The organism is Micromonospora sp. NPDC047707, assembly GCF_040704235.1.
In the GTDB taxonomy this organism is placed as follows: domain Bacteria; phylum Actinomycetota; class Actinomycetes; order Mycobacteriales; family Micromonosporaceae; genus Micromonospora.
Window position 1 is genome coordinate 1 of sequence record NZ_JBEYSU010000018.1, and the last position, 57,671, is coordinate 57,671.

Below are 57,671 nucleotides of genomic sequence, written 5' to 3' on the forward strand. Positions count from 1 at the left end.
GAGGCCACCATCACCAGGCCGTCACCCCGGCCCTCACCGGCATCCAACCACGAACACCTTGCCGGTGCCGCGCTAAGGAGGGTGCACCAGTGACCACCTCCCAGGAGGCCACGTACGCCCCGGGCTCGCGCATCGTCGTCCGGGACGAGGAGTGGCTGATTCGCAGCGTGAAGACCGGCACCGCGGACGGCACGATGATCAAGGCCGTCGGCGTGTCCGAGTTCGTGCAGGACGTCGAGGCGACCTTCTTCACGGCCCTCGATGACATCCAGGCAATGCGGCCCGAGGACACCGTGCTTATCCGGGACACCTCGTCGCGCTTCCGGCAGAGCCGCCTGTTCCTGGAGGCCGTGCTCCGGCGTACGCCGCTGCCCCGAACCGAACGCGGCCTGGCGCTTGCCGATCGGTTCCTGCTCGACCCGCTGACCTACCAGCAGCGTCCCGTGGAGCTGGCGCTGTCCGGGCTGCGGCCGCGGATTCTGCTCGCCGACGTGGTCGGTCTCGGCAAGACCCTGGAGATCGGGCTGATCCTCGCCGAGCTGATCCGCCGCGGCCGGGGTGACCGCATCCTGGTCGTGTCGCCGCAACAGGTCCTGGAGCAGTTCCAGCGGGAACTCTGGACCCGCTTCACGATCCCGCTGGTGCGGCTCGACTCGACCGGCATCCAGCGCATCCAGCAGGAGATCCCCGCCGGGCGGAACCCGTTCACCTACTTCAAGCGGGCCATCATCTCCGTCGACACCCTCAAGGACGCCGGCCAGTTCGGCCACCACCTCGACGCCACCACGTGGGACGTGGTGGTCATCGACGAGTCGCACAACCTCATCAACAAGGGCACCCAGCGCAACGAGCTGGCCCGCCGGCTGGCCGCGAAGACCGACGCGCTGCTGCTGGCCAGCGCCACCCCGCACAACGGCAACAGGGAATCCTTCGCCCAGCTCATCTCACTGCTCGACCCGGCCGCCATCGCCAACGAGAAGGAGTACGAGGCCAAGGACATCGCCCACCTCTACCTGCGCCGCACGAAGATCAGCCCGGAGGTACGCGACCAGATGGGCGACCGCTGGGCCGACCGCGGCCCGTCCCAGGCGGTGCACTGCGCGGCCAGCCCGATCGAGGAGCGAATCTTCGACGAGCTGACCGACGTGTGGCTGGCCGGCAAGTGGAGCGACGAGGCGATCACCGGCCAGCACCGGCTCTTCCCGTACACGCTGTTGAAGTCGTTCCTGTCCTCGCACCGTGCGCTGCACGAGACGGTGAAGACCCGGCGGAAGAAGGCCACCGGCACGGAACGGAAGGCGCTGGACCGGCTCGCGGAGCTGACCTCCGCGATGACCGACCGCGACTCCAGCAAGCTCCAGAAACTCGTCGAGGAACTGAAGAGGATCGGCGTCGGCAAGGGCAGCGACACCCGTGCGGTCGTCTTCTCCGAGCGGGTGCCGACCATCAAGTGGCTCGCCGAGGTGGTTCCCGGGCTGCTCGGTCTCAAGCCGAACGCCGTCCGGGTGCTGCACGGCGGCGTCGCGGACCAGGACGAGCAGCGGATCCTGCAGGAGTTCGAGCTGGCCGGCAGCGAGGTCCGGCTGCTCTTCACCGGCGACGTCGCCTCCGAGGGCGTCAACCTGCACCAGCAGTGCCACCACCTGATTCACTACGACATCCCGTGGAGCCTGATCCGCATCGAGCAGCGCAACGGCCGCATCGACCGGTACGGGCAGAAGCACCAGCCGCAGTTCCGCGCGCTGATCCTCACCTCCGAACGCGAGGACGCGAAGGACGACCGGACGGTCGCCGAGAAGCTGCTCCAGCGGGAGGAGAACGCCCACCGCAGCCTCGGCAGCGTCGAGGCCGCCACCGGCCTGTACGACGCGAAGGCCGAGGAGGACCGCCTCGTCCGCGACCTGCTCAACGGCAAGACCGTCGACGAGTCCTACGAGGCCGCCCACGCCGAGATCGACGTGATGGCCGACCTCTTCGGCGAGATCGGCACCGCCCCCGTCGCCGCCGACGTCGCGCAGGCCCGGGTTCCGAAGCTCTTCGACTCCACCCGCGACTTCGTCGACGCAGCCCTGCACGAGATCTACGACGACCGGCCCGAGGACCACATCGACCTGCGTCGCGAGGACGAGCTGCTGACCTTCCTCGCCCCCGACGACCTGGTGCACCGGCTCACTGACCTGCCCCGCTCCTACCTGCGCGCCCACCGCGAGGGTGAGGATCTGCGGCTCAAGGTCACCTTCGACCGCAGGCTCGCGCAGCGCAAGCTCGACCAGGCCCGGCAGAGCAAGACCCCGATGTGGCCGGAGATCGCCTTCCTGAGCGACGTGCACCCGATGGTCGACTGGCTGGTCGACAAGGTGCTCATCCGGCTCGGCCGCCAGCAGGCCCCGGTGCTCACCGCCGACGTGAGCGCGCCGACCTACCTGATCCAGGGCGTCTACGCCAACCGCCTCGGCCAGCCCACCGTGGTGCAGTGGATGGCCGTCTCCGGCCTGCCCGGCTCGCCAGAGATCCGGTCGATGGACGAGGTGCTGCGCGAGGCCAACGTCGGCCCGTCGATGGTCAACCGCGCCGAGGCCGTCGCGCTCGAACCACTCACGCAGCTCCTGCCGCAGGCCGTCGAGGTCGCTCGGCAACACCTGGAGGGCAAGCGCGACGAGTGGGCGGAGGCCAACGCCGAGCCGCTACGCAAGTACCGCCAGCAGCTGACCCACTTCCAGCAGGCCAGCCTCTTCGACGAACTGCCCGCGCCGCACCGCGAGAAGCGCCGTCAGCGAGTCGACGCCACCGTGCAGGAGCAGCACGACCTGCTCGACCGCCTGGAAACCGACGGCGACCCGCTGCTGCGGGTGCTCGCCGTCCTCGTCCCGTCCCCGGAGCGCAACGGAGTGCCGGCATGAGCTTCGAGTCGCTGACCAACCGCGGCGAGTACCTCTCCGCGCACTACCTCGCCGAGATCCTGCCCACCACTCTCAAGGGCGGCCTGCTCAAGCAGTGGTCCGAGCGGGAGAAGACCGGCGAGCAGACCCCACGCACCGGGCTGCGCGGCCTGCGCCGGCCGTACTTCGACGCGAAGACCGAGCTGGCCGACGACGAGTTCTTCGACCCGGAGCGGCTGCGCAAGCTGCACCAAGACGTGTTGCGGGCGCTCGGCTTCGAGCCGCAGCCGCAGATGGTCACCGTCGAGCGCTCCGGCCACGACCACGAGATCCCCGTCGCCCACGCCGAGCTGGATTCAGCCCATGGCATCGTCGCGCTCGACTGCGGCTGGGCCGTCGACACCGAGGCAGCCCAGGACCCGGACGGCGCCGGCCGGCTGCTCGACCCGGTCACGCTGCCCGGCAACGAGACCATCGAGACCGGCGCGAAGCTCGCCTCCTGGCTCTTCGCCGCCGAGCAGCCACCCCGCTACGTGTTGATCCTCAGCGGCGGTGTGGTCACCCTCGCCGACCGGGCCGCCTGGGGCGAGGGCCGCTACCTGGCCGTCAGCCTGGACACCGCGTACGCCCGCAACGACGACCGGGAGTACGACGTCGTCGCCACCCTCTTCGGCGCCGATTCGCTGCGTCCGCCCGCCGAGGGCGGCACCGAACCCCTCGCCGACCTGGTCGCCGGCTCCCGGCAGCACGCCGTCGGCGTCTCCAGCGAACTGCGCGAGGGCCTGAAGGTCTCCGTCGAGCTCATCGCCAACGAGGTCCTCGACCGGATCCGGCAGGCCGGCCACCAGCCGCAGCAGGTGATGGACCTCGACGAGCTGGCCAAGGAACTCGGCCGGGAAGCCCTGCGCTACCTCTACCGGATCCTCTTCCTGCTCTACGCCGAGGCCCGCCCCGAGCTGGGCGTGCTCCCGGTCAACGACCCGCAGTACGTCGAGGGCTACAGCCTCGCCCGTATCGGCGACCTGGTGGCCCGCCGGCTCGCCCCGTCCGCCGAGGGCGGCTTCCACCTGTACGAGTCACTGGACCTGCTGTTCCGCATGGTCAACGATGGCCACCGCCCGCGCGGCGGCGAAGAGGTCGAGGAGAAGGCCAGCGAAGGCGAGGGCCTGCGCTTCGAGCCCATGAAGTCGGACCTGTTCCTGCCGGAGAAGACCAAGCTCATCGGCCGGCTCATCGCCGTGCCCGGCAGCGACCCGGACGACCCCGACGGCCCGAAGATCGACACCCGGCTGCGCAACAAGGTCCTCTACCAGGTGCTGCGCCGGCTGATGCTCACCAAGGGCGGCAAGAAGCGCCGCGGCGGCTTCATCTCGTACGCCCAGCTCGGCATCAACCAGCTCGGCGCGGTCTACGAGGGCCTGATGTCGTACACCGGTTTTGTCGCCACGGAGCAGCTCTACGAGGTCGCCAAGGGCGGCGAGCCGAAGGACGGCTCGTGGATGATCCCGGCCTCCAAGGCCGACGAGTACGACGACAGCGTCTTCGTCTACAAGGAGGACCCCTACACGGGCGTGCGCAGCCGGGTCAGCTACGCCCCCGGCGCGTTCGTCTACCGGCTCGCCGGCCGGGACCGGCAGACCAGCGCCTCCTACTACACCCCGCAGTCGCTGACCGAGGTCACCGTCCAGCTCGCCCTGAAGTACCGCCTCGACCAGGACGGCACCACCACACCGGCGCGCGAGCTGCTGGACTGGACGATCTGCGAGCCGGCGCTCGGCTCCGGCGCGTTCCTCAACGAGGCGATCAACCAGGTCGCCGCCGAGTACCTGCGCCGCCGCGCCCGCGAGCTGAAGGTCGACCTGGACCCGGAGCAGTACCACCTCGAACTCCAGCGGGTGAAGGCGTACATCGCGCTGCACAACTGCTACGGCGTCGACCTCAACCGCACCGCCGTCGAGCTGGCCGAGGTGTCGCTCTGGCTCAACGTCATGCACGCCGGCCTGCAGGCGCCCTGGTTCGGCCTGCACCTGCAACGCGGCAACTCGCTCATCGGCTGCGGCCGCAAGACGTACGAGCCGAAGCAGCTCGCCGACAAGTCCTGGCTGACCACCGCGCCGGCGGAGAAGCCGTTCCGGGACGGGCCGATCGACGAGGGCACCGTCCACCACTTCCTGCTCCCGGCCGACGGGTGGGGCGCGGTCGCGGGGGAGAAGGAGGCCCGCGAGCTGGCGCCGGCCGAGACCGCACGATTGAAAGCATGGCGTACGGCGCTGAAGCGCACCCCGTCCGCCAAGGGCAAGAACTCGCAGGTCAAGCGCTTGCAGGCGCTGGCCGGGCGGATCGAGTTCCTGTGGGGGCTGGTGCAGCAGCGGCTCGCCATCTCCGAGCGGGAGATCCGCCGCGACATCAAGGTCTGGGGCGCCGACGACCTGCCGCCGGTGACTGGGGCGGTGCCCCGGGAGAAGATCCTCGCCGATCTCACCGCGCCCGGCACGCCGTACTGGCGGCTCAAGACGCTGATGGACGTGTGGTGCGCGCTGTGGTTCTGGCCGCTGGACAAGGTCGGCCTGCTCGACGGCTCGGACCCGGCGGCGTACCCGGCCGCGCCCGTCCAGGTGTCGCACGTCAAGGACGTTCCGGCGTACGAGGAGCAGGTGGTCTACGAGACGCCGGACATCTTCGGCAACGTGGAGCCGCGGCGGATGACCCTGCCGACCAAGGCGACCGGCACCCGCCGGATGACCGTCGCCGAACAGCTCCGCAAGCAGGTCCCGCTGACCAACCTGGACGACTGGCTGACGTTCGCGGAGGCGCTGATCGGGCGCAGCGACGTGGACGAGAACACCGAACGCTTCTACGGCCGCAAGCTCGACAGCCTGGCCGAGATGAGCGAGCTTGAGCAGAAGCTCGACGGCGTGATCGGGGTCGACTCGCCGTGGATGCTGTCCGACCGGTTCCCGTGGCTACTGGCTGCCGAACGGATCGCCGAGCAACAGGGCTTCTTCCACTGGGAGCTGACGTTCGGCCAGGCGTTCGCCAAGGGCGGCTTCGACCTCCAGGTAGGCAACCCGCCGTGGGTCCGCCCTCGATGGTTGGAGGACGGCGTATTGGCGGAACACGACCCCTGGTTCAAACTGGCGGAGAAACCACCGGTTGAGATGTGGCGCGAGCGCAAGGCCCATCAGCTCAAGCGTACGGCGACGCTGAACGATTTTCTTGGGCAGTTAGCGTTTAACTCAGGGATGGTGGCGACCCTCACACATTCTGGCGTCTATCCACTTCTCGCCGGCACGCAGCCAGATCTCTACAGAGCCGTCGTATGTCAGGTGTGGTCGCATCTTTCCTGCGCGGGTACGGCAGGTCTCGTTCACCCCGATACCCACTTCGGCGGCACGAAGGAGGGGCCGTTGCGGGAGGCGGCCTATCGTCACCTGCGTGTCCACGGCAACTTCGTCAACGTCGCCAACTGGGCGTTTGATGATGCAAGTCGAAACGTTGAGTTTGGCGTGCACATCTATGGCCGGCCGCACGATATCAACTTCCGACACCTAAGCAGGCTGTATGGCGCGAAGGTGTTGTTGGACTCTCTTGAGCATGACGGCGTTGGGACTGTGCCTGGCCAGCGGTACAACGGGAGTTGGGACGTACGGCCGCATCAAGCCCGGGTCATCACCGTAGATCGTGAGACGTTGGCGCTTTGGCAGAGGCTGCGGGGAGATGCAGAGCAAGCAGCCACACAAGCCGCTCTGCTGCATCCAGTCACCGTTCAGGAGGAGCGTGCGATCGGCGCTCTCGCAGCCGTCGAGCGCCGCTTGGGCGATCAAATGCTATGGATCAGTCGTGGGTATGACGAGGCAAACGGGAAAAAGGATGGTTTGATTCGTTGGGATCAAGGTCAGCCGGAGTCACTTCAGGATTTGGTGCTCCAAGGGCCTCACTTCGGCATTGCCACGCCCTTCGCCAAACAGCCGCGAGTTCCGTACCGCAGCAACAACGACTGGAATGCCCTTGACCTAGCGCTCCCGTCCACGTTCGTTCCTGGCGCGAACTACGTGCTCGCCGGTGCCGAGGCAGTAAACAGGGCAGCGCAAGACGTCTGGGGTGATGGGAGGTGTACTGAGCGTTACCGCCTTGCCTGGCGTCGCATGATCGCTTTCAACACTGAACGTTCGCTCTTCGCTGCCCTCATCCCACCTGGCCCTGCGCATGTGGATGCCGTCCATACGTTAGCGCTAGCGGACAACCGCCTGACTGCACTTCAAGCCGGGTTTTGGGCATCGCTGCCGCTCGATTATCTGCTGCGAATTTGTGGGCGCGCTGATCTGCGGAACGCTGAAGCCGCTATGTTGCCAGTCGCGGATCCGTCCAACCCGCTTGCCTCCGCCTTGCTGCTACGGACGCTGCGCTTGAATTGCTTGACCGGAGCGTATGCCGGCGTTTGGTCCGAGTTGCATGAACGCGAATGGGCTAATGAGGGATGGGCGGCTAACTGGCAATCGCTCGCACCTCTGCAGATGGCGGGAAGTCGATGGGAATGGACGACACCGCTGCGGACTGAAGCTGAGCGTCGCGCGGCTCTCGTGGAGCTCGACGCGCTCGTCTGTGTCTGGCTAGGCATTGAGGTGGATGAGCTGATCGCCATGTTGCGATCACGGTACCCGATCCTTACTGAGCGGGAGGATCAAATGTGGTTCGATGCGACTGGCCGAAAGATCGCTGCTGACCCGTACACGTTCGGGTATGGACAAACGAAGGATCACTGGACGGCATTCAAGTTGCACATAGATGATCCAGAGCGGAATCCGGTGCCTGATGGGTACATGGCGCCGTTTTACAAGGCGGATCGGGAGAACGAGTATCGGCAGGCGCATGCTGTGTTCAGCAAGCGGCTTCAGGATGCGATCGATGCGGGCTGGCAGCCGTCCTAGGCCGCGCACCCTTCTCACCCGAAGGAGAACAGATGGCTCCGAGCAACCACCAGAAGCACCAGGCTGGGCGGCACCTCGCGGTGGCCGAAGCCCTGTTGCAGGGCTACACGGCGAGCCTTGAAGGTCCACAGACTTTTGTGAAGATCAATGGCAGGCGGGCGGCGGTTCAGGTCGCTGCCCAGGGCGCATGGATGATTGCAGACGTGTACAAGGCTACGGCCGCCTCGATTGACTTCTACGTGCTGGTGGATGTGACCGATGGGCGGCGGAGCTTCTACGTCGTGCCCGGAGACGACCTGCGCAGCGGTATCGATGAGCGGCACCAGGAGTTCATGTCGAGAGTCGGTGGCGTACGCCCGCGCAACCCTGACAGTCGCCACACGGCGATCTATCCAGCGCAGGTGAAGGCGTGGCGGAGCCGCTGGTCACTGTTCGACCGGGCGGACCAGCCTGCGAGTGGAGACGCAAGCGCCTGAGCGACAGCGCGACGGGAGCGCCTCCGGCGACTCTGCCGGTTGCGCTCCCGTCTGACGGTTCAGTGCCTGGTCTTGGTGGCCCGGATGAAGTTGACCCAGGCGTCGGGCGAAAAGCTGAGGACAGGCCCGGCTGGGTCCTTGCTGTCGCGTACGGCGACGAAGCCGGGCAGGTTGTCGGCGATCTCGACGCAGTTCCCGTTGTTGTCGCCGCTGCGGGTGCTCTTGCGCCACTGGGCGCCGAGCAGGTCGTCAGCCATGATGGACCTCTTCCTTGATCTTGCCGATCATCCTTCTTGATTGTTCCTCATCGAGCGAGAGGCTGACGAGGCTCGCCCAGACCTTCTCGTAGACCGCGAACTCTTCCGGCCTGTCGAGGTAAAGCGCACCGGTCACCGACTCGCTGTAGACGACGGACGGATCAGGGACGACTCGGTTGCCGAGTGGGAAGTCGAGCATGACGAAGGCGCCGGCCAGCGCACCATAATGGGCACCCGCCGACAGTGGGAGAACGCGGATCGACACGTTCGGCAGGGTCGTGCGTTCAAGGAGACGGTCGAGTTGCTCAGCCATGGCTGCTGGGCTACCCACGCATCGAAGCAGCACTGCTTCTGACAAGACCCACTCAAGCTGCGGTGCCTTTGGGAGTCGCCGAACCAGGATCTCCTGACGCCGTCGGCGGACTTCCAAGACCTCTTCCAGTTCCTCGGGCGGCATGTTCGGGCGGTTCTGATAGACGCCTCGCGTGTAGCCCGGAGTTTGGAGGAGCCCAGGGACCAGGGTGTCGTCATGTTCGCGGAGGCGGGAGGCGGCGGATTCGAGGCCGACGTACAGCTCGAACCAGTCGGGGATGGCGTCGCCGTAGGAGTGCCACCAGCCCTTGGCTTTGGTCTCGTTGGCCAGGGCGACGAGGGCGGTGGTCAGCTCGGGGGTGGCGGCGTACAGCTCGCACATGGCCTTGACGTCGACGGCGCGGGTGGGGCCGAGGCCGGTCTCGATACGCCACATCTTCTGGCGGCTGCACTGCATGGCCTCGGCTGCGCCGTCGAGGGTCATGCGGGCTTCGGTGCGCAGGTCGCGTAGTGCTCGCCCGAGCTGTCGCCTGGGGACTGTCGAGCCCATGTCGTCGGCCATCGGCCACCCCTTTCGTGTTGCGTTTTGTTACATCCGGACGCCATCGGTGAAACGCGGATCGGTTGCCGGGGAAGTGGTTGGCTCGCGCTTCGTGCTGACAAAGCGACTTACGTGCCTGACCATACAAGACACCCTCGACAACAGTCATCATCACGCAATTCCCACGGGCGCTAATGGCGTGCGCCGGTGCACAATGAATCGACATCCGTGCTCGTGTCTGCCGAGGTCAGCGCGGTCGCGGCAAGCCTCGCGAGCGTGCGTGCCTCTTCCATTGCGCAACACTGTCGGGCCTTTCCGTGGAACGTCTTGCGGCTCCGACAAAGAAAATCGACGCAGGTCAGGGAAATCGTGGCGGTAGATGTTGCTCGTCCACCGGAAACTGTCCCAGGATGGCCAGTGCGGCGGCCGAGGTGACCCCCGGATCGGCCGCCGCACTATCCAGGCAACCCCTCGCCGACCAGCCCGGATGCCGTACCGCTGAGCGAAGCTGCGGTGTTCGGGCGGGGTGGGTCCGCCCGCGCGGGGAGGGCGGGCGGACCCACCCCATCCACGACCAGGAAGGCAGGCACCGATGAGCGTCCGCAACCAGAGGCCGTTCCCCGAGGGCGGTGGGACGACGTATCGCTCTCGCACGTACCCCAGTCTGCTGCCGTGGCAGGTGCGTGAGCGCCGCTTCCCGCCCGCCCGGCTCGGACGCCGCGGCCTGAACCCCGACGAGGTGTACGCCTTCCTTGACCGGGTCGCCGTCGACATGGCCGCCGTCTACGACGCGCTGGCGCAGAGCCGGCGGGAGACGCTGCGGATCAAGGTCGCGCTGCGTCGGTGGCAGTCTGAGCAGGCCGAGGGTGGTCGGCGGTGAGCGGACGGTACGTGATTCACCTGCCCGTTGTTGCCGCCGACCTACCGGCCGCGCAGCGCCTCGCCCGGGTGGTCGGCCGGTGGATCACTGTGCTGCCAATGATGGATCCGGGAGAGATGACCGTCTCCGAAGAGGACAAGCAGTTCCTCCGGCACCGGGTCTTCTGCGACGCGCGGATGCCGGGCGGTCGGCGTTGTGTGCTCCGCGACGGCCACGACGGCGAGTGCTCCCGCCGCCTGCGCCGCTGACGCAGCCTCGGACGGCCGGGCTGGATCTGACCGGGCAGGCGGTGCCGGACGGGGACGTGCCGGGGCGGTTCCGGCGGCCGGTGGTCGAGCACGTCGTACCCGAATTGCGGGAAACCTCGCGCTGCGACGGCGCGCGCATCTACGAACGGCCGGTCGAGGCCGTGCTGCCGGAGGAACTCTTCGTCACGCCCGCTCAGGCGGGCGTGGTCTCCACGCCGAATCCGGCTGCGTACGTCTGCCGGGCGGATTGCAGAAAGGCGAGTCGGTTCTCGCGCGCGCGATCCCAGGCGGTGGCGAGGCCAGGTGGCCATCGCTGGCCGCGGTACCGCTTGTCGATCATCTCCGAGTAGGTGCCGACCGCGTCAAGCAGATCCTGCGCACGATGCGCCGTCGGCTCGGGCCCAGCCAGCTGCACGGTCGCGTTCGCGGTGACCAGCTCGTTCCACTCGGCCACATACTGCCGGTACTGATCCGTCGGTCGTTCCTCGCTGGACGCCAGGTCGAGCAGCTCTTCGAGCTCGCGGGCTTGATCAAGGAAGCCGTCTACCCGGCTGAGGAACACGATGTAGGCCGCGTTCCGCGCGTCAGCGAGCTGACTGCGCCGCGCCCGCTCAGCGTCTGCGACCTCATTCACGCGAGCTTGTTCGGCCTGCGCGCGTTGGACGCGGGAGCCCAGATACCCCACGCCGAACGTGGCGCCGCCTCCAACGAGGGCCCCCAGCAGGCCGAAGAGGCCTGTCGCGATCTCTGGCGTCACGGTGGCAGTAAACCATAGACACCTGAAAATATTGTGCCCCCGGCCGAACCTGTGGGCGCGTGCACGTCGGCGCCTCAGCTGCGGGCGAACGGTGATGAGACGCGACAGCGCAGGCATCGTCAGAAGCAAATATCCGACAGTCTTAATCTCTGCGTGACGAGATGATGACGCTATGCCTCGATGTCGTGCTCGGCGTACGAACAACAGGCTCTGCAAGAAACGGGTGAAGGTGCCTGGAACGCGCTGCCGCCACCATGTCGGGATGCCGGAGGCGGGTCCCCGGCACCCCAAGGATCGAAGAGGGCCTCGACAGGCGACGGCTTCACGCCCCCGGGCTGCTCGGCGAGGGACTTCACGAGGCGAAGGCGGCATAACGGCGACGCAGGAGCGCCGCCGTCAAGAGCGCGTCGAGAAGGCCGCCGAGTACTGCGTCGCGGTCCTCAACGACGGCTGGACCAACGTCGTTTCCGAGCGCGCCGCCGAGTACGTGACTGAGCAAACCTGGAACAGTTTGTTCAGCCGTCGGCGGCGGAGGCGATGCAAGCGTCTGGCGCGGACGGCGGCGGCGATCCTGACCGGCAAGAAGATGCTGCACGATCTGGTCGGCGCCATCGCGGCCTGGCTCGCCGCTCTCCTCGGCGGTGACCGGATCGTGCAGGCCTTCGCCCGCAAGCTCGCGGCGAACATTCCGCTGCCGCCGGACGCCAAGATGGTCGCCACGGCGCGGGGCCTGCAGGTGACCGGGGTGCTGCTGTGTCTGGTCAACGGCGATGACCTGACCAGATGCCAGTGCTTCATCGACCTCGCCTTGGAGGAAGCCAAGACGCAGGTCAAGAAGATCCTCGTCGCGGCGATGGAGGACTGGACTGCTCTGGCGCAGTTCCCGGCCAAACCCGCTGTGGTGGAGCAGGGCACGTACGGAAGCGCCGGTCGCTGACGTACGGACGTACCTGTCTGGTCAGCTGTCGATGAGTCTCAGGTAGACGGTGCCGCTGGTGGTGTCGAGGTAGACGGTGCCGTTGTACTCGACGGTCCGTACGTCCTCGGCGTACTGCTCGCTGACCTGCCAGGTGCCGTCAGCGGGCAGGAACGGGCGCAGCTCGGCGCTCAGCAGTGCGTCCCAGTTGTGCGGTGCCGGCTGCCATTCGTACGCCTTGATGGTTGCGGCGACCGTGTCGGGTCGCAGCACGACCAGCGCGTCGATGCGCGTGTCGGTCGGGCCCGGGACACGGCTGTTGTCAATGCCGGCCGTGGACGCCTGCCAGTGAGCCTCGACGAAGTTGCCCAGGCGCGGAAAGCGCTTGGCGATCGGTTCGCGATCGGTCCTCACCGGGGCCGGGCTCACGCTGGCGTTCCTCCCTGTCGATTGGTCGTCGCTGGGGGCACCTCCCGTGCAGCCGGCCAGCGCCAGGACGATGGCCGACACCAGCAACCCGGCGCGGAGCTCAGCCATCGGAACGTCCATCCGCCCGGTCCTCGCCGGGGGCATGGCGGTCGGGGCCGGTCCCGCCGCTCAGGTCGGGCGACTCGCCGATGGTCCACGTCACGGTGCGCTCCAGATCGCCATGGGTACGGAATTCCTTGGCCCACCCTAGGGTTGAGAACCGGCCGTTGTCGTTGTCCGGCTCACCGGTGGCGATGTCGGCGGCGCCGCGATTGAAGTTGTACACGTCCTCAGCATGAACCTTGATCTTCATCGTGATCTGGTCACCGTCGACGACGACGTCGGACGTGCCGTACATGGCGAAGTCGCCGAGGCTCTTCTGCCAGTTCTCGGTGGTCGGGTAGAGGCCCATGCTGTCGACCATCGCCGGCTTACCGGTCATCTGGAAGGCGGTCTGCCCGGTCTCCCGGTAGAGCCGCTCCGCCTCCCGCTGCGCAGTGGCGATCTCGTTGTCCACCGCACTGCGGATGTTCGGGTCCTCCCGGTAGCCCTCCTCGAAGTCGACCCGCCGGTCGGTGCCGGTGCCGTCGCGGTAGTGGGCGTACAGATCGAGAGCGTCATCCAGGTCGGGCCGAGCCGTCTGGGCGCCGCGCAGCATGGCCTGCCACTTGTTCCAACTGGCGTAGTCCGCGGGGGTGGCGGTGGCGTTCGGGTCGTGCGGGAAGTCGCTGTCGAAGGTCAGGTCCGGGGCGGTCGGTGGACCGATGTGGTACTTGCCCCGGGTGTCGCGCAGCCCCGGCGTGCCGTCGACGATCTTCGCGCTGAGGGTGGAGTTCGCCAGGAAGTCGGGCAGCAGCCGGTACGCCGCGGCGAGCAGGGCGAGCGCGTCGGTGCGGGCTTCGGTCTCGATCCGGATCGCGTCGTCGTAGGCTCCGGTGGCGGTCTGCCAGAGCCGCTCGGCGTCGGCACGTACCATGTCGATCTCGTCCTGGACGCCGAGCTCGATGAGCCAGTCGGTTGCTCCGGTGGTGACGCGCAGGTCGTTCCATGCCCGCAGCGGGTCGGATAGACGCACCACCAGCGACTGGGTGGCCACAATCGGAGCGATCAGCGCGCGTAGGTGATCCTCGGCCGCGACCCCGTCGGCCACCAGCGCCTGGGCCCGGGTCTGGGCCTCCGCGTACTCGGCGATGGCCGCGCCTGCCTTGTCGAACCCGTCGTGCAGGCCATCGACCAGGTCGATGGTTTCCCGGAGACGCTGCTCGTAGAGGTCCGCCGCGTCGGAGGACCACTCCACCCTGCTGCGCAGGCCGTCGAGCGTGGGCGACACCGCGCGGATGACCTTCTTCGTCCGCAGGCATTCCTCGGCCACGGCGTCGACGTAGCCCGGCTTCATCGCCTCGATGTACCGCACGGCATCCCGATAGGCCATGGCGTCACGTCGTGCGCTGGTCGGCGGGCTGGTAGGTCGACTGGGTCAGGAACGTGGTCATGTCCGCCGCGATCGCGCCGTCGGTGTGCTGGTAGTTGTCGGCGGTGGTCTTGACCCGGGCCGAGAGCGCCGCCAGCAGAGCGACCACGTCCTGGTGCTGGTCGTGGGCGAACTCGACGAACGAGCGCATGACCCGCGCCACCTCGGGGTGCCTTGCCGGGGCATCGGCCCAGTCGAGCACGAACAGGTCGACCTGCCCCGTCTGCAGGTGCCGGGCCAGGTCGTGCAGGGTCGCGGCCGCTCCGTTCAGCGAACCGGGGTCCACCTGGAATCCCTCTGCCACGTCGTCACCCCCGTTTCGTGACGGGCTCGATTCTGCCAGCCGAACACCAACGCGATCGTCCTGTCCGGACGGTGAACCCGGCCACTCCGAGGACCGGCGCGATCACCGGCTCCGTCGCCGCTCGTCGGCGAGCCGAACCGCCAGGACCGTGCCGTCCCGGCCGATCGACAACACTCCGTCGTGGAGCCGTGCGCTTCCCAACCTGCGGTAGGTGCGCGGTGCGGCCCGCAGGTACGGCCCGACCCGGCCCTCCGCGAGATGCCGGTACAGGTCGCTCTCCACACCCCGGAAGACCTCCAGAGTCCGGGCACCCGGCAGTGGTGCCCGGTAGCGGGAGAGTGTCAATGCATCCGGCTGCTCATCGGGCCTGCGACCGGCGGCGGAGCCGTGCGGCGATCGACTCCTTTCGGTATGCCGGCAGCTCGACCCGTACTACGTGCGCGAACTCCTGCCGCAGCGTCGCCAGATCGATCGGCCGCCCCGCGAGGCGGGCGAACAGCTCCCCGAGCGGCCACGACATGAAGTGCCCGAAGCGCGCCGCGTAGACGGCGACGGCGCGCAGGGCGAACGTGTCGGAGTAGTCCAGCAGCACATACCCCAACAGCTGGTCCAGGTCCTCTCGGCGTAGCACCGCCGCCCGGCTGCCGTCCGCTCGCGGTCGGCCGCCCTGACCGGCCTTGAAGTCCACCAGCATCCCGCCGACGATGAGATCCGCGTCGGCATGTAGGTCGGCGCTTCCGTCGAACGTGGCACTCGTCGTCACCGGTCCGGATGGCAGCGCAGGTAGCAGCCGCTCGACCGCGAGGTCCCGCATCGCGATCAGATCGGCGACCTCGTCGGGATTGGCCAACGCCAGCAAATCCTCCGCTCGGCTGGACGGGCCGAGCCGCATCAGCCGGGAGCCGTCGACCATGGGCGCTCGGTACAACTCGACCAGCAGAGCCAGCGCGTACGACACCCGCGCCCACCACTCGTCGGACCTGTCGGCGAACCGGGCGGGGCGGACATGCCCGACGAGGTTGCCCGCCTCATCGACGGCGCCCAGGTCGTGTAGCAGTTCGAGGCCGGCTTGACGGCAGGGCGCCCGCCGCGAGCGAAGCCCAGCCACGACGATACCGACCGACGGTGCCGGATCGACCAGGAACCGGAACCACCAGTCGATCGCCGTGCCCTGGGTGCCGAGCACCACAACCGGCGACGGCAGCACTAGAGCAGGACCGGCGGCCTCCCGGAAATCGGCCTGCACGTCGTGGTGATGCGGGGACGTTGCCCGCAGCCAGCGCGCCACGGGACTGCGGGGGTCTGCCAACTCGGCCGTCAGGGACGACACGGCCTGGTTCCTTTCGTGCAGGCTCCGGTCACCCGATGGCGGGTGCGATCTGCGGCAGCAGGAAGCTCAGGTCGACCAGCTCGACGTGGCCGGCCGGTCCGGCCGTGAAGTCACGGATCGGGACGTCCAGTGAGCCGAACCTCTGCTCGAAGCGCTGCCGCAGCTTCGGCGACGACCGGTTCAATCCCCACGCAGCCGAACTCTTGGCGTTGCGTAGGAACTGGATGGCCGGTGGGCCGGCGACGTAGAGCTGCGCTCGGCGGCCGGACGTGTCGAGCGCGAGGTTGACCAGGTCCCCGAACGCGCCACGCTTGCGCATCGCGTCCGCGCCCTTCCACACCGACATCTTGAACTCGGCGATCCTTCGGTCGGTCTCCAGATCGTAGGGGCGGCTCGGGTCGTTGCCCGCCGCCAGGGACGGCCGGCGGACCACCCGCTCACCCTCGTCGAGGATCAACGGTACGACCTGGGCGATCACGGCCGCGTGGATGACGTCACTGAGCCGGCCGGCGTGCTTGCGCACCAGCAGCGCCGCGAGCAGAAGATCCAGTCCCATGCCGGCGTCCTCGGCGAGCTCGGCCGCTGCCGCGCGGTCCACGCCGTTCAACCGGGCCTCCAACGCGGCGATGCGTGCGGTCAGGTCCGCCGAGCCGACGAAGGCGAGCAGTCTACCGAACGCCTCGGCCGGCTCCGGTTCCGTGACCAGCGGCCGAGGACCGACCGCCTTGGGCACGGGGTCAACCGGCGGACGCGCGCCGGCGCTCGTGCTCTCTACGGGCAGCCTGCTGGTCGGAAAGTCGAGGGCCCGGAGGTGACGCAGGGCGACATGCGAGGTGAAGGAATCCCGGCGAAGACCGGTGACGGCAGCGAACACCTGCTTCACCGGCCAGCGGTTGCCCTCGACCTCGACCCAGTGCTCACGCACGTCCTCGCGGGTAAGATCCGCCAGCGCCTCACGGACCGCCTCGGACCGCATGGAGTAGGCCTGACCGCCAAGCCGGAACGTGTAATCGCTCACCGGCTGTACCGGCGGATCAGGTCGAGGAAGTTGCGGAGCTTACCGACGTCGGTGGGCCGGATCGGGTCGGGGTTGAAGTGCATGACGTTGTTGCGCACCTTGCGCAGCCGGTCGAGGCGTTTGATGAAGACGTAGCGGTCGAGTGGCCATCCGAGCTGCTTCCAGCAGTCGGGATTGTCGAGCACCGCCTGGTACTGGCCGATGGACATCGAGTCGAAGGACTTGAACGACGACCCGGCCGCTATGCATGCCTGCCGCACAGTCTCCTCGTCGAACGTGTTCTGCAGGAGCTGCCGTAGCTCTTGGTCGATTTCACCGATGAGGAAGAACGGGGTCGCCGTTTCGTCGTACTTGCGGACCACGTCGGCGGCGGTGATGATGCCGCTGATCTTTCGCTGCTCGTCCCGGACGAAGATGAACCCGTTCTGCTGGAGAGTCTGCAGCACGTCGAGCAGCCGTACGTCGTAGTCGAAGACCAAGGCGGCAGCGCGCCGGTCGATGGCGTCGCTGAAGGTGGCATTCGCGTCCCGGTGCTTGGCCGCCGCGATCGACTCCCACGTAACCGCACCGTGCACGGTGTAGGGATTGGCCAGCACCGCGAGCTGGGAGAAGTCGTCGACCTGCATCGCCGTGATCGCCTCCTCGAAGGATGCGGTGGGCGACACCCAGGTCAGCGACATGTCGTCCGGCAGCAGGTTGCCGAGGGTGAGCCCGACGTCCACGCTCTCCTCATCGCCGGCCGCCGGCGCCGGCTCGACCCCGTCGTTCACGACCTCGGTCGCGACGACGTCACCGCCGCCCTCCGGAAGGACCAGCATCCGGATCGTCTTGTCCAGACTGACGGTGCGGAAGTCGGGAACGGTGGTCAGCCCATGGTTGGCCAGGTCGGCGTCGATCTGTGCGCTGGTGGTCCGGTCGCGGTCCTCCAAGCCCCAGTGCTTGATGAACTCGCGGACGGTCAGCGTGCGGGGCCTGCCCTCCTTGGCGTCTGCCTGCGCCTCCTCGAGCATCGCGAAGCGGCGGCGTACCGCGTCCGCCTCCTCGTGGGGCCGCGCATGATCCTGCGCCACCTCGTCCGCCACATCCTTGAGCAGCTTGACCCGGAGCTGGTGAAGGGTCTTCCCGGTCGGCTGGACCCGCCAGACCGCCCAGCCCGGCACCGCCGTGAGCCCGGCCGCCTCGGCGGCGGCACGCGACGGGGTGGCGAATTCCCTGCCGTCAGCGAGACGCAGTTGGCCCCGCTCGGTCACGGTCGCACGATACGGCGGTTCCCCAATTCGCTGCTGGTAGGTCAGTTCGGCACCTACGGCGAGCCGTCCCGCCTCGATTAGGTCGGAGATGCGGACCCGTCGGCCGTTGATCAACAGCTCCCGGCGGCTGCGGGACAACGAACCGTCGGACATGGTGTCGCTTCCGTTCTCTGAGGTGGGGGAGGCCTGGTTTACCGAATCCGGCTCGTCGTCGCCCGGCTCGTCCGGATCCTCGGACTCGGGCACGCGGACGACCAGAATCGGATCCACGCCGAGGGCCTTGCTGGCGATTCCCAGGGCATGGCTTTGGGCGTTGGCTTTGGTGACTTCGCCAGCGCACCACTTCCAGCCCAGGATCGAAAGCTCGTTGGCCACCCGGCCCAGGGCGGTGTCTTCATAACCGTCGACGACTCTCACGGTCACCCGGTCCGCGTGTTCATGGACGCGACGCGCCAGGTACATCAGCTTGGCCTCGCGGCCCGAAGGGCGGTCGGAACGGTCATACCCGGGCGGCGCTGCGGTGAGGTCGCCTCTACGCCACGCATCGACCATGTCGGCGATTTCCTGGTAGTCGGTTACGACCGTCACCTGGTACGCCGGTAGGAGCCGGCGTAGTGCCCAGAACAGCGCTCGTGCTTCTGCCGCCAACTCCCCGTCGCCGTCGTAGCGGCGTTGCGTGGTGGTCGCCCCGAAGCCGTAGTGACCGTCATCGGCCAGGTAACCCCAGCCGCGGGGATGCTCACGCGCGTCCGGACGCTTGAGGTAACAGCCCACAATCGCGACCTCGACTGGACTGCCGTCGGCGGCGACGAGCTGCTGCAGCTGCTCCTGTCGGATCCACCGGTCGCGGCGGACCAACTGCATCGCGCCGCGCCTGCTTTCCTGTGGTGTGGCGGCGCGCAGCGGCTCAGGGTGGTCGCAGATCCTTCGCGCCTTCAATGTGCGCCACGGCTCGGGGTGTACCCACCCGGCGGTCTCCTGGACGCAGATCACGCCGCAGCTGCGGCAGATGTGTTGGCCTGCGCTGTTCGTGTCGGTCACGGAGGAGTCGCCCGTCCCTTGGTTTACAGGTCGTCGCAGAGTAGGCGACCATGAGCCGACGAGCTGTCGCGAATCCGACCCACCTGACCATCTCGGCGGTCGAGCAGGTCAACCACGGTAAGGGGTGAAGTAGCATGCGGCGGTGATCCGCTCATGAGACCGACGATCGCCGCCGACACCCTGCGCCGGACCCTCACGCAGTACCTGACGACCACCTTCGGCCTGACCGAGGAGGGCGTACGCCAGGGCTTGGAGGGTTTCCTCTCCCACCCGGAGCAGGGCATCTTCCGTGGCCCGTACCTGCGGATCCGCACCCCCTTCCGACCGGCGGCGGGGGACTGGCGGGCGTGCCTGGACTGGGCGCCTGCTGACTTCACCCCCTACCTGCACCAGGCGAAAGCCTTCACCCGGCTGTCGACCAAGGGAAAGGCGGCCGAGCCGACGCTGGTCACCACCGGCACCGGCTCCGGCAAGACCGAGTCGTTCCTGATCCCGGTGCTCGACCACTGCCGGCGGCAGCGGCAGCAGGGGAAGCCCGGCATCAAGGCGATCCTGCTGTACCCGATGAACGCCCTCGCCACCGACCAGACGCAGCGCATCAACGAGCTGCTCGCCGACCCGGCGCTGGCCGGGGTCACCGCCGGCCTCTACATCGGCGATGTCGCCGCCATCGAGTACCCGCACGTGTTCACCAAGCGGTCGGAGATGCGCCGCACCCCGCCGGACATCCTGATCACCAACTACAAGATGCTGGACCTGCTGCTCCAGCGCGCCGACGACCTCCCGCTGTGGGAGGGCGCCGAGCCGGCGTACGTGGTGCTGGACGAGTTCCACACCTACGACGGCGCGCAGGGCACGGACGTGGCGATGCTGCTGCGCCGGCTCGCCGCCGCACTCGGCCTCGAGCAGCCGGACCGGCCGCTCGGGCCGATCTGCCCGGTCGCCACCTCCGCCACCCTGGGTGAGGGCGGTGGCCGGGACGGCCGGACGGCGATCCGTGAGGTCGCCGAGCAGGTCTTCGGCGTCCCCTTCGACGCCGCGTCGCTGGTGGGGGAGGACCGGTACGAACCGGGCGAGTTCATCACCCGCCAGGACTTCAGCCTGCCGCTGCCCAGCCCCGAGCAGCTCGCCGCCCTCGACGACCGCAACTCCGAGCGGATGATGGCCGAGGTCGCCGAGCTGGTGGTCGGCGAGCCCTGCGTCGACGACCCCACCCGGCTCGGCGAGCTGCTGCGCCAGCACCCGCTGACCAAGGCGGTGCTCGACTCGCTGCAAGCCCGGCCGGGCACGCTCGACGAGATCATCGACGTGCTGCCCCGCAAGAACGCCACCGGCTGGGGCAGCGCCATGAAGACGCGCCCCGAGGTCACCGCGAAAGCGCTTGCTCGCTTCGTCGGCCTGCTGTCCATGGCGCAGAATCCGGATGCGCCGGGTCGCCCGCTGCTCAACATCGAGACCCACCTGTGGGTACGCGCCGTCTCCCGGTTGCTGCGCGGCACCTCCCACGAGCCCGCCTTCGGCTGGTACGGGGAAGCACCGCGGGAGCCGGACCCGTTCGCGCCCGACGCGGACGTGGTGGTGGCCGACAACCGCTACCCCCGGCTGCCCGCCATCTACTGCCGGCACTGCGGCCGCTCCGGCTGGATGGCGCTGTCGCCGGAGAAGGACCCGCAGGAGCTGGAGACCGACCCGGACAAGATCTACCGGGCCAGCGTCGGCCGGGACAAGCGCCGGGTCCGCGCGCTGGTCGCCGCCACCGAGGACGAGATCCGCCAACGTCCTGCTGGGCTACTGGTTCTGGAGTACGGCCGCCGGGTACGCCCATTCGACCCACAGCGGGATCGGGAACCAAGCGACGACGCAGTCGTCGTGCTCGGCGACCTGTCCGCGATCGACGCGGCGGAGAAGGATCGCTGCCCCTCCTGCCAGATGGACCATGGCATCCGCTTCCTCGGTGCCGGCCTGGCCACCCTCGCCTCGGTGGCGATCACGCAGCTCTTCACCGGTGGCGAGCTGGACGAGCGCGAGAAGAAGACGCTGCTCTTCAACGACTCCGTGCAAGACGCCGCACACCGGGCCGGGTTCGTCGCCAACCGGTCGTACGCCTTCTCGCTGCGCTCGTTGCTCGCCGACCAGCTCGCGCCCGGCGAGCCCGTCGGGCTCGACGATCTGGTGGCGAAGATGGTCAAGGAGGCGGCGCAGCCGGAGATCCTCTCCACCGTCGTCCCGCCGGACCTGCACGACCAGCCGGGCGTCGACAAACTGCTCGCCGGTGAACACACCGGCAGCCGGGAGACCTGGTCCCTGATCAGCGAGCGGCTCGTCTTCGCCACCGTGATGGAGACCGGGCTGCGCTCCCGGCAGGGCCGCACCCTGGAGCTGACCCGCAGCATCGCCGTCGAGGTCGCCCTCGACGACGCGGCGAAGGCCGCCGCGATCTGCCGGGACGTGCACCTCACCGGCCTGGGCCAGCTCGGCGCCACGCCGCCGGACCAGGCGCGCTACCTCGCCTTTCTCCGCGGCCTGCTCGAACGGCTGCGGACCCGAGGCGCGGTCTACCACGAGTGGCTGGTGCCGTACCTGAGGCGTGGCGGCACCCGGTGGCAGGTCTGGGGCGGCCGCCCGGCCGGCATGCCCGCCTTCCCGAAGGGGGTTTCGGCGCCGGCGTTCCTGCTGGCGACGTCCAAGTCCCGCTCCGAGTTCGACGCGCTCAACGCGCGCGGCAACTGGTACCAGGACTGGACCTCGCGGTGCCTCGGCATGGAGCTCGGCGATGCGGGCACCTACCTGGCCCGGTTGCTGCCCGCCCTGGCCGCCGCCGGCATCGTCGCCGCCGGCGACACCGAGGACGGCAACACGGTGTACGGGCTGATGCCCGGCCACCTGCGGGTCACCCGGCTCGACGACGCGCAGGCCGTACGCGCGGGAGTCGGCTGCGACACCTGCCACTGGCAGCAGACCGAACACCCCGACCGGGTGGCCGACTGGGTCGACCAGCCGTGCCGGCAGTACCGCTGCCGGGGCTGGCTCCAGGCTGCCCACGACGACACCGCCCCGGACGACTACTACCGGCGGCTCTACCTGGAGAGTTCCGTCTTCCGGGTCGTCACCGGCGAGCACACCGGCATGCTGACCCGTGCCCAGCGGGAGACGGTGGAGAAGGAGTTCCGCGAAGGGCAGCGGTACACCGACCCGAATGTGCTGTCCTGCACGCCCACCCTGGAGATGGGTATCGACATCGGGGCCCTCTCCGCGGTCGTGCTGGCGTCCCTCCCGCACGGGCCGGCCAACTACGTGCAGCGGGCCGGTCGTGCCGGCCGTAAGAGCGGCAACGCCCTCGTGCTCACCCTGGTCGGCCGCAGCGAGCGGGACCGCTACTACCTGACCGAGCCGCGCGACATGATCGCCGGGCAGATCGTGCCACCCGGCTGTTTCCTCTCCGCCGTGGAGATCCTGCGCCGGCAGTACCTGGCGCACCTGATCGACCTGGCCGCCCGCGGCCGGTTGCCCGGAGTGCTGCCGATGCCCCGGCGGGCGCACATGCTCTTCGGTCCGAGCGGCTGGCTCACCCACCTCGCCGAAGCCGGCCGCCGCGACGGCGCCCGCCTGGTCGAGGACTTCCTGGCGCTCTTCGGGGACAAGGTCCTGCGGACCGCCGCCGACCAGCTACGCGAGTTCGCGATCGACGGCATTGTCCACCGGGTCAAGGAGGCCGACGAGGCCTGGGAGGAGCGGCTCGCCGATCTGCGACGCCGGCTCCAGGAGATCGCGACCGCCCGCGGCACGCTCGTGCAGAGCGACCCGGACCACGCCCGCGAGATCAGGATGCTCAAGGCGGAGGAGGGCGCGGTCCGCCGCCGCCTGCGGGAGGTGAGCGCCGCCGCCGCGCACGGCACCCTGGTCGAGTTCGGGCTGCTGCCGAACTACGCGCTCATCGACAGCCGCACCGACCTGGAAGCCACGCTGACCTGGGAGGAGCAGACCGACGGCGATCGCCGGTTCCACAGCGAGCTGCGCGAGTACGGCCGACCGGCCCGCCCGGCGCTGGTCGAGATCGCACCCGGCAACAGCTACTACGTCCGCGGCTACAAGCACGAGATCTCGGGGCTCGACGTCGGCCCGCCCGACCGCCCTGCGTACGAGCAGTGGCGGGTCTGTGCTCAGTGCGGCTACGTACGTACGCACCTGGCCAAGGAGGACACCAGCGCCTGCCCGCGCTGCGGGGACCGGGGCATCGCCGACCACGGGCGGCTCTTCCAGGTGCTCCGGCCGACCCGCGTCTACAGCCGCGACAAGCGCGACGACGCCCGGATCCGGGACGACAGCGACGACCGCGACCGCCGCTTCTACGCCACCACGGTCGCGGTCGACATCGACCCGGCCAAGGTCGAGTCGTCCTGGCGGCACGCCCGCGACACCTTCGGCGTCGACTACAGCCGGCACGCCATGATCCGCCACTTCAACCTCGGTGCCCAGCGCTACGACCGGACCGCCGAGCTCTTCGCCGGCGAAGAGGTGCGGATCAACCGGTTCCACACCTGCACCTCCTGCGGTGGCACCACGGTGGACGGTCTCCCGGCGGCCAGCCAGCATCTCGCCGCGCAAGCCTCCGGGGCGACCGTCATGCAGGGCGCCGAGCACCACCTGCCCTGGTGCCCGTACCGGCGCTCGGCGGCGGCACCCGACACCCACGTGGACCTGATCCTGGCCCACCAGTTGGAGACCGAGGCGCTGCGCATCCTCATCCCGGCGGCGACCGCGATGGTGCAGGAGCGGCTGCTGTCCTTCGCCGCCGCGATCCAGCTCGGCATCGCGGCCCAGTACGGCGGCGAGCCGGCCCACTTGCAGGCCGTCCCGGCCACGATGCCCGACGGGCAGAGCGACGGGACCCGCAACTTTGTGGTCGTCTACGACACCCAACCGCAGGGGACAGGCTATCTTCACCGCCTCGCCAAGCCGGAGGAGTTCCGTGCCGTCCTGGAGCTGGCCCGGCAGCGCATCGCCGACTGCGACTGCCGGCACGAGGCGAAGCCGGTGTGCCACCGGTGCCTGCTGCGCTACGCCCGCAACGAGCACTTCGCGCTGATGAGCCGCAACGAGGCGCTGAGCATGCTCGACAAACTCCTCGACGCCTGGGACGTCGAGGAGGGCACCCGCACCGATGAGATCTCGCTGATCCATCAGGTGGAGAGCGAGCTGGAGCTGCAGTTTCTGACCAAGCTGCTGAAGCTCGGCGAGACGCCGGGCTCCGCGCTGCGCATCGACCGGCGCCGCGACCACGACGGCGCCAGGATCGCCGACCTGCGGTTCGTCAGAAACGGCGGGCAGAGCGTCACGCACTGGCAGATGAAGCTGCAGAACACGGTCAAGGGCACCCGGCCGGACGTGCACTTCAAGCGCCTGGACGCACCCTCGCCAGAGGTGGCGGTCTACCTCGACGGGTTCAAGTACCACGCGACGCCGCAGTACAACCGGCTGGCCGACGACGCCGAGAAGCGGGCCCGGCTGCGCGCCCACGGCTACCTGGTCTTCGCCGCCACCTGGGAGGACGTCAAGACCTGGGGGAACGTGGAAGGGCAGGGGCGGTGGACGCCGTACGGCGGCGTCTGCAAGCAGGCTGCCCGGGAGAGCTACCGGAAGTTTCTCCCCGGCGCAGATCCGGACGAGCTCGAGGAGACCATCTGGGTCAACCCAATCGAGCAGCTGATGCGCTTCCTTGCCGATCCGGACCTGACGCGCTGGCAGCGGCGAGCGGAAGCGAGCCTTGCCGGCCTGCTGAGGCAGGCCCGTGACAACAGCCCCACCGACTCCGCCGGCGTCGGGGATCGACTGCTCGCCTCGCTGCGCGGCGAACCGCTGCCCGTGCCCTCCGCGCAACGCCACATCATCGTGGGTCGTGCTCACGACAACGCCGACTGCGTGGTGACGGTGATCGTCGACGGCCGCAGCAAGCCCTTGCCGACGTGGTCGGCGCTTACCGTCCTCGACGACCTCCCGGCCGCGGTGGCGGGCGAGGGGCACAAGGAACGCTGGGCCGCCTGGCTTGCCTGGGGCAACGTCATCCAGTTCCTCAGCAACGGCGGCGGAGACGCCGGCCAGCTCGCGGTCTCCACCCTCGACGTCTTCGATCCGGCCTCCATGGCGGTCACCGAAGGCACCGGGCTGGTCCTCGCTCAGCGTGCGCTGCCACTGGACGAGGAGACTGCCACCTGGCTCGGTGTTGCGCCACAGCCGACGCCGACCGGATCGGCGCCGGTCGACGAGGAGTCGCCGTGGCGGGACGTCCTGCGGTACGTGGACCCGGACGAGGGCACTCTGGAGGCGCTCGTACAGCAGCTCGCGCGGCAGAACCTGCCCACGCCGGTCGTCGGCTACGAGCTCGGCGACCAGGGTTGGCAGGCCGAGCTGGCCTGGCCCGAGCACCGGATCGCGATCGTGCTCACCGGCCCGTCCGACGATCCGGAGATCGAGGACCGCGACCGCGCGTACGCCGAGGCGGGCTGGCACGCGCGCACCGCCCGTGAGTGGTCGGTTGAGGAGTTGGCAGCACAGCTTGCGGCGAATGGGGGAGACAGCTGATGAGCACTGGGGCGACGCTGCGGATGCTGGACCGGGCCGACAAGGAGGTCATGAAGCTCACCCGCGCCGACATCGGCGCGGTCTACGAGTTCATGCACAAGTTCCGGCACAACCCGGAGAACCCCGGGCTCAACCTCAAGTCGCTCAACGGCGACTCCCGGCTGATGTCCGCCCGCGTCAACAAGGACTTTCGGGCGCTGCTCCTGCACATCGCCGACCGCGACTATCTGCTCGTGGCGGTCAAGCACCGTGGCGAGGTGTACGACGACCTGTCGCGGTACGCGTACCGGATCAACCGGGTCACCGGCGGCATCGAGGTCGTCGACCTGGCGCCGGTCGGCGACAGCATCGTCGGACGCCTCGTGCCGCCGGACGCCGAGCCGGAGCCCGCACAGAAGCCGCTCTTCGACGCGTACACCGACTCGCAGCTGCTGGAACTGGGCGTTTCCGAGCCGCTGCTGCCGCAGATCCGCGAACTCACCACCGAGACCGAGCTGCTCGAACTGCTCGACCGGGCACCCCAGCTCACCACAGATGTGCTCTTTGCGCTCTTCGACGGCACTCCCTACGACGAGGTGCTCAAGCAGGTCACCGACCCGGTGCGCGCCGAGGAGCCGGTCGACCCGGAGGACTTCGAGGCGGCGGTGGAACGCCCGGCCACGCAGGTCACCTCGGACGACGAGGCGCTGCAGGCGGTCATCGGCGAGGCCTTCGAGCGGTGGCAGATCTTCCTGCACCCGACTCAGCGCAAGCTGGTCGAGAAGAAGTACAACGGCCCCGCCCGGGTCGGCGGCGGGCCCGGCACCGGCAAGACGATCGTCGCGCTGCACCGAGTCGCGCACCTCGCCCGGCAGTTGCCGCCCGGCACGGACAAGCCCATCCTGCTCACCACCTTCAACCGCAACCTCGCCGCCGACCTGCGCACCCGGCTGCTGGCCCTCGGCGGGCAGGAACTGGTGGCTCGCGTCGACATCATCAACATCGACCGGCTGGCCAGTCGGGTGGTGACCGAGGCGAAGGCAGGCGGGAGCCGGCGGGTCGTCGACGACAACCAGGTCGCCGACCTGTGGAGCGAATTCCTGGTCGAGACCGGCGAGTCCGGGTGGGACGCCGAGTTCCTCGCCGCCGAGTGGACCCAGGTGATCCTCGGCCAGGTGCTCAACTCGCGGAACGAGTACTTCAAGGCCCGCCGCCCCAACCGGGGCCGCAGCCTGACCCGGGCCGAGCGGGACCAGATCTGGCAGCTGACCGAACGCTTCACCACCTGGCTAGAAGCTCGGGGTGTCTGGACCTGGCGCCAGGTCGCCCAGCGGGCAGCGCGCCTGGAGATGGACCGTGCGGCCGCCGGTGGCGAGTCCTCGGGTGGCTTCTACCGGCCGCGCTACCGGCACGTCGTGGTCGACGAGGCACAGGACCTCAGCGCCGCTCACTGGAAGATGCTGCGGGCCATGGTCGCCCCCGGCCCCGACGACATGTTCCTCACCGGCGACACCCACCAGCGCATCTACGACAACCACGTCACGCTGAGCAGCCTCGGCATCAACATCCGCGGCCGCTCGTCCAGACTCACCCTGAGCTACCGCACGACCCGCCAGATCCTGGCCGACGCCCTCCAGATCATGACCGGCGAAGTGTACGACGACCTGGACGGCGGCGAGGAGGACCTGGCCGGCTACCGCTCGCTGCTGCGGGGAGCCCAGCCGGTGTTCCGGGGCGCCCCGACCTGGTCGCAGGAGCGGGATCTGATCGCGGAGCAGCTGCGGTTCTGGGGTAGCCCGACCGACGGATCGGTGGCGATCTGCGTGCCCACCAGGGAGTTCGCTGCGGACGTCATCAGCCGCTTGGAGGCTGATGGGGTGCCGGCAGTGGAGATCGGGCCCGACGGCCCGAAGCAGCCCGACGGCGTCCACGTCGGCACCATGCACCGGTTCAAGGGTCTCGAATACCAGCGCATGATCATCGCCGGGGTCAGTGACGGTCTCGTGCCCCGGCAGATGATCAACCGGTACCGGGATACCGACCCGAAGCGTTACCAGCGTGAGCGCCAGCGGGACAGGTCCCTGCTGTTCGTCGCCGCCACCCGCCCTCGCGACGAGTTGGCGGTGTTCTGGAGCGGCACGCCGAGCCCGTTCCTCACCAGTCGACTGGTACAGCGACAGCTACCGTGAGCACCGGCCCCGGTGCAGCGGGGCCGGCTCGATTGCCTTTGGGAGGCGAGCGTGCAGGCGGGGGACCGCATCGGGGGTCGGTACGAGCTGACCTACCCGATTGGGCGCGGCGGGATGGGCCAGGTCTGGGCCGGCTTCGACGCGCGGCTCGATCGCCCCGTGGCGATCAAGTTTCTCCGGCAGATGGAGGTGCCGGAGGACGAACGCGAGGTCGCGGTAAAGCGGTTCCGGCGCGAGGCGAGAGCCACCGCCCGTCTCGAGCACCCGGGCGTACCCGCCGTCCACGACCTCGGCGAGCACGGCGAGGACCTCTACCTCGTCATGCAGCTCATCCGGGGGATCGTCCTCGCCGACCATATCGCCGAGCAGGAGCAACTATCCGTGGGTGAGGCGGCCGCCATCGGTGCGCAGATCTGCTCCGTGCTCGCCGCTGCACACGCAGCATCGCTTGTGCACCGCGATTTGAAGCCCCAGAACATCATGGTCACTCCGGTAGGGACGGTGAAGATTCTGGACTTCGGCGTTGCCGCCCTGCTCGGTCCGGCCGAGACGTCGCGCCTCACCGCCACCGGCCGGACCCTCGGCACTCCCGCCTACGTAGCTCCCGAACAGACCATCGGTGGCCCGGTCGGACCTGCCACCGACCTCTACGCCCTGGGTTGCGTCTTGTTCGAGATGCTTGCCGGGAAGCCGCCATACGAGGCCGGGAACGCGCCCGACATGCTGCGCCAACACCTTCACTCGCCGATCCCGATCGTTACCGAGTATCGCTCAGATGTGTCCGACGACTTGGCGCATCTCCTGTTCTGCCTCCTCGCCAAGGAGCCCGCGGAGCGGCCGGCGTCAGCCCTTGAAGTCGAGAAGATCCTGACAGCCTTCGCTGACGACAGCACCACGCCCGGGACTGTGTCGGCTTCCCCCCCGAGTGCTCTTCCGGCAGCCGGCAACCTGCCCCCTCAGAGGTCTCTGCGTGAGTTGAGCGAGTTGCGTGCGCAGGCGCATGAACTGGCCGAGCACGAACGGTTCGTCCAGGCGGCTGACGTGTTGGAGCGCGCCCTCTGCGCGGTGCCCACCGGCGAGCCACTCGCTACCGAGATCGTCGGTCTGCGAATGGACATCGCAAATCTATACCTACTCGCCGGGGAGTACCGCCGCGCACACCACGCGTTTGAAGCGCTGGCGAGCGAGCTGGATCAGACGGCTGTTGAACAGGATCTCGCAAGCCAGTGCCGCCAGCAGGCGGCGGCCTGCTTGTCCGAGGTGGGTGAGTCGGGCGAGACGGCAACTGTCGGTGAGTCGGGCGCTCCGCGACGAGCTGAGTAGACGAAACCGCCAGCCTGGCTCACCGGTACGTGCGCCGAATCCTTCCTCACGCTGTATTTCTCGGTATCCGGATACTCATTCATTCCATGGTGCAACACCTCGGGACCTGCTCCTGTAACTCTCATTCGATTCTGCAAGGAAACTCTCTGCGCTTCTGCCGAATCGCGGGTTGAACCGTTGCGCGTCCACTGCGGACTATCACAGGATGACCGCAGCGCGGCAACGGCGGTCCCCCGGACGGCCGCCGCGCTTCCCCGATCGCACCGTGTCTAAGCAGCCCGGCAGCCGTACCGCTATCGAGCTGCGGTATTCGGGCGGGGTGGGTCCGCCCGTGCGGGGAGGGCGGGTGGACCCGCCCCATCCACGACCAGGAAGGCAGGTAGAGATGAGCGTCCGCAACCAGAGGCCGTTCCCGGAGGGCGGTGGGACGACGTACCGCTCCCGCGCGTACCCCGGTCTGCTGCCGTGGCAGGTGCGTGAGCGCCGTTTCCCGCCCGCGCGGCTCGGACGCCGCGGCCTCAACCCCGACGAGGTGTACGCCTTCCTCGACCGGGTCGCCGTCGACATGGCCGCCGTCTACGACGCGCTCGCGCAGAGCCGGCGGGAGACTCTGCGGATCAAGGTCGCGCTGCGCCGCTGGCAGTCGGAGCAGGCCGAGGGCGGCCGCCGGTGACGGGGCGGTTCGTGATCCACCTGCCCGTTGTCGCCGCCGACCTGCCGGCCGCGCAGCGTCTGGCCCGGGTGGTCGGCCGGTGGATCACCGTGCTGCCGATGATGGACCCGGGGGAGATGACCGTCTCCGAGGAGGACAAGCAGTTCCTCCGGCACCGGGTCTTCTGCGATGTGCGGATGGCCGGCGGGCGGCGCTGTGTGCTCCGCGACGGCCACGACGGCGAGTGTTCCCGCCGCCTGCGCCGTTGACGCAGTTAGACGATTCGTCGTCTCCGGTTCAAGCGGGCCGACGACATCGCCGCTCTCCTGCTGACCCCGAACTGACGCTGCGCCAACGGAAGGGCTGCCTGCATGGCTGATCGACCGCCGTATCTGGTCGAGCGAAACCCGGGATACTCAATGCCGCCTTGGGCCGGCGACAGGATTCCGCCGGCAAGGCGAGCTCCGCTGCGCCGGCCGGAGCGGGTGGGTCAGAACTCGCCGCGGAGTCGGGCCAGGCCGCAGGTCAGCAGGATGCCGAGGATGACCAGCCCGACCCTGATCCAGGGCACGTCCTTGCCCGGCCGCACGCCGATGGAGAATGCCACGCCCAGTTGCGCGGCGAGGACGAGACAGATGATGACGCTCAGCACCCGGAAGCCGGTGCCCTGCAACGACCACCAGGCGACCGTGCCGTACACGGCCGGGATGGCCAGCAGCAGGCTCAGCCCGATCAACGGCCCGGCGAGTTTCCACCGCAGCAGAGCGTTCATTGCCGTCCCTTCTCCGCGGTGCATCCTGAGATCTGAATCCCGCTCAGCCCGTGACACCGCCGCTGGGAGGGCGTCACGACCGGCGGATCAGCTCCAATGCCTGAAGCGCGATCTGGACGGATGCCGGCGTGAACTGTGCGGCCTGCTCGTCGCTCACCTGGCCTGGCGCGGTCAACTGAACCTCCATGATCACGTTCGCGTCCAAGACCTCGACCGTTCCCGAGAGCTGCTCGTACCGGACCGCATCCGCGACGATCTCGGAGCCGCCCTGGAATGGTTCTGCGGTACCTGTCGGAGCGGCGCGCTCGAACACGGTTCGGGCGTCGCCCGGGCTGTCGAAGGTCTGCACCCGCACGAAGACGAACCCACCCGCGTACCCATCCCCGCCGAAGTATCCCTGACTGCAGCGGAAGTTCGGGCCCCGGTCATCGTCCGCTGGCGGAATGGGCATCGCCTCGCGGAAGGCAGGGTTGGCGAGCGTGTAGTCGATGCGGTCGCAGAGGTCAGCCGGCACGGTGCGAATCGGGCTGGGTGACGACACGGCCGTCGGCTGCTCGCTGCCGGCACACCCGCTGAGCAGCAGGGCGGGCAGCATGGCGCTCGCAGCCGCGGTCTGTGCCGCTCGGGTACGCATGATCGTCACGGCGGGGAAGTTTGCCAGCTCCGGTGGCCGCCGGTAAAGCCTTACTCGGCGAGCGAGCCCAGGTTGGAGCCGTCGAGCAGGTTGATGAGGTCGTCGTCGCGGGTCACCTCGTAGCCACTCTCACGCAGCTCCGCGACCAGGTCACTCTCGCGGTCGAGGGAAATCTCGAGGTACTCGCCGTTGTGCACCGTGTACACGACTTTGCCGTACTGGTCCTGCAGGTCCTCCGGCAGCACGTCGAACGCCCGCGTCGTGACCATCGGGGGCCAGTACCCCTCCACGACTGCGCCCACCTCGGTGATCTTGAAAGGCTTGTCGTCGGCGTAGTCGTCGTCGTCCGGCTCGTAGCACTCGGGGCCGGCGGGGTTGTCCAGGTGCGTCATCTGGACCTGCCGGGCCTGGCCCCACGTACGCGCGGCGGCGAGCGCCCTGATCTCCGCGCCCTCCTCGGTCGCGGTGTCGGCGTCGGCGAAGGCGAGGCAGTCGTGATGGGTGGCGTGGCCGTAGACCAGGCGCCGGGTGGTCGGGTGGTGCGTCGTCATGGCGCACATCCTGCCTCAGGGCTACGACTCCGGACGAGGAACCAACGACTGGGAAGCCGGCTGCGCCTCGGCGTGAACCAAGCAGGTTCTCCGACTGGGGCCTCGACTACGGCCCCGGGATCATCGACGGCTACGAGGAGCCACCGTACGACGGGCCGGATCCCCGGTAGGAACGCTCATGCGGCGAGCACGAACTGGTGCTTCGCGTTCACGGCTGCGAGGTGCAGCAGCCGGTTGCCGAGGGCGATCCCCCGAGCCGACAGCAGCTTGTCCGCGTCCGCGTCGAGGGCGATCGCCCTGCCGCCCATGCTGGTCGAGCGGACCGGCGCCGCGGTGAGCCGCTGCACGAACGCGCGCGCTCGGCGCCCGGGAGTGGGCTGCGGCGGCGCCAGGCGCGCGTCCAGGGCCGCCGCCGACAGTAGCGAGTCCCACTGCTCGACCAGCGTCTGCGGGTCGTCGAAGACCTCCAGCAGCACCGGGTGACCGGCCGCACCGATGAGCACGCCACGCTGCCCGTACAGCGGACGGGTCGTGCTGAGGATCGCCGCCAACTCCGCCGCCTGGCGGTTCTGCAGGTCCACCAGGGACGCAGTCGGCGAGGTGCCCAGATCGCGCTCGTAGCGACCCACCCGCCGCCACACGTCGCTCTGGTCGACCTCCGTCCCGCGGCCGGGGGTCTCCGCGCGCAGGCCGTGCAACGCACCGCGTACGGCGAGCGGCGCGCGGTGTCGGGCCAGGTGTTGGATCTTGCCGCCCGCCCAGCGGTTCTGTTCGACGCAGGCGACCTGCACGTCCCGCTGTCCCTGGGCGTCGACCAGCACGCTGCGCGTCACCACCCGGTGCTGCCATCCACCGTCGAGCAGCGCGCCTTCCAGCAGCAGCAGGGGAGTGCCGCCCGGGTTGCTGACCCGCAACGTCCCGACCACCGGGGTCGGCAGTTCGTCGATCCGGGCGTCCGCCGGCAGGGAGGTGCGGCAGGCGGCCGGCGCGATCGGGGCATCCGTCCACACCGGGAAGACGGTGAGTGGTCCGGCCTGGGTAGGGGCGCCCAGGTGCAGGGCGGGAAGAGCAGTCATCGAAGCCTCCTTTTGGTACTTATCTCGTTCGGCGCGGTAAAGCTAACAGGAGTTTTCGTGGTAGGCAAGATAAGGTGGTGGCGTGAAGACCGACGCTCAATCCGCATGGCGCGACAGCCAGGGCCGCCGGCTCGTCGACTACCCTCGTCCGTCGCTCGCGGTGGACGTCGCGCTGATGACGGTGACACCGCACACCGGCCAGCTCGCGGCCCTACTGGTACGGCGGGACGAGCCCCTGGCCGGCAGCCGTTGGGCGCTGCCCGGCACCTTCGTGCACGAACGGGAGCGGCTGGCCCACGCCGTGCTGCGGCTGCTGCACGACAAGTGCGGCATCTCCGGGCTCGCCCCTCGACAGCTGCACGTCTTCGACGACCCCGACCGGGACCCCCGGGGGTGGGTCATCTCGGTCGCGCACGCCGACACCGTTCCGTACGACCGGATCAGTCGGCAGGTCGAGGAGCGGCCCGATCTCCACCTCGCGCCCGTCGCCCCGCCGGGCGGCCACCGCCCGCCACTGCCCGAGGGCCAGGCCACGCTGCCCGCCGACCATGAGGTGATCCTCGCCCGGGCCGTGGACGACCTGCGGGCCCGCTACCGCGACGCGGCCGATCCGGACCGGCTGCTGAACGAGCACTTCACCATCCGCCAACTGCAGCAGATCCACGACGCCGTCGACGGCCGGGCCAGCCACAAGGACGCCTTCCGCCGATTCGTCGACGACAAGATCGAGGGCACCGAGCACGTCGATCGGAGTGGGCCGGGACGACCGGCTCAGCTCTTCCGCCGCCGAGCGACCGATGTCGTCGTCCCGGCCGCGACCCGGGCCGGGGACACGGCGTACACGGCTGACGACCTCCTGGCTGCCGTCGCCGAGTACGCCCGCACCGTCGGCCGGGTCACCATTCAGGGCTACGCCTCGTGGGCCCGGTCCACCGGTCGTCCCAGCGAAGCGCTGATCCGCCGACGGCTCTCCGCCGAGCTGGGGGGCTGGTCCGGCATCGTCCGGGCGGCGACCGCCGAGCGGTCGTGACCGCTGGGCACCTCGCCGGCAGCCGCCAGCCGCCGCGGTACATGGCGCGTCCGACGTAGACCACGTCGGCGTACGCCGGGTCGTCGCGGTGGCCCTTCAGGTTGACGACGGTGGTTGCCATGGCTCGGCTCCTCAGCTGCGGACCGCCCGCTGCGATCGGCGCCGGAAACTCCACGGCGGTGCCGCCGCGACGACACCCGGCGGGGTCTGCGCTGGCACGTGTGGGTCATGGCCCAACTGCGCCAGTCGAACGCGTTGCTGTGACCGGTGCCGGCTCGCAAGATCCTGTCACATCGACATGCTCCGCTGACCCAGGAAGGGGCCTCCTTGCGTCCTTTACCCAACCGCAGGTCGGGGTTGATCGCGCTCGGCGTGGTCACCGCCCTGACGCTGGCCGGCACGCCGGCCACGGGTGCCGCGCCGGCCGGCCCGGCCGGCCCGGTGCCGCCCTCCGGCAGCGCCGTCCCGCCGCCGTCACACGGCGGTACGCGCACCGTTACCCTGATCACCGGTGACAAGGTCACCGTCGCCGCGGCCGGCGGTCGCGCCGTCCACTCCGTCACGGGTGCGTACGGGACCAGCGCCAGCTTCCACCGCGTGGTCATGGACGGCTCGACGTACGTCTACCCCGACGCCGCCCTGCCCTACGTCACGGCCGGAGTGCTGGACCAGCGCCTGTTCAACGTGACCCGGCTCCTCGCCGACGGCTACGACGACACGCGCGTCGACCGGTTGCCGCTGATCGTCCAGTACACCGACGCCGCCGCCCGCTCCCGCAGCACCGCGACGCTGGCCGGCTCGACCCTCGGACGTCGGCTGGAGAGCGTGCGGGGCGCGGCCGTCACCCAGGATCGCGACCAGGCCCCGGCGTTCTGGTCGGCGCTGACCGCCACATCTGCCGGCACAGAGGCCCGGCGCTCCGGCACCCCGACCTTCGCCGGCGGCATCGCCAGGATCTGGCTCGACGGAAAGGTGACCGCCACCCTGGCGGACTCGACGGCGCAGATCGGCGCACCGGAGGTCTGGGCGCGGGGGAACACCGCCACCGGGGTGAAGGTCGCGGTCCTGGACAGCGGCGTGGACCCCGGCCACCCCGATCTCGCCGGGCAGATCGACGCCACCACCAGCTTCGTGCCGTGGGAGGAGTACGTCGACGACTACAACGGCCACGGTACGCACGTCGCCTCGACGATCGCCGGCACCGGTGCCGCCTCGGACGGCAAGGAGCGGGGCGTGGCCCCCGGCGCCCGGCTGCACATCGGCAAGGTGCTCGACTCGGAAGGCCGCGGACAGGAGTCCTTCATCCTCGCCGGCATGGAGTGGGCCGCCCGCCAGGCGAAGGCCAAAATCATCAACATGAGCCTGGGCGGCGGCGGCACCGACGGCACCGACCCGATGAGCATGGCGGTCAACACGCTCAGCGCCGAAACCGGCGCCTTGTTCGTCGTGGCCGCCGGCAACAGCGGCCCGCGCACCGTCGGCACGCCCGGCACCGCGGACGCCGCCCTGACGGTCGGCGCGGTCGACGGCACCGACGCGCTCGCCGACTTCTCCAGCCAGGGCCCGCGCACCGACGGCGGGTTGAAACCGGAGATCACCGCGCCCGGTGTCGACATCCTCGCCGCCCGCTCGCAACTCGTCCGGGGCGGCTCGGGCCACTACCGGTTGATGAGCGGCACCTCGATGGCGACCCCGCACGTGGCCGGCGCCGCCGCCCTGCTGGCCGCCGCGCATCCCGACTGGACCGGCCAGCGGCTCAAGGAGGCACTGGTCAGCAGCGTCAAGGCCACCAAGGCGTACACCCCCTACCAGGCGGGTGCCGGACGGCTCGACGTCGCCGCGGCGGTGGACGCGACGGTCTTCGCCACCGTCAGCGCGTACTCCGGCTTCCAGTACTGGCCGCACGAGCCGGGCAAGATCGACACCAAGCAGGTGACGTACACCAACGTCGGGGACGCTCCGGTGGAGCTGGCTCTGGCGGTCGACGTCGCCGGTGCCCCGGCCGGGCTCTTCACCCTCTCCGCCGACCGGGTGACCGTACCCGCGAACGGCACCGCCACGGTGACGCTCACCGCCCAGATGGACCGGCTCGCGGCCGACCAGGAGTTCAGCGGCATGATCACCGCCACCGACGCGGCAGGTGTGGTCCGCGCCCGGACGCTGATCGGCGCCGGCAGGGAAGGCCAGCGGCAGAACCTGACGATCGTCGCCAAGGACCGCTCCGGCCGGCCCGCCTCCGGCAGGGTCCTCATCACCGCACGGGAGCTCTTCACCGCGATCCACCTCGACGAGGCCGGCACCGCCACCCTGCGGCTGCCCCCCGGCAGCTACAGCGGCTGGCTCGACGCCGACGTCCAGGGTGCCAACGGTCCGCGCTCCCTCGGCATGGCGCTGCTCAGCTTCACCGACGTCGAGTTGGACCGGGACCGCACCGTCACCCTGGACGCCCGGCAGGCCCGGCAGATCAAGGCGCACGTGCCGCGGCAGGGCAGCCCCGTCGGGATGCGGTTGGACGTCCACCGGTCGTTCGGCGACAGCCTCGTGGAGAGCTCGACGCTCCCGAACGAGTCGTACGACAGCCTGTGGGCGCTGCCGACCGGCACCAAGGTCACCGACGGCGAGTTCGAGTTCGGGGCCCGCTTCCGGCTGGAACAGCCGGCACTGACCGTGGGCACCGGCTCGGAGACCTATGGCGACCTGCTGGTCAAGCGCGGTGCCACGCCGCTGCCGAAGGGCACCCGCAAGCTGACGGCGGTCTTCGCCGGCGACGGTTCGACCGGAGAACTGGCTCGGCACGACGTGCGCGGCAAGGCCGTGGTCGTCCGCCGCAGCGACACCATCGAGATCCGCCAGCAGGCCGAGGCCGCAGCCGCGGCGGGCGCGCTCCTGCTCCTGGTCGCCGGCGACGGGATCGGTCGGCTGCAGCCGTGGGACGAGACACCGTGGACCCCGGAGAGCCCGGCCCCGCTGACGGTGGCGACCCTCACCGCCGACCAGGGCGCCTCGCTGATCGAGGCGCTCGACCGGGGCCGGGTCGAGCTGACGGTCGACTCCAACCCCACCACCGAGTACCTCTACGACGTGGTGCGGCACTGGAAGGGTGCGGTCCCCACCGACCCGACCTGGCGCGTGGACCAGCGCGACCTGGCCCGGGTGGATGTCTCCTTCCGCAACCACCGGCCCGGCAAGGCGAGGGAGTTACGCGCCGACGTCTGGCACGGCTGGATCGTCGGGAACGAGCTCACGGCACCCGCACAGGGCGAGCGGACCGACTGGGTCACCGCCGGCGTCGACTGGTACGAAAGCGCCGGCATCAACGGCGAGACCGGGCAGGCCTCGATCACCGTCCTTCGCCACCCGGCCCGGCAGACCAGCCGGGTGAGCTGGTTCGGTCCGATCCACCGGCCCCGGATGGGCCCCCTCGACGGCCTGCCGGTGCGGTACCTCGACGCGGTCTACATCCCCGTGCCCGGCTGGGGCGACTCGGGCTCCGGCCACGTCGGGGACGCCCACGGCAACTGGGACGTCCGTAACCGGGCGACGCTCTACCAGGGCGAGCGGGAGCTGCGCTGGGGGAACGCCGAGTTCCTGCCGGTCAGCGGGCTCCCCGCCGAGCGGCTGCCGTACCGGCTGGTCGTCGACAACGACCGGGCCGACTGGGCGAACCCGTACTCGCGACGGACGCTGACCGAGTGGAACTTCACCTCCGCGGCCACGGGCGCCGAGTCCGCCGAGACGCTGCCGCTGATCCAGCTCGACTACGGGGTGGAGACCGACGTGGCGGGCCGGGCGGCCCGGAACGGCAGGCTGACGGTCACGGCCTCGCACCTGCCCGGTGTGACGGCCGGGATCCGCGCGGTCACCGTCGAGGTGTCGTACGACGACGGGGCGACCTGGCAGCGCACCGCGCTGACCCGGGACGGGGACGGCTGGCGGACGAGCCTCAAGGCGCCGAAGTCCGCGTCCTTCGTCACGCTGCGCACCACCGGCCGGGACAGCGCCGGCAACACCGTGTCGCAGACGATCACCCGGGCCTTCGGCCTGCGCTGAGCGTCACCCGGCACAACGATCCGGAGGCGGGGGGGGGGGCGCCCGCCCCCCCCCCCCCCCCCCCCCGGGGCCCCCCCCCCCGGGGGGGGGGGGGAGGGGTTGCCGGCGGTGGGGGGCAGATAGGTGGACGCAAACCCCCCGCCCGGCGGGGGGGCGCGTCCCGCCGCCCCCCGCGGGGGAGTGTTGAGGCCCTCGTGGTCGGGCGCGCCTGGGCGGGGGGGGCGCGGCCCCCCCCCCCCCCCCCACCCCGGGTGGTCAGCGAACGGTGGTGCCACCGCGCGGCGGTGTGCTCACTTGCCGCGCAGGGGCGCGAGGGCGCGGCTCCACGCCACGACCTGGTCGAGGGTGGTGTTCAGCGCGTCGCGGTGGTGGTCGTTGGGCTTGAAGACGCTGAAGTTCTCGAAGTCGGTGAAGAGGGACAGCGCGACCTGGGACCGCACGTCGGCCATCTGCAGCTCGCCGGCGATCAGCCGGAGGTGCTCGACCGCGCGGGCGCCGCCCACCGAGCCGTAGCTGACGAAGCCGACGGCCTTGTTGTTCCACTCGTTGTAGAGGAAGTCGATCGCGTTCTTCAGCGCGCCCGAGGTCGAGTGGTTGTACTCCGGCGTCACGATCACGAACCCGTCGAACGACGCGATCTTGTTGGCCCACTCCAGCGTGTGCGGCTGCTGGTACTGGCCCATCGACGGCGGGTAGATCTCGTCCAGGTGCGGCAGCTTGTAGTCGAGGAGGTCGACGAGTTCGAACTCGACCTCCGAGCGCTCCCGGGCGATGTCGTAGACCCACTGCGCCACGGCTGCGCCGTTCCGCCCCGGTCGGGTGCTGCCGAGGATGATTCCGATCCTGGTCATCGCGGTTCCTCCCCTGATGGCAGGACGCCCGGACGGGCATCCTTGCTTCGCGCAGCAACTATACGGGCGACATTTTCTTCGTCAAACAAGTAAGGTGGGGGCATGTCCACCGTCACACCGCAGCCGGCGCCGATCCCGGAAGGGCTGCGACCGCTCAGCCCGGACGAGGAGGACATCGCCCGGTCCCTCAATCGCGTGATCTACGCCCTGCCCCGCGCCATCGACGCCGACATGCTCCGGGAACAGGGGTTCCCCCTCGTCGAGTACCTCACCCTGATGCACCTCTCCGAGGCCCCCGACCGCCGGCTGCGGATGAACGAGCTGGCCACCGCGTGCGAGATGTCGCTCAGCGGCATGAGCCGCGTCGTGCAGAAGCTGGAACGGCAGCGCTTCGTCGAGCGGGTCAGGTGTGCGGAGGATGCGCGTGGCTGGAACGCCGTGCTCACCGACGCCGGCCTCGCCCGCCTGAGGCAGGCCTGGCCCACCCACCTGGCCGCGGTGCGTCGGCACTTCTTCGACCACCTCGCGGGCCTGGACGTGAAGCAGCTCGCCGCGGCTCTGGACAGGATCGCGAGGTGAGGGATCGCCCGGCCAGACCCGCTCGGGCGAGCCGGAGGACCCTCACCCGTCGATCCGGCTGATGTTACGGATCTTGTTGGACGCGTCCAGGGCGGCGACCTTGTACGCCTCGGCCAGCGTCGGATAGTTGAACACCGCGTCGACCAGGTAGTCGACCGTGCCGCCGCACCCCATCACCGCCTGCCCGACGTGGACGATCTCCGTGGCGCCGGTTCCGAAGACGTGTACGCCGAGCAGCCGACCGTCGTCCGGCGAGACGAGCAGCTTCAGCATGCCGTACGAGTCACCGACGATCTGACCGCGGGCCAGCTCGCGGTACCTCGCGATGCCGACCTCGAACGGCGTCGAGCTGTCGGTCAGCTCCTCCTCGGTCTTCCCGACGAAGCTGATCTCCGGGATCGTGTAGATCCCGATCGGCTGCAACTCGTGCATCGCGCGGACCGGTTCGCCGCAGGCGTGCTGCGCCGCCAGCCGGCCCTGCTCCATCGACGTGGACGCCAACGCGGGGAAGCCGATCACGTCACCGACCGCGTAGATGTTCTCCACCGAGGTGCGGAAGTTCGTGTCGACCTGGATCCGGCCGCGCCGGTCCGCCTCCAGCCCGGCCGCGTCGAGCGCCAGATCGTCGGTCTGGCCCTGGCGGCCGGCCGAGTACATGACCGTGTCCGCGACGATCTTCTTGCCGCTCTTCAGGACGCACAGCGCCGCGGTCTGGTGCTTCTCCACCGCGGCGACCTCCTCGCCGAACCGGAACGTGACGGACAGGTCGCGCAGGTGGTACTTGAGCGACTCGACGATCTCCTCGTCGCAGAACTCCAGCATCCGGTCCCGGCGTTCCACCACGGTCACCTTGGTGCCGATGGCGGCGAACATGGACGCGTACTCCATGCCGATCACGCCGGCGCCGACCACCACCATGCTGCGGGGCACGGCGTGGAGGTTGAGGACGCCGTCCGAATCGACGATCGTCCGGTCGTCGAAGTCGACACTGTCCGGCCGGGCCGGGCGCGTACCCGCGGCGATGACGACCTTGTCGAAGGTGACCTTGACCTCCCGCCCCGAGCCCCCGTCGACCCAGACGGCGTGCGTGTCCGCGAAGCGTCCGGTTCCGGTGATCATCGCGATCCGGTTGCGGGCCAGCTGGTTGCGGATGACGTCCGTCTGCCGGCTGATCACGTGCTGGGTCCGCGCCGCCAGGTCGCTGACCGTGATCTCCTCCTTGACCCGGTAGCTGCTGCCGTAGAGGTCCCGCTGGCTCAGGCCGGTCAGGTAGAGGACGGCCTCGCGCAGTGTCTTGGACGGGACGGTCCCGGTGTTGATGCACACCCCGCCGATCATGTCGCGCCGGTCCACTATGGCGACCCGCTTGCCGAGCTTGGCGGCGGCGATCGCGGCCTTCTGCCCGCTGGGGCCGGAGCCCAGCACCAGGATGTCGTAGTCATACACAACCGTCAGCGTGGCAAGTTGCCGCCGCCCGCGCCAGGTGCGTTCGGCCGGATGCGGTCGGCCGCGCCGAGGCCGGCCGCGTCGACCCGCTGAGAGCGGCGTAATCGATTGACATTCGATAGGTTCTAAGCGATAGTCGATACATGATCGCAGAACATCGGGCGGTGGCGCCGCTCAGAGTCTTCCTCGTGCTGTTGTTCGGGATCCTGGTGCTGTTCCAGACGATGTCGCTGCCGGGTCAGTTCGCGCACATGGCCGAGGAGTCGCCGGACTTCGCCTACCTGAGGTGGCCCGCGACGGCGGTGTCGGTGTTCTGGGTGCTGTGCGTCCAGGTGGTGATCGCGTGCACCTGGAAGCTGCTCACCCTGGTCAAGAACGACCGCATCTTCACCGAGGCCTCCCTGCGGTGGGTGGACGGGATCGTGTGGGCCGTCGCCGCCGCGTGGGTGGTGCTCCTGGGCGTCTTCCTGTACGTCGGCTTCAACGCGAACGACCCCGGACTGCCGCTGCTGCTGTTCCTGCTGTTGACCGGCGTCACCGTGCTGGGGCTGCTGATGGTGGTGATGCGCGCGCTGTTGCGGCAGGCCACGACGCTGCGCACCGACATGGAAGCGGTGATCTGATGCCCATCGTCGTGCGCATCGACGTCGAGCTGGCCAAACGCAAGATGAGTGTGGGGGAGTTCGCCGAACGGGTGGGCCTCACCCCGGCGAACGTGGCGGTGCTGAAGAACGGCCGGGCCAAGGCCGTACGCTTCAGCACCCTGGAGGCCATGTGTCGGGTGCTCGACTGCCAGCCCGGTGACCTGCTCGAGTGGGTCGACGAATGATCGAGGTCCGGGGCTCATAAGCGCTACGGCGACGTACCGTCAGTTGCGGGCGAGGGCGAGCGTGAGCCTCGGGTGGGCGGTCAGCGTGTCGGTGCGGAGGTAGACCAGCTCGATGGCGGGTTCCGTGAACGTCACCGGGCCGGGTGGGGAGTCGGGGATCCCGGCCGGGAGCGGCAGGTCGGGGCCGAGCGTGATCGTGGCGCCGGACAGCCGGCCGACGAAGCGGGTGGCGTAGACGGTGACGTTGCCGCGCAACGCCATGTGGTCCGCGGTGAGGCGCATGGTGTGGCCCCGCGGGCCGGGCGAGCGCAGGAGTACGTCGTCCGCGACGGCCGCGTCCATGCTGAACTTCAACGCCGTACGGGTGCCGTCGGCGGTCGGAAGCTGGACGATCCCCTCGATCCGCAGGCCGGTCATGGTCACCGCCGACGCGGTGAGTGTCGAGGCGGTCGCTGCCACCGGTGGCTGGTCGGGGTCGGCGGCGACGACGGGGAGACGCCGGTGGCGGGCACCGTCACCGGGCCTGCCGGGTGGCGGGCTGGCGCAGCCGGTTCCGGGTGGCGCGGGCAGCGGGCTGGGGCCGACCCCGGTCTGGGCGGCCCGCATCGGGGCGGCCGGTGCGCAGGCGCTGGCGGGGCCGGGCGCGGCCAGCAGGCCGGCGGAGCCGAGCAGCCCGAACAGGGCGGCGAGAATCCGCTGTCGGTGCAGGCCGGGCAGCCGCGTCGCCTCCCGCTGCACGCCACGTGGGACAGCGCCGGACCTGGTCACGGGAGGCCCGGCCTCGCCCCCGCCCCACATCAGTTCGTCGACCAGGGCTGCCTGCTCGCCGAGGGCGCCTCGTCGGAGATGTCGGTGGCGGGCTGCTCAGATGTGGTGGCGGACGGCGTGGTGGGCTGCGGGCGGTCGTCCGCGGAGTCGTCGGGCTCGGCGGTCCCTTCCTTCTTCGTCGACCCATCGTCAGCCGTGTCGCGCCCCGGGGTGGCGGGGCGTCCCGGCACCCACCCGGCAGCCAGGGCGGCGCCGAGCAGACCGGTCACGGTGCCGATCAGGAAGCCACCCAGGTTCACCCCGACCAGCGCGAAGAGCGCGGTGACGGCGGCGACCACGGCGTAGAACGTGCGGTGTTGTGGGCTGAACCACATCAGCAGGCCGGCGGTCACCAGGATGGTGGGTATCAACCAGGAGAGGAAGCCGGTCGGCCCCAGCTGGAACGCCAGGCCGGACAGGGACATCTGGGTGGTGCCGAAGATCGCCAGTCCGGCGAGCGCGGTGAGCAGTCCGCCCCAGAACGGGCGCGTCCACCGCCACCGGCGGAAGCTGCCCCACCCCGCGCGGAGGGCATTCGGGCGGGCGTTGCGTCGCGGTTCGGCCCTTCTCATACCGTGGCTCCTGCCGGGTGGGTCCGGGCCGGGATGGGCGTGCGGCTCCCGCCCCCCGGCTGCGGTGGTCGACTCAGAAGCATTCCTTGGCGTCGGCGCCGACGTTGACGTTCAAGCTGAGCCCGGTCAGGTTGAACCGTCCAGCCTGGATCGCTCGGGCCACCTGGCGGAGGTTCGTGATCGTCACGGCGTCGGCCTGCTGGCCGAACGCACCCGGGGCGCCCCTGGCTCCGTCCGGTCCGCGGTCGAGGGTCGACGCGTCCTGTCCGATGTTGATGTTCGTGAACTCGGTGTCGCCCTGCAGCGAGACCAGATCGATCAACAGGTCTTCGGCGGTGGCGGGGCGGTCGCCCTGGCCTGCGGTGATCTTGAGCACGACCGGCGCGCCCGGTATCTTGACCGACTGGCAGAGGTCGAAGAGCTGGGCCTCGCGGATGCCGGTGACGGCGACCGGATGCCTCGTGCCGTCGACCTCCTCGGCGACGCCGGGATACTGGACGAATCCCTCGCCCTGCAACTTGGCGGCGGAAACCTTGAAGGTCTGCCCGGAGACGGCGAAGGAGGCGGCGAGGGCGCCGTTGGCGATACCGACGAGGATCGCGCCGGCGAGGGCGATCGCGGGCAGCAGCAGGGCGGCGAAGCGCGACCAGCGGACATGACCCCGGTTGGCGGACTCTTCCTGCACGGTTCCCCCTCCGCCTCCGGCCGCGTGGGCGGCCAACGGATGCGATGCGCACCCGGCCTCTCGCCGTCGGTTGCCGGCGGATGACGTGCGCTCGTGACGGCGCACCGGTCGGGCGCAGGTGATGAAACCCTGGCAGCCCCACGCTAACACGGGTGCAAACTGTGAGTGACCGTCATGTCACGGATGGTGCGCCGCCTTGGATGGGCGTACCCACGTGCACCTTGGCCCCACCGGCCCGGTGTGACGGTCGACGGGGGCAGACGGATCGTGTGCGACCTGGGACCGAATCCGGGAAACCGCCCCCGATCCCGTCGCTCGCGGAGTAGGTTCCCCGGTTTTCGCGGTGGGCCGGGGGGTAACCGCGTCGCGACAGCCGCGAAGGCGATTGAGAGCCCGGGAAGCCGGGAGCTCCGAGACGCCCGTCCACCCGCGTGGGCTGGGCGATCTCTTTCCCCGCCGTGCTAGCGCCTCTCGAACCTCTGCGGGGCGCCAACCGATGGGAGCTTCACGATGAACTCAATGCGCCGTACGAGGATTCTGTCCCTTGCTGGTCTCGTCGTCGCCGGTGGCGCCGTCGCCGGTCCGGCCACCGCCGCCCAGGCCGACCCGGCTGACAGCGGCCAGGTGTCCGCCGTGCAGCCGGCGCCCCCGGAGGGCGAGAAGGTCCTGGAGTTCGACTACCAGACCCAGCGAACCTCCTACTACTGTGCCCCGGCCGCGACACGGATCGCCCTGTCCACCCAGGACAAGACGGTCACCCAGAAGGAAGTGGCCCAGAAGCTCGGAACCACCAGGGCCGGAACCGATTCGGCCGACGACACCACCCGGGTGCTCAACGAGCTGACCGGTGGCGGCTACGAGACCACCGAGATCAGCACCACCACCGCCGATCCCCGGCAGACCGACAAGCTTCGCATCGACGTCGTCGAGGCGATCGACACCCGACGCGGCGTGGTAGCGAACACGCTGGGCACGGCGGTCGACACCGAGGGTGAACGGCACTCGTTCCCGGGTGGGCACTACGTGAGCATCGTCGGCTACCGCGACGGTGGAGAGACGCTGAAGATCGCAGACCCGTACGACCCGGAGAAGCACTACTGGATGCGCAGCGAGAAGGTGGCCGACTGGGTGGCCCAGCGCGGCTACTCCAGCTGACCCGACCCGTGACAGGCCGCGGGCCGGCCCCGGAACGGGGCCGGCCCGCGGTCTCCCCGCCCCGGCGAGCGAGCCGGCACCGCGGTCGGCGGGTGGACGGCCCCGCGGCCCGCTGCGCCGGATTCATCCGGGCGGGGTGAAGCCGGATCACCCAGGCCCGATCCAAGATCGAGATAACCGTGCACATTCCCATGCGCTCGGAAGGGATTGGGACGCCATGACGCGAGAAGGCCGAGGGGACCACGCTGCGCCCGACCGTCCCAGCGACCGGAAGGGGTTCCAGGGACGCGCTCCGGTGGCAGCGCCGGAGTCGGGCGCGGTGCGGCAGGACCACGTCGTCGAGTGGCGGCGACGGGCACTGACGCAACAGCTGCCGGCCGCCGGGTTTCCGGCCGGATCCGGTGTGCCCTCGCTCGCGTACCTCTGGGCGACCATGTTCCTGGCGGCTGCCATCATCCTCGGATTCGCGATCAACCACGAGCGCGGCGTGCCGCCGGCAATCGTCGACTCGCAGCGGGACAACGTGTCGAAGGTCGCCACCAGCACACGTATGACCATTCAGCACTCCGTGGAGGACCTGGACCAGCGGGTCGCCGGGCGGGCCCCGGGGACGCCGGACGCCGAGCTGCTCAAACAGGTCGTCGGCGACGGGGCGACCTGGAACGGTGCGGTGATCATGGAGAACGCCACCCGCCGTCCGCTGGCGAAGCAGGGCCCGGAACTGCCCATGGAGCTGGTGCCCCCGACGCTGCCCGCGAACGTCTTCCCGATCAGCACGCCGGAGGGGCCGGTCCTGGTCCGCAGCATCGGGCTGGACCACTCCCGGACCCTGCTGGCGACCCAACAGTTGACCGTGGACGAGCTGCGGCTCAACCCGGAGGCGCGACAGGGCGTCTTCGCCATCACCCCCGACGGCAAGAGCACCCTCGTGCAGGGGGTCAGCGCCGTCGACGCCGTCCACCATCCGACGGTCTTCCACGGGCTGGCCGGCTCCGACGCCAGCGAGGGCCACCCGATCCGGGTGACCGAGTGGACGGGCCGGCAGCTGGTGGTGTCCTCGGCCCCGGTGGGCAACACCGGGGTGACCCTGGCGACCCTGATCGTCGCCGATGAGACGCGCGGCACCCCCGCCACCCGGGGCATCCTCATCGGCCTGACGCTGCTGGCGGCGGCGGTGCCCAGCTTCCTGCTGATGCGGACGTCGCTGGTCCGCCCCGTGCGATCGCTGCTCAAGCAGGCCAAGGCCAACGCCTGCGGGGAGCCCTCCACCAAGCGTCGCCCGCTGCGGGTCGCGGAGGCGCACCGGATCGCCCGGGCGTTGGCCTCGACCTCCGCGGACCCCTCCACGCCCACCGCCGCCCGGCGGTGGTGGCGGTGGCGGTGGCGCCCGACCGTCACCCAGGGCCTGGTCCTCGCCACAGTGCTGGCGCTGCTCTGGCCCGCGGCGGCCGTGGCCGCCACGCTCCGGGCCCCCGAGCCGTCGATTCCCGATCAGCTCGTCCGGGACGAGGAGAGCCGGGCCGAGGCGGCGAGCAACCTGATGGGCAAGGCTCTGAACAACGGTCTGCAGACGGTGCTGCGCGTCTCCCAGGCGGCCGAGGCGGGCGACCCCGCCCAGATGGGCCCGCTGCTCAGGCAGGAACTGGCGGACAAGCAGCGGTTCCGGAGCCTGTACCTGGTCGACCCCGACGGGTCGGTGGTCAGCTCGGCGGGACGCGAGCCGCTGCGCAACGAGCCGCTGCGGGGTGAGTCGGGCATCGACCTGGACGACGACACCTCCCGTGTCCCGGTGGTGTACGCCTTCCGGGTGGGCGCCAACGGCGTCGCCGCCGTCGGCGAGTACAGCATCGACTACCTGTTGGAGATGCTCCGCGCGGTGGACGGCCAGGCCCGGATCGTCGACGAGAACCTGCGGACGATCTTCGACTCGGAGGGCTTCCGCGCCTTCGAGGAACTCCGGGGGAGCGCGCGCGGCGCGGCGGCCGAGGCGCTCAAGGGCGGCACGGTCGGACGGGCGACGGCCGCCGACGGCACGCCGACCCTGATTGCGGCTGCCGGTCTGAGCAAGCCCCACACCGTCACGCCCCTGAAGTGGTCCCTGGTGGTGGAGCAGGACCTCAACGGTCTCCGCCTGCCGGCGAGCGACGGTCGACGGTGGACGGTGCTGGTCGCCAGCCTGACGACGGGCGCGGTGCTGCTCACCGCGGTGTGGCAGTACTACGTCTTCGCCCGGCCGCTGCGGCGGCTGGCCGGGCAGGCCGACAAGATCAGCAGCGGTGCGGTCGACGTGCCGATCCCGCCCCAGCGGCACGACGACGTCGGCGCGCTGGCGATGTGTCTGGAGGTCTGCCGTCAGGCCCGCCATGCGGGGTCCAGCCGACTGGGTGGCGCCAGCCGGCTGCGCGGCAGCGAAGAGGACCCGACCGCCGTGCTGCCCGCGACACCGGGCGGACCTGCCACCGACCGGGCCGCGGCGAAGCGCGGTGGCCGGATCTACCGCTCCGGCGCCGACCGGGATGAAAGGGGTTGACGTGGGATACCTCTACATCGTCTACGTCCTCTGCTGCGCCGCTCTGCTGGTCGCCGGCGTGCGGGAACAGCGCAACCACTTCGGCAACCTCCGCAAGATCCCGGACCGGGTGCTCGTTAACGGCATCCGGGGGAAGAGTTCGATCACCCGGCTCTGCGCCGGGGCGCTGCGGGGAGGTGGCCGGGTGGTGGTGGCGAAGACCACCGGCACCGCCGCCCGGTTCATCTTCCCCGACGCCAGCGAGGAGCCGGTCTACCGCAAGTTCGGCATCGCGAACGTGGTGGAGCAGATCGGCATCGTGCGGCGGGGGGCGGCGTACCACCCGGACGCCTTGGTCATGGAGTGCATGGCCGTGATGCCGGCACTGCAGGAGTGCAACCAGAGCAAGCTGATCCAGTCGAACATCGGGGTGCTCTGCAACGTACGCGAGGACCATCTCGCCGAGATGGGTCCCACCCTCGACGACGTGGCCCGTTCCCTGAGCCGGTCGATGCCGGAGGGCGGCGTCTGCATCACCGCGGAACGGGACCGGCTGGCGATCCTGCAGGAGGAGGCGGACCGGCGCAACTGCCGGCTCATCCCGGTCGACCCGGAGTCGGTCACGGACAAGGAGATGGACGGCTTCGGCTGGATCACGTTCAAGGAGAACGTGGCCATCGCGCTCGCGGTCGCGGAACAGTTGGGCGTCGACCGGCACAGCGCGCTCAAGGGCATGTGGGAGGCGCCGCCGGACCCCGGTGCGCTGTCGGTGGCTCGGGTGTTGCAGGGCGACAAGCGGCTCCGGTTCGCCAACATCTTCGCCGCCAACGACCCCGAGTCCACGCTGATGAACATCAAGCAGCTGGAGGAGCAGCGCCTGATCACCCGTCCGTTGACGATGGTGATCAACTGCCGGCCCGACCGGATCGAGCGGAACGGCCAGATGGGCGAGCTGACCGCACGGGTGCAACCGGAGCGTCTCGTCCTGATCGGCGAGCCGACCAAGAGCGCACGGTCGACCGTGCCGGCGGACCTGCAGGACCGGGTCGTCGACCTGGGGGGCAAGCTGCCCTCCGAACAACTGCTGGAAGGCGTGACGGCGGCGGCGACCGACGACTCGTCGATCGTCGCGGTCGGGAACATCCACGGCCAGGGCGAGGTGCTGCTCCACGAGCTGGCGACACTGCCCAGCTGGACCTGCGAGGACGGGGCCGAGGGCGGCTCGATGCTTCGTACGCCGACCGGAGAAAGGATCCGATGATGAATTTCGGCGGGGAACTCAGCGCACAGCTGGCCACCGCGAGCCTCGGCATCGGCCTGGTGTTCGCCCTGCTGTGCTACCTGACCACCAACCTCTCACCCGGCGGCATGATCACACCCGGGTGGATCGCGCTGACGCTGATCGAGGACCAGCTCCAGGCGCTGATCATCACGGGCATGACGGTGTTGACGTACGTGCTCACCCGGCTGATGCAACGGGTGGTCATCCTCTACGGCAAGCGGCTGTTCGCGGCGATCGTGCTGCTCAGCGTGCTGCTGCAGCTGACCCTCTTCGTGGTCGTCCAGCGGGACCTTCCGCTGCTGTTCGCCCACCAGACGCTGGGCTTCGTCATTCCCGGTCTGATCGCGTACCAGCTGGTGCGTCAGCCTCCGAAGGCCACGATCCTGGCGACCATCGTCGTCACCGGAATCACCTTCGGAGTCGCCTACAGCGGTGTCGTCGCCGGCTTCGTGCCGGTCACCTGACCGACCGGAGCCCGAGTCGCGAAAGGAGATCGCGGGCATGATCAACGGGACCTACCTTCGTCGACCGACCGTCCTGCTGACCATGGTGGGATTCGCCCTGCTGATCGTGGCGAGCACAGTCGCCTACGTCGTGCTCCGGCCGTCTCCCGGGGACCAGCCGCAGCTGACCCTGGGCGGGGCGCAGGCGGCCGACGACACTGCCCTCGGCGCGTCGGGCTACACCTACCAGCGCTCGACCTCACCGGACCGTACGGAGATCATCGACTCCACTGGAGAGCCGGTCGCGATCATGACCGATGGCGCCCGGACGGTGCAGATGTACGGGCCGTCGCGGACCTTCGAGGAGCCCCAGAACACCGCCTCCAAGGTCGAGTCGAAGTACTGGGTGCGGTTGGCGCCGCGGCCCTACCACGCCGGTGCGGAGAAGGAGGAGTGGTTCACCGACTGGCTCTCGGCGGCCCGCCACGACCGCTCCCCGGACGTCTTGGCGATCGCGATGGAGTACATCGAGGGCGCCCCGGTCAAGAAGGACAACCAGGGACAGCAGTACTCGGGTGACGCCTCGTTCGGGCCGCTGGACCCGCTGGACCCGGATGGCCGGGCGGAGAAGTCCGACTTCTACGACTACCTGGGGCTGACCTGGACGTTCCTCGACGGGAAGGCCGTGGTGCCGGAGCCGGAGCGCCTGCTCGCGCTGGACTGCTCGGGTTACCTGCGGATGGTCTACGGTCACCGGCTCGACTTTCCGCTGCTCGGCACGAACACGCCGGGTGAGGGACTTCCGCGGCGCGCCTACGCGATGGCCGAGTTCGGCCCCGGCGTCCAACTGATGCCCAACTCCGGGCACCGGGCGCGCGGCCTCGACCGCCTGCTCCCCGGCGACCTGCTGTTCTTCAACGCGGGGCCGGTCGTCGACGGCCACATCGAGCACTCGGGCATCTACCTCGGCATCGACGACAGCGGCCACCACCGGTTCATCTCCAGCCGGGCGGTGGCAGACGGCCCGACCATGGGCGACACCGGCGGCGAATCCATCCTGGACGGCGCCGGCTACTGGGCGGAGCGCTGGCGCACCGCCCGCCGGATCTGACCGACGCCCGTCGTCACCCGCGGCGGACGGGTGCGGTGACGTCGATCAGGTACGGACGGACGTCGGCCGGGCTCATCGCCCGGCCGACGTTCCGTCTGCCGGGTGACGCTCAACGCCCTGCGGCGACACCGTCGCGGCGGGTGTCCGCCGCGCCGCGCAACCGGTCCCCCCGGACCTCGATCGCGGTGAGACCGCTGTCCAGCGCGATGACCCGTGGACACGGGTGTTCGCGGGCCACCAGGTCGGCCACCTGGGTGGCGATGCGCCTGCCCGCTTCCACCTCCGAAGGTGCGTCCCGCTCCCCGTCACACCGGCGGGTGATGTCCTGGCCGCTGAAGTGACCCTGGTCGAGCGACTGGGCCGGGCTCATCCCGTCGACCACGATCCCCACCAGGGCCTGGACGACGTAGTCCGGGATGTGCGAGCCGCCGGCGGCGCCGATCACGAGGCGCAGTTCCCGCCCTTCGACGCCGAGCACGAGGGTCGGCGCCATCGAGGCGGTCGGCCGCTTCTTCGGCTGCATCACGTTCACCGGCTTGCCCGGCGACACCGACTCCGTGTCGGTGAAGTTGTTCATCGCGTTGTTCAGGATGATTCCGCGCGCCTCCAGGTGTGACCCGAAGTGACTGTTGTTCGTGGTCGTCATGGACACGGCGTCGCCGTCGTCATCGACGATGCTCACGTTGCTCGTCGGGTCGCCGACGTCGACGGTGGCGGGTTGGTCGTCGGTCGGCCCTGGGGGAAGAGCACCTGGCGGTCTACCTGGTTCCACCGGGTGGATCGCCTCATCCGGGGAGTAGAGCGAGAAGCGTCTGTCGAGGTACCCCTCGTCGAGCAGCCCGTCGACCGGCACCACGTTGAAGTCCGGATCACCGATGTAGGCGCGGCGGTCGAGGTTCGCCAGTCGGCTGGCCTCGATCGAGAGGTGGGTGCGGTCGGTCGAGTCCGGCTCCGTCCGCCCGACCTGACCCCGTTCGAGCAACTCGAGCATCTCCAGGACCGCCACGCCACCGAAGGCCGGCGGGGGCGCAGTGCAGACGTCGACGCTGAACACCTGGCGGCAGATCTCGGGGCGCTCGATCGCCGTGTAGTCGGCGAAATCCTGCGGCGTCATCAGGGTCGGGATCACCACCGGGCCGGCGGTGTTGCCCTTCAGCTTGATCGGCCCCTTCGCCGCGTGCTGCACGATGGCCGGCGCGATCGTCCCGTTCGGGTCGTAGAACGCCTGCGCGCCCTTGTCCCGGACCTCCCGCAGCACCTCCGCGATCTCCGGGTTGCGGATCGTCGTGCCCACCGGTTTCGGCTCGTCACCGTCGCAGTACCGGGGGCGCAGATCCGGGTAGTTGCAGCGCTTCCGTCCGTTGAACCGCTCCTCGAAACCCGCGTGCAGGTTCGGCGACATCGGGAAACCGTCGGCGGCGAGCCGGATGGCGTCCTCGAAGAGTTCGTTCCAGGGAAGCTCGCCGAACTCGCCGTGCACGCTGGCGAGCACCCGCAGCGTCCCCGGCACGCCGAAGGACCGCCCGGTAGCGGATGCGGCGTTCGGGAAGCGGTCCGTGTTGAGATCCTCCTGCTCCTGCGCGGTGGGCGTCCGCAGGTTCTCGGTGACGTTCTGCGGAGCGCGGGCCATACCGTCGAAGAACCGGACGTCGCGCTCGGAAGAGTTCCAGTAGTTGATGAGCGTGCCGCCGGCGAGGCCGGAGGCGTGTGGTTCCACGACCGCCAGGACGGCCTGGACCGCCACCGCGGCGTCCGCCGCCCCGCCACCCCGGGCGAGGATCTTGCAGCCGGCCTCCGTGGCGAGGGGATGGGCGGACGCGACCATGAAGCTCGTCCCGAGCGCGTCGTCCTCCCGGCCGCCCCGGGGATCGATGCAGACGTCGTCGCCTGCTGCGGGCGCCACGGCTGCCGTGGTGAGTGTCAGCACCAGTGCGGCGAACACGTAGCGCAGCTTGCGTGCGGACATGCGACCAGACCTTTCCGGATGCCCTGCAAACGGAGTACTCGAATCGCCAGTGCGGTAGCGGCCGTCCCACTGACGGCGGAACGGCGTCGACACCGGCATCATGGTCGCCGATCGAGCGCCCGCGCAGGGCATCGGAGGAAGTCGTGGCCGGTGTGAAGAAAGGCGCCGGTCGTGACGGCCCGAATTCGCCCGTCGGGCTCAGCCGACCGACGAACGGGCAACCGGTGCGTCGAAGTACGTATCCGGGTACGGCTCGTCGCGGTAGCTGTAGTGCCACCACTCGTGGTCGTAGCCGACGAACCCCTCACGCGCCATCAACTCGCGCAGCAGATCCCGGTTGGCCCGCGCCACCGCGCCGACCCGGGTGCTGTCGGTGTGGGCGAGCGGATCGAAGCAGTCGAAACCGGTGCCCATGTCCACGCTGTCGTCGGCGAACCGTTGGCCCGCCGGCGCGGTGCAGGGGACGAGCGGTTGCCCCGACCGGTACGGGGCCTGGCTCGGCGCGTCGACGTCCACCAGCGTCAGGTCAACCGTGCTGCCCCGGCTGTGGGCGGTCGGCGCGCCCACGTACCCCTTGTCGAACAGGTCCGACTTCGCCACCCGGGGGTAGAACTCGGCCTTCGTCTGCTCCTGACCGGGCTGGCGGGCCCACGCCACGATGTCGTCGACCGCCGGCTGCGGGCGGTAGCAGTCGTACACCTTGAGGGTGCGGCCCTCGGCCAACGCGGCGTCCTGCACCCTGCGCAGTGCCTCGGCGGCCGGGCGGGTGAGCAGACAGAGCGGCTCGCGGTAGCCGGCCAGCGGGCGGCCGACGAAGTTGTGCGCGGTGGCGTACCGGATGTCGGTGCGGATGCGGTCGTCGACGTCGGAGAGCACCACGAAGCCCGGCAGGGGTGGCGCGGCGGCCGGGGACGACGCCGGGGGCGAGGGCGACGGCGACGGTGACGGCGAGGGCGCGCGGCAGGCGGAGGTCAGCATCGCGACCGTGAGCAGTACGAGAGAGCCACGCGCCGCCCGTCGTCCCCACACCGCCCCTGTCTACCACTTACCGGGAGCTACCGGACGGTGTTCCAGGGCCGGCGCGTGGGTCACGCGGGAGGGCCCTGCAGGATGCGCTGCCACGCGGCGTCGACCCCACCCCGCCACCAGCCCATGGCCTCGATCCACCACGTCAACCCGGCGGCGGCGTACGGCGCGATGACCTCGGCGGCGTTGTCCGGCGACGTCCACCCTTCGAGCCCGACGTCGAACCCGTCCAACGACCCCCGCTCGGAGGCGACGAACCGTACCGCGTCGGCGAAGTCCTCGACCGGCACGGCAACGGTCCTGCCCGCGTCGGCGAACGTCGCCACCACCCCGTCCCAGCGGGCGGAACGGCGGAATCCCGGCCGGTTGGGCCAGCGACCGGCACACCAGACCGGTATCCGCGGCTGCTGCACGGGTGTCGGCAGCATCCGTACGCGCTCGCCGGACGGCAGGTGGACGTCCTGGCCCGACCACAGGTCCGTGAGCTGGTTCAGGGAGTCGTCCAGCCGTCTGCCGCGACTGCGCAGGTCGGGATCCTCGCCGAAGGCGGTGTACTCGCTGTCCATCGAGCCGATGCCCGCCCCGAAGACGAGCCGGCCACTGGAGAGGGTGTCCAGGGTGACCGTCTCCCGAGCCACCGTCTGCACCCGACGCCTGGGCAGAGCTGTCACCAGCACGCCGAGCCTGATCCGCGAGGTCCGGGCCGCGATCGCGGAGGCGACGACAACCGAGTTCGTGACGGGCCAGTCGTCCCGATAGAGCACGTGGTCCCAGAGGAAGACGCCGCCCCACCCCCGTTCCTCGGCTGCGACGGCCATGTCGACGAGTTGCCGGGCATCAGCGAAGGGTCCGACATTTGGCAGACCGACAGCGTAGCGAGGCATCTGGCAACCCTAGTCAGGCATCGATCCCACCGACAGGCCGTCGTGGTCCGGCGCAGCGCACTCCTGGTGCTCCCCGGCGGGCCGGCCGGCACCGGATCACCCGGTGCCGGCCGGTTGCCGGGCGCGGCTACCGCACCGTGAGCCCCAGGCTGATCGTCCTGGTCAACGTGGCGGTCTCGTCGTCGCCGTCCAACGACCAGACCATCGCTCCGCCGAGTCCGGCCCGCCGGATGTAGAGCGTCTTCTGCAGCACGACCGCCGGGTCGTCGTACGTCCAGAAGGTCGTGCCGTCGAAGAGCCAGGCGTGCCCGGCCCGAAGATCGCGGTGGACGGCGAAGCCCCTGCCCGGCAAGGCCTTGAGCTGCCGGTAGTCCTCGGACCCGGGGCCGAAGGTGCCCGGCGCCGGCCCGGCCGCCGGCTGGAAGAGGCCGTCCCCACCCCCGGTCACGCCGGTCCAGCCCTGACCGTAGTACGGGATGCCGAGGACGAGCTTGTGGCGCGGCGCGCCCCGCGCGATCCAGCCGTCGATCGCGACCTCGACGGAGAAGTCCGGGCTGTCCGGCGCTCCCGCCGGCACCCGCAGCGCCGACTGCTGGTTGGTGGTCGGCTCCCAGGTGCCGTGGAAGTCGTACCCCTGCACCGTGGCGAAGTCCAGGTACCGGAAGATCCTGCGGCCCTCGTACCCGGCGTCCATGGTGGCCGGATTGGCCGGCAGGAACGCGGTCAGCTGGTAGTGCCGGCGGGTCTGCCGGCCGTACGCGTCGAGTTGCCGGCGGAACTCGGCGAGCAGCGCGGTGAAGTTCTCCCGGTCCTCCGGCCGGATCACGTTGCCCGGCTCGCCCGGCCAGTTCGGCCACTCCCAGTCCAGGTCGATGCCGTCGAAGACGCCGGCGGCGGCACCCGGTCCACCGCTGCCGCCGTCGAGGACCGGCAGGTTGCCCTTGAGGTAGAGGTCGATGCAGGAGGCGACGAAGGCCTTGCGGGAGGCGTCGGTGCGGGCGGCGTTCGAGAAGTACGTCGACCAGGACCAGCCGCCCAGCGAGATCATCACCTTCAGGTCGGGGTGCCGGGCCTTGAGCTTGGCCAGTTGACCGAAGTTGCCGTTGAGCGGTTCGCCCCAGGCGTCGGCGACGCCGTCGACGCTCTCCTCCGCCGGTACCGGACGCTGGTAGTCGGCCCAGGGATCACCCTCGCCCGGCCCGCCGTCCACGAAGCAGCGCCCGTCCTCGCTCACGTTGCCGAAGGCGTAGTTGACGTGGGTGAGGCGGCTCGCCGCCCCGGAGGTGTCCAGCTTCTTGACCGGGAATGCCCGGCCGTAGATGCCCCACTGGGTGAAGTAGCCGACCCGGTGGTAGCCGGATCGGCGGCTCCCGCTGTCGCCCGCGCTCGCGGCGGTCGGCGGGGCGGCGGTGACCAGCACGGTCGCCAGGGCGACGAGGGCGGTGAGACGGCGGTGACGGAATTGTCGCATCGGCACTCCCATCGAGGGATGGAGCGAGAATAGTAAAGATACCTTTCTGATTGATGAAGCTAAGCCGACCACATCCGCCGGTCAAGAGCCGCACCCGGCCGCACGGGGGATTGCGGAGGCGTTGCCGGGTGATGACGATGTCGTGCCATGGACTCAGCCCTGACCCTGGTCGGACTCCCGGTCGCCCTCGGCATCATCATGCTCGGCCTCGGTCTCGGACTGACCACCGAGGACTTCCGCCGGGTCGCCCGGCACCCCCGGGCCGCCGTCATCGCCCTGGTGTGCCAGGTGCTGGTGCTGCCGGCGCTCTGCTTCGGCCTCGTTCTCGCGTTCGACCTGCCGCCGGAACTGGCCGTCGGGATGATGCTGCTGGCCGCGTCCCCCGGCGGCACCACCGCCAACCTCTACAGCCACCTGTTCGGCGGGCACGTGGCCCTGAACATCACCCTGACCGCCGTCAACTCGGTGCTCGCCGTGGTCACCCTGCCGATCGTGGTCAACCTGTCGGCGGCGTACTTCCTGACCGACGGCCGGAGCATCGGCCTCCAGTTCGACAAGGTGCTGCAGGTGTTCGCCATCGTGCTGGTCCCGGTCGCGATCGGCATGCTGATCCGGGCCCGGGTGCCCCGCATCGCCGGGCGCCTGGACCGCCCGGTGCGGGCCCTGTCCGTCGTCGTGCTCGTCGCGGTGATCCTCGGTGCCGTGCTGGGCGAACGTGACAACATCGCCGACTACTTCGTCTCCGTCGGCCTGGCCGTGCTCGCGTTCAACCTGCTGAGCCTCGCGATCGGATACGGGGTGCCGCGACTGGCCGGGGTCGACCACAGCGCGGCGACGGCGGCCGGGTTCGAGATCGGCATCCACAACAGCACGCTGGCCATCACGGTCGCGCTCAGCCCGGCGCTGCTGGACAACACCCGGATGGCGGTCCCGGCGGCCGTCTACGGCATCGTCATGTTCTTCACGGCGGCGGCCTTCGGTTTCCTGGTGACCCGCGCGGGCGCCCGGCTCGCCACGACCTGAGACGGTTCCCGGGTGACCAGGGCGGTGCCGAGCGGCGTCTGCCAGTACAGCACCTCGCGCCCCGACCGTCGCTTGGTGACCGTACCGGCGTCCAGGAGTACCCGGAGGTGGTCGCCGACGGCGCCGAGGGACAGCCCGGTGGCCGCGGCGAGGTGGGACGTGCTCAGCGGAGTGGCCAACCGGGCGAGGATGGCGGCCCGACTCGGGCCGATCAGCCGGTCCAGGCCCTCCGGGGCGGGCGGAGCGGTGTCGGCGAGGATGCCGCTCGCCGAATAGGCCATGCCGAACCGGGTCGGCTGGTTCCACAGCACCCAGCCGCGGACGCAGTGCGCCGGGACGAACACCAACTGCTCGGCCCGGTCGAGCGGCAGCGGCGGCGCCGGGTAGGCGTTGACCTGGAGCCGGCCCTCGCCCAGCCACCGCACCTGCGGATTGAGGTCGGCGAAGACACCCGCCCAACCCTGGGCGCTGAGCCGCGCGGTGCGGGCCACGATGTCGGCCCTGAGCCGGCGTTCCCGCTCCGGCCACTCCGGTCGCACCAGGTGCGTCCAGACCCAGTCGAGCAGGTACACCGCCTGCTCGGTCAGTCCGTCGGTGCGCAACGGGCCGGCGAGCGGCCCCGGCCAGGTCGCCCGCAGGTCGGCGCGGATCTGCTCGTCGGGGCGTTCGGCGACGGCTGTCAACTCCTCGGCGAACGTCGGGGCGGCCGTCGCGGGAACCAGGGTGAGGAAGTCGGCGGTCCACCGAGGCCCGAACGACGCCGCCACCAGGGCCCGGACCACCGGCCGCCGGGCCAGCATCCGTTGGTACGCCGCGAGGCGCGGGCGCCGCCAGGCGTGCTGCCACGGGCGGCGCGGGCTGTGCAGGGCCCGCAGTGCGGCGACGGTGTCGGTCATCGGCGAAACCGTGAACCGGCTGCGCGCGAGCAGGTCCACCGGAATCTGCCAGACGGACATGTTTCGCCTCCAGCCGTAACTCTACTGGTCCGGCCCGAGCCGCCTGAAGGATCATGGGCGTGAGGACGTATTCGGAGCTGTTCGCCGTCCACGAGTTCCGCAACCTCTTCGTGGCCAACTGTGCCGGCATCGCGGCGCACACCAGTTCGGCGCTGGCACTCGGCT

At 69.9% G+C, this 57,671-nt stretch carries 47 protein-coding genes (1 of these 47 running past the window's edge); 23 read left to right on the top strand and 24 right to left on the bottom strand.

Annotated features, from left to right (window positions below; translation table 11 throughout):
• Window positions 1-89 precede the first annotated feature (89 nt).
• From AB0873_RS19790 to AB0873_RS19800, 3 genes are read left to right on the top strand one after another with little or no spacing between them, the layout of a single operon-like run.
• Complete coding sequence (locus AB0873_RS19790; protein WP_366601130.1) at window positions 90-2,900, top strand: helicase-related protein; 2,811 nt, start codon at window positions 90-92, stop codon at window positions 2,898-2,900.
• Window positions 2,897-7,807 carry a class I SAM-dependent DNA methyltransferase gene (locus tag AB0873_RS19795; RefSeq protein WP_366601131.1) on the top strand — a complete coding sequence of 1,637 codons (4,911 nt, stop codon included), beginning with the start codon at window positions 2,897-2,899 and terminating at the stop codon, window positions 7,805-7,807. The genes AB0873_RS19790 and AB0873_RS19795 overlap by 4 nt, the downstream gene beginning before the upstream one ends.
• A gap of 32 nt (window positions 7,808-7,839) precedes the next feature.
• Entirely contained in the window at window positions 7,840-8,283 is a 444-nt protein-coding gene (locus tag AB0873_RS19800; RefSeq protein WP_366601133.1) for a hypothetical protein, read from the top strand.
• A 59-nt stretch (window positions 8,284-8,342) separates the two neighbouring features.
• On the opposite strand, the gene AB0873_RS19805 is transcribed toward AB0873_RS19800, so the two are convergent.
• A complete protein-coding gene (locus AB0873_RS19805; RefSeq protein WP_366601135.1) occupies window positions 8,343-8,540 on the bottom strand; it encodes a DUF397 domain-containing protein in 198 nt (65 codons plus the stop codon).
• A complete protein-coding gene (locus AB0873_RS19810) occupies window positions 8,533-9,414 on the bottom strand; it encodes a helix-turn-helix transcriptional regulator (RefSeq protein WP_366601136.1) in 882 nt (293 codons plus the stop codon). The genes AB0873_RS19805 and AB0873_RS19810 overlap by 8 nt, the downstream gene beginning before the upstream one ends.
• 571 nt (window positions 9,415-9,985) lie before the next feature.
• Between AB0873_RS19810 and AB0873_RS19815 the strand changes: the two genes are divergently transcribed.
• Window positions 9,986-10,273: a DivIVA domain-containing protein gene (locus AB0873_RS19815; protein WP_366601138.1), complete on the top strand. Its 288-nt coding sequence runs from the start codon at window positions 9,986-9,988 to the stop codon at window positions 10,271-10,273.
• Entirely contained in the window at window positions 10,270-10,521 is a 252-nt protein-coding gene (locus AB0873_RS19820) for a hypothetical protein (RefSeq protein ID WP_366601139.1), read from the top strand. The genes AB0873_RS19815 and AB0873_RS19820 overlap by 4 nt, the downstream gene beginning before the upstream one ends.
• Window positions 10,522-10,714: 193 nt before the next feature.
• On the opposite strand, the gene AB0873_RS19825 is transcribed toward AB0873_RS19820, so the two are convergent.
• Window positions 10,715-11,278 carry a hypothetical protein gene (locus AB0873_RS19825; protein ID WP_366601141.1) on the bottom strand — a complete coding sequence of 188 codons (564 nt, stop codon included), beginning with the start codon at window positions 11,276-11,278 and terminating at the stop codon, window positions 10,715-10,717.
• A gap of 262 nt (window positions 11,279-11,540) precedes the next feature.
• On the opposite strand from AB0873_RS19825, the gene AB0873_RS19830 reads away from it, so the two are divergent.
• Window positions 11,541-12,215, top strand: a complete 675-nt coding sequence (locus tag AB0873_RS19830; RefSeq protein ID WP_366601143.1) for a hypothetical protein — start codon at window positions 11,541-11,543, stop codon at window positions 12,213-12,215.
• Between the two features lie 21 nt (window positions 12,216-12,236).
• Here AB0873_RS19830 and AB0873_RS19835 read toward each other — a convergent pair whose 3' ends face one another.
• From AB0873_RS19835 to AB0873_RS19865, 7 genes are all read right to left on the bottom strand, one after another.
• The gene (locus AB0873_RS19835; RefSeq protein ID WP_366601144.1) at window positions 12,237-12,731 is read right to left on the bottom strand and encodes a hypothetical protein; all 495 of its coding nucleotides are present in this window, start codon (window positions 12,729-12,731) and stop codon (window positions 12,237-12,239) included.
• Window positions 12,724-14,094 carry a hypothetical protein gene (locus AB0873_RS19840; protein WP_366601146.1) on the bottom strand — a complete coding sequence of 457 codons (1,371 nt, stop codon included), beginning with the start codon at window positions 14,092-14,094 and terminating at the stop codon, window positions 12,724-12,726. Before AB0873_RS19840 ends, AB0873_RS19835 begins: the two co-directional genes overlap by 8 nt.
• 4 nt (window positions 14,095-14,098) lie before the next feature.
• Complete coding sequence (locus AB0873_RS19845) at window positions 14,099-14,437, bottom strand: hypothetical protein (protein ID WP_366601148.1); 339 nt, start codon at window positions 14,435-14,437, stop codon at window positions 14,099-14,101.
• A gap of 102 nt (window positions 14,438-14,539) precedes the next feature.
• The gene (locus AB0873_RS19850) at window positions 14,540-14,782 is read right to left on the bottom strand and encodes a hypothetical protein (RefSeq protein WP_366601150.1); all 243 of its coding nucleotides are present in this window, start codon (window positions 14,780-14,782) and stop codon (window positions 14,540-14,542) included.
• Between the two features lie 13 nt (window positions 14,783-14,795).
• The gene (locus AB0873_RS19855) at window positions 14,796-15,767 is read right to left on the bottom strand and encodes a hypothetical protein (protein ID WP_366601151.1); all 972 of its coding nucleotides are present in this window, start codon (window positions 15,765-15,767) and stop codon (window positions 14,796-14,798) included.
• Between the two features lie 28 nt (window positions 15,768-15,795).
• Complete coding sequence (locus AB0873_RS19860; RefSeq protein ID WP_366601152.1) at window positions 15,796-16,785, bottom strand: hypothetical protein; 990 nt, start codon at window positions 16,783-16,785, stop codon at window positions 15,796-15,798.
• Complete coding sequence (locus tag AB0873_RS19865) at window positions 16,782-18,899, bottom strand: hypothetical protein (RefSeq protein ID WP_366601154.1); 2,118 nt, start codon at window positions 18,897-18,899, stop codon at window positions 16,782-16,784. The genes AB0873_RS19860 and AB0873_RS19865 overlap by 4 nt, the downstream gene beginning before the upstream one ends.
• Before the next feature lie 330 nt (window positions 18,900-19,229).
• On the opposite strand from AB0873_RS19865, the gene AB0873_RS19870 reads away from it, so the two are divergent.
• The 5 genes from AB0873_RS19870 (at window position 19,230) to AB0873_RS19890 (ending at window position 30,067) form a co-directional block, all read left to right on the top strand.
• Window positions 19,230-25,655, top strand: coding sequence for a DEAD/DEAH box helicase (locus tag AB0873_RS19870; protein ID WP_366601156.1), 6,426 nt, complete (start codon window positions 19,230-19,232; stop codon window positions 25,653-25,655).
• Window positions 25,655-27,823, top strand: coding sequence for a UvrD-helicase domain-containing protein (locus AB0873_RS19875; protein WP_366601158.1), 2,169 nt, complete (start codon window positions 25,655-25,657; stop codon window positions 27,821-27,823). Before AB0873_RS19870 ends, AB0873_RS19875 begins: the two co-directional genes overlap by 1 nt.
• 51 nt (window positions 27,824-27,874) lie before the next feature.
• Window positions 27,875-29,146 (top strand): protein kinase, encoded by a 1,272-nt coding sequence (locus AB0873_RS19880; RefSeq protein ID WP_366601159.1) that lies wholly within the window; start codon window positions 27,875-27,877, stop codon window positions 29,144-29,146.
• 385 nt (window positions 29,147-29,531) lie between these two features.
• The gene (locus AB0873_RS19885; RefSeq protein ID WP_366601161.1) at window positions 29,532-29,819 is read left to right on the top strand and encodes a DivIVA domain-containing protein; all 288 of its coding nucleotides are present in this window, start codon (window positions 29,532-29,534) and stop codon (window positions 29,817-29,819) included.
• Entirely contained in the window at window positions 29,816-30,067 is a 252-nt protein-coding gene (locus AB0873_RS19890) for a hypothetical protein (RefSeq protein ID WP_366601162.1), read from the top strand. The genes AB0873_RS19885 and AB0873_RS19890 overlap by 4 nt, the downstream gene beginning before the upstream one ends.
• 221 nt (window positions 30,068-30,288) lie before the next feature.
• Here the strand turns inward: AB0873_RS19890 and AB0873_RS19895 are convergent, their stop codons facing one another.
• The 4 genes from AB0873_RS19895 to AB0873_RS19910 form a co-directional block, all read right to left on the bottom strand.
• Complete coding sequence (locus AB0873_RS19895) at window positions 30,289-30,570, bottom strand: hypothetical protein (RefSeq protein WP_366601164.1); 282 nt, start codon at window positions 30,568-30,570, stop codon at window positions 30,289-30,291.
• A gap of 73 nt (window positions 30,571-30,643) precedes the next feature.
• On the bottom strand, window positions 30,644-31,213 hold the full coding sequence (locus AB0873_RS19900) for a hypothetical protein (RefSeq protein WP_366601166.1): 570 nt from the start codon (window positions 31,211-31,213) through the stop codon (window positions 30,644-30,646).
• 41 nt (window positions 31,214-31,254) lie between these two features.
• Window positions 31,255-31,755: a hypothetical protein gene (locus tag AB0873_RS19905; RefSeq protein WP_366601167.1), complete on the bottom strand. Its 501-nt coding sequence runs from the start codon at window positions 31,753-31,755 to the stop codon at window positions 31,255-31,257.
• A 176-nt stretch (window positions 31,756-31,931) separates the two neighbouring features.
• The gene (locus AB0873_RS19910) at window positions 31,932-32,831 is read right to left on the bottom strand and encodes a DUF6569 family protein (protein ID WP_366601169.1); all 900 of its coding nucleotides are present in this window, start codon (window positions 32,829-32,831) and stop codon (window positions 31,932-31,934) included.
• Between the two features lie 82 nt (window positions 32,832-32,913).
• Here AB0873_RS19910 and AB0873_RS19915 point away from each other — a divergent pair, with 82 nt between their 5' ends.
• Together AB0873_RS19915 and AB0873_RS19920 are read left to right on the top strand one after the other, a co-directional pair.
• Window positions 32,914-33,861 carry an NUDIX domain-containing protein gene (locus tag AB0873_RS19915; protein ID WP_366601171.1) on the top strand — a complete coding sequence of 316 codons (948 nt, stop codon included), beginning with the start codon at window positions 32,914-32,916 and terminating at the stop codon, window positions 33,859-33,861.
• A gap of 327 nt (window positions 33,862-34,188) precedes the next feature.
• Window positions 34,189-37,911 carry a S8 family serine peptidase gene (locus AB0873_RS19920; protein WP_366601173.1) on the top strand — a complete coding sequence of 1,241 codons (3,723 nt, stop codon included), beginning with the start codon at window positions 34,189-34,191 and terminating at the stop codon, window positions 37,909-37,911.
• Between the two features lie 290 nt (window positions 37,912-38,201).
• Here the strand turns inward: AB0873_RS19920 and AB0873_RS19925 are convergent, their stop codons facing one another.
• Window positions 38,202-38,762 (bottom strand): NAD(P)H-dependent oxidoreductase, encoded by a 561-nt coding sequence (locus AB0873_RS19925; RefSeq protein WP_366601175.1) that lies wholly within the window; start codon window positions 38,760-38,762, stop codon window positions 38,202-38,204.
• Between the two features lie 102 nt (window positions 38,763-38,864).
• Between AB0873_RS19925 and AB0873_RS19930 the strand changes: the two genes are divergently transcribed.
• Complete coding sequence (locus AB0873_RS19930) at window positions 38,865-39,341, top strand: MarR family winged helix-turn-helix transcriptional regulator (protein WP_366601177.1); 477 nt, start codon at window positions 38,865-38,867, stop codon at window positions 39,339-39,341.
• A 42-nt stretch (window positions 39,342-39,383) separates the two neighbouring features.
• Here the strand turns inward: AB0873_RS19930 and sthA are convergent, their stop codons facing one another.
• Window positions 39,384-40,787, bottom strand: coding sequence for a Si-specific NAD(P)(+) transhydrogenase (sthA, locus tag AB0873_RS19935; protein WP_366601178.1), 1,404 nt, complete (start codon window positions 40,785-40,787; stop codon window positions 39,384-39,386).
• 143 nt (window positions 40,788-40,930) lie between these two features.
• Between sthA and AB0873_RS19940 the strand changes: the two genes are divergently transcribed.
• Both AB0873_RS19940 and AB0873_RS19945 read left to right on the top strand, forming a co-directional pair.
• Complete coding sequence (locus AB0873_RS19940; protein WP_366601180.1) at window positions 40,931-41,410, top strand: DUF2975 domain-containing protein; 480 nt, start codon at window positions 40,931-40,933, stop codon at window positions 41,408-41,410.
• Window positions 41,410-41,616, top strand: coding sequence for a helix-turn-helix transcriptional regulator (locus AB0873_RS19945; RefSeq protein WP_026874506.1), 207 nt, complete (start codon window positions 41,410-41,412; stop codon window positions 41,614-41,616). The genes AB0873_RS19940 and AB0873_RS19945 overlap by 1 nt, the downstream gene beginning before the upstream one ends.
• A gap of 39 nt (window positions 41,617-41,655) precedes the next feature.
• On the opposite strand, the gene AB0873_RS19950 is transcribed toward AB0873_RS19945, so the two are convergent.
• The 3 genes from AB0873_RS19950 to AB0873_RS19960 form a co-directional block, all read right to left on the bottom strand.
• The gene (locus AB0873_RS19950; protein ID WP_366601182.1) at window positions 41,656-42,354 is read right to left on the bottom strand and encodes a hypothetical protein; all 699 of its coding nucleotides are present in this window, start codon (window positions 42,352-42,354) and stop codon (window positions 41,656-41,658) included.
• Window positions 42,355-42,413: 59 nt separating this feature from the next.
• Window positions 42,414-42,995, bottom strand: coding sequence for a DUF6114 domain-containing protein (locus tag AB0873_RS19955; protein WP_366601184.1), 582 nt, complete (start codon window positions 42,993-42,995; stop codon window positions 42,414-42,416).
• Window positions 42,996-43,068: 73 nt separating this feature from the next.
• On the bottom strand, window positions 43,069-43,680 hold the full coding sequence (locus AB0873_RS19960; protein ID WP_366601257.1) for a DUF6230 family protein: 612 nt from the start codon (window positions 43,678-43,680) through the stop codon (window positions 43,069-43,071).
• A gap of 510 nt (window positions 43,681-44,190) precedes the next feature.
• On the opposite strand from AB0873_RS19960, the gene AB0873_RS19965 reads away from it, so the two are divergent.
• From AB0873_RS19965 to AB0873_RS19985, 5 genes are all read left to right on the top strand, one after another.
• Complete coding sequence (locus AB0873_RS19965) at window positions 44,191-44,835, top strand: C39 family peptidase (protein WP_366601186.1); 645 nt, start codon at window positions 44,191-44,193, stop codon at window positions 44,833-44,835.
• A gap of 295 nt (window positions 44,836-45,130) precedes the next feature.
• Window positions 45,131-47,365 (top strand): HAMP domain-containing protein, encoded by a 2,235-nt coding sequence (locus AB0873_RS19970; protein ID WP_366601188.1) that lies wholly within the window; start codon window positions 45,131-45,133, stop codon window positions 47,363-47,365.
• A gap of 1 nt (window position 47,366) precedes the next feature.
• The gene (gene pgsB, locus AB0873_RS19975; protein ID WP_155333035.1) at window positions 47,367-48,605 is read left to right on the top strand and encodes a poly-gamma-glutamate synthase PgsB; all 1,239 of its coding nucleotides are present in this window, start codon (window positions 47,367-47,369) and stop codon (window positions 48,603-48,605) included.
• Window positions 48,605-49,090, top strand: coding sequence for a poly-gamma-glutamate biosynthesis protein PgsC/CapC (locus AB0873_RS19980; RefSeq protein WP_155333034.1), 486 nt, complete (start codon window positions 48,605-48,607; stop codon window positions 49,088-49,090). Before pgsB ends, AB0873_RS19980 begins: the two co-directional genes overlap by 1 nt.
• Window positions 49,091-49,127: 37 nt before the next feature.
• Window positions 49,128-50,180 (top strand): NlpC/P60 family protein, encoded by a 1,053-nt coding sequence (locus AB0873_RS19985; RefSeq protein ID WP_366601190.1) that lies wholly within the window; start codon window positions 49,128-49,130, stop codon window positions 50,178-50,180.
• A gap of 109 nt (window positions 50,181-50,289) precedes the next feature.
• On the opposite strand, the gene AB0873_RS19990 is transcribed toward AB0873_RS19985, so the two are convergent.
• From AB0873_RS19990 to AB0873_RS20005, 4 genes are all read right to left on the bottom strand, one after another.
• Window positions 50,290-52,146, bottom strand: a complete 1,857-nt coding sequence (locus tag AB0873_RS19990) for a gamma-glutamyltransferase (RefSeq protein WP_366601192.1) — start codon at window positions 52,144-52,146, stop codon at window positions 50,290-50,292.
• A 198-nt stretch (window positions 52,147-52,344) separates the two neighbouring features.
• A complete protein-coding gene (locus AB0873_RS19995) occupies window positions 52,345-53,175 on the bottom strand; it encodes a M15 family metallopeptidase (RefSeq protein ID WP_366601194.1) in 831 nt (276 codons plus the stop codon).
• A gap of 59 nt (window positions 53,176-53,234) precedes the next feature.
• Window positions 53,235-54,056, bottom strand: coding sequence for an LLM class flavin-dependent oxidoreductase (locus AB0873_RS20000; protein WP_366601196.1), 822 nt, complete (start codon window positions 54,054-54,056; stop codon window positions 53,235-53,237).
• 127 nt (window positions 54,057-54,183) lie between these two features.
• A complete protein-coding gene (locus tag AB0873_RS20005) occupies window positions 54,184-55,527 on the bottom strand; it encodes a glycoside hydrolase family 18 protein (protein WP_155333031.1) in 1,344 nt (447 codons plus the stop codon).
• Between the two features lie 147 nt (window positions 55,528-55,674).
• Here AB0873_RS20005 and AB0873_RS20010 point away from each other — a divergent pair, with 147 nt between their 5' ends.
• The gene (locus AB0873_RS20010) at window positions 55,675-56,550 is read left to right on the top strand and encodes a bile acid:sodium symporter family protein (protein WP_155333030.1); all 876 of its coding nucleotides are present in this window, start codon (window positions 55,675-55,677) and stop codon (window positions 56,548-56,550) included.
• Here AB0873_RS20010 and AB0873_RS20015 read toward each other — a convergent pair.
• Window positions 56,469-57,506 carry a helix-turn-helix transcriptional regulator gene (locus AB0873_RS20015; protein ID WP_366601198.1) on the bottom strand — a complete coding sequence of 346 codons (1,038 nt, stop codon included), beginning with the start codon at window positions 57,504-57,506 and terminating at the stop codon, window positions 56,469-56,471. The genes AB0873_RS20010 and AB0873_RS20015 overlap by 82 nt on opposite strands.
• A 59-nt stretch (window positions 57,507-57,565) precedes the next feature.
• Here AB0873_RS20015 and AB0873_RS20020 point away from each other — a divergent pair, with 59 nt between their 5' ends.
• Window positions 57,566-57,671: the beginning of an MFS transporter gene (locus AB0873_RS20020; protein ID WP_366601200.1), read on the top strand. It continues 1,142 nt past the right edge of the window; only the first 106 of its 1,248 coding nucleotides appear in the window; the start codon lies at window positions 57,566-57,568; its stop codon lies off the right edge, out of view.

Bases quoted from the DNA above. Each gene is read 5' to 3' on its own strand.
- AB0873_RS19795 (WP_366601131.1), top strand. From the start codon at position 2,897: ATGAGCTTCGAGTCGCTGACCAACCGCGGCGAGTACCTCTCCGCGCAC.
- AB0873_RS19800 (WP_366601133.1), top strand. From the start codon at position 7,840: ATGGCTCCGAGCAACCACCAGAAGCACCAGGCTGGGCGGCACCTCGCG.
- AB0873_RS19805 (WP_366601135.1), bottom strand. From the start codon at position 8,540: ATGGCTGACGACCTGCTCGGCGCCCAGTGGCGCAAGAGCACCCGCAGC.
- AB0873_RS19810 (WP_366601136.1), bottom strand. From the start codon at position 9,414: ATGGCCGACGACATGGGCTCGACAGTCCCCAGGCGACAGCTCGGGCGA.
- AB0873_RS19815 (WP_366601138.1), top strand. From the start codon at position 9,986: ATGAGCGTCCGCAACCAGAGGCCGTTCCCCGAGGGCGGTGGGACGACG.
- AB0873_RS19830 (WP_366601143.1), top strand. From the start codon at position 11,541: ATGCCGGAGGCGGGTCCCCGGCACCCCAAGGATCGAAGAGGGCCTCGA.
- AB0873_RS19835 (WP_366601144.1), bottom strand. From the start codon at position 12,731: ATGGCTGAGCTCCGCGCCGGGTTGCTGGTGTCGGCCATCGTCCTGGCG.
- AB0873_RS19840 (WP_366601146.1), bottom strand. From the start codon at position 14,094: ATGGCCTATCGGGATGCCGTGCGGTACATCGAGGCGATGAAGCCGGGC.
- AB0873_RS19865 (WP_366601154.1), bottom strand. From the start codon at position 18,899: ATGCAGTTGGTCCGCCGCGACCGGTGGATCCGACAGGAGCAGCTGCAG.
- AB0873_RS19870 (WP_366601156.1), top strand. From the start codon at position 19,230: ATGAGACCGACGATCGCCGCCGACACCCTGCGCCGGACCCTCACGCAG.
- AB0873_RS19875 (WP_366601158.1), top strand. From the start codon at position 25,655: ATGAGCACTGGGGCGACGCTGCGGATGCTGGACCGGGCCGACAAGGAG.
- AB0873_RS19885 (WP_366601161.1), top strand. From the start codon at position 29,532: ATGAGCGTCCGCAACCAGAGGCCGTTCCCGGAGGGCGGTGGGACGACG.
- AB0873_RS19895 (WP_366601164.1), bottom strand. From the start codon at position 30,570: ATGAACGCTCTGCTGCGGTGGAAACTCGCCGGGCCGTTGATCGGGCTG.
- AB0873_RS19905 (WP_366601167.1), bottom strand. From the start codon at position 31,755: ATGACGACGCACCACCCGACCACCCGGCGCCTGGTCTACGGCCACGCC.
- AB0873_RS19910 (WP_366601169.1), bottom strand. From the start codon at position 32,831: ATGACTGCTCTTCCCGCCCTGCACCTGGGCGCCCCTACCCAGGCCGGA.
- AB0873_RS19925 (WP_366601175.1), bottom strand. From the start codon at position 38,762: ATGACCAGGATCGGAATCATCCTCGGCAGCACCCGACCGGGGCGGAAC.
- AB0873_RS19930 (WP_366601177.1), top strand. From the start codon at position 38,865: ATGTCCACCGTCACACCGCAGCCGGCGCCGATCCCGGAAGGGCTGCGA.
- AB0873_RS19940 (WP_366601180.1), top strand. From the start codon at position 40,931: ATGATCGCAGAACATCGGGCGGTGGCGCCGCTCAGAGTCTTCCTCGTG.
- AB0873_RS19945 (WP_026874506.1), top strand. From the start codon at position 41,410: ATGCCCATCGTCGTGCGCATCGACGTCGAGCTGGCCAAACGCAAGATG.
- AB0873_RS19955 (WP_366601184.1), bottom strand. From the start codon at position 42,995: ATGAGAAGGGCCGAACCGCGACGCAACGCCCGCCCGAATGCCCTCCGC.
- AB0873_RS19965 (WP_366601186.1), top strand. From the start codon at position 44,191: ATGAACTCAATGCGCCGTACGAGGATTCTGTCCCTTGCTGGTCTCGTC.
- AB0873_RS19980 (WP_155333034.1), top strand. From the start codon at position 48,605: ATGAATTTCGGCGGGGAACTCAGCGCACAGCTGGCCACCGCGAGCCTC.
- AB0873_RS19985 (WP_366601190.1), top strand. From the start codon at position 49,128: ATGATCAACGGGACCTACCTTCGTCGACCGACCGTCCTGCTGACCATG.
- AB0873_RS19990 (WP_366601192.1), bottom strand. From the start codon at position 52,146: ATGTCCGCACGCAAGCTGCGCTACGTGTTCGCCGCACTGGTGCTGACA.
- AB0873_RS20000 (WP_366601196.1), bottom strand. From the start codon at position 54,056: ATGCCTCGCTACGCTGTCGGTCTGCCAAATGTCGGACCCTTCGCTGAT.
- AB0873_RS20005 (WP_155333031.1), bottom strand. From the start codon at position 55,527: ATGCGACAATTCCGTCACCGCCGTCTCACCGCCCTCGTCGCCCTGGCG.
- AB0873_RS20010 (WP_155333030.1), top strand. From the start codon at position 55,675: ATGGACTCAGCCCTGACCCTGGTCGGACTCCCGGTCGCCCTCGGCATC.
- AB0873_RS20015 (WP_366601198.1), bottom strand. From the start codon at position 57,506: ATGTCCGTCTGGCAGATTCCGGTGGACCTGCTCGCGCGCAGCCGGTTC.